Genomic DNA, 57671 nt, shown 5'->3' with positions numbered 1-57671 from the left:
CGCCGACGAAGATCAGCTCCGAGTCGAGCGCCAGATGGAACCAGGTGGCCGAGAAATTAAGCCGGTCCGACAGTTGCGAGCGAAAGCCGAACTCGTAGCCGGTGGCTTCCGAAATGACATCGAAAGGCTCTGCCGGATTGCCGGAGACGGGGTCGACCCTTGTCTCGGCGGCGCGCACGTCGTTGGAGTGAAAGCCCTCGCCGTAATTCGCATACAGTTCCCACTGACCGGTCGGCCGGTAGGCCAGGCTGAATTTGGGCGTGACCACCGAAGCCGTTCCGCTGCCCGAGTTTTCCGGTCGCGCGGCCGTCACGTCCCAGCTGTACCAGTCGGCGCGGACGCCGGCGGTCGCGCGCCATTTGCTGCTGAAGTCCACGGAGAGTTCGCCGTACACGGCGGCGCTGAATTCATCGACCGAATCGTCACGCACCGTCGCCAGGCGCTGGCGAGCCCGGGTCGCATACAGATTGACGTCGGATATCCGGTCGTAACGCGTCTCGGCGCCCACGCGCAGTTCCGTTGGCAGTGGCAGGCCGGCCAGTTCGCGCAGGTGGTCCACGCTGGCCCCGGCGATCCAGCGTTGATCTTCCTGTTCAATCTGGTCGCCGTTGACGGGGTCATTGAGAAAATAGGTCGGGTTGGCGAACAGGTTGAGTGAATACGTCGACGCGTAGGCATGCCAGTCGGTCTGTCCGGCCGACAGGTTGGCGATCAGGTTGAAACGGGAGGTCTCGCCGCCCACGGTCGGATCGATGAAGCCAAAATCCGAAAGATCACCGGACTCGACGGCGCGCCGGGGAATCTGGTCCGTCGCATTCCAGTCGTTGGTGTAATACGTCGCGATCACTTCGAGACCGCCCAGAGGGGTTTCCGTTGTGTATTTGGCGAAGCCGTTGAACAGTTCCAGGTCTTCGCCATTGTCCCAGGGTCCGTCGCCGCGCCGGATCTCGCTGCCCAGCAGCCAGGTGCCGCCACTGGCATCCCAGGACCTGGCGGCAACGGCGCGGTAGTACTCCTCCGAGCCGACGGTGAGTTTCGCGAAGCCTCGATCGAGCCGGTCATAAGTTTCGAACTTGCTGGAACTCGCGGCGGAAAAGTCGCCCGCGTCAGACCAGTAGGTGCCCTTGTGGTACTCGACGGTGCGGACCAGTTCCGGGATGATGAAATTCATGTCCAGGTAACCCTGGCCATGCGCATGGGTGCGCAGATTGACCGGCATGCCCTCGAAGCTGACGGAGAAGTCCGTGCCGTGGTCGAGGTTGATGCCGCGCAGGAAATACTGGTTGGCCTTGCCGCCGCCGCTGTGCTGGGTGGCGATCATGCCCGGGATCACTTCCACCAGTTCGCCCACTCGCAACAGGGGCCGTGTCGCCAGGTCGTCGTAGCCCACGATGCCCTGCGAGGCCGAATCGGCGGCGCCGACCAGGTCGATGGCCCGGCCCCAGATCTGCACTTCCTCCTGCCCGTTTTCGGGCTGACCGTCGTCGGGGTTGGTCCCAGACAGGGTTGCTGTCCGGGCTTCCGACCGGGTTTCCGTCTGGGCCGCGGCATTCGTGGCCAGCGTGACGATGATCAAGAGCAACAACCGGTTCGTGCTGATTTTCATTCCTTGTTCCCTGCCTGGTCGGATTTCCATTCCGCGGAAGTCTGTCAGACAGGTGTACGTCAACGCTGTCAGTTGTCGTTAGGAAACGGTTGAATTAACGGTTAAAGAATCTGAGTAATATCGTAAAAACAATTAGATATGATTGAAAGTTAAAGCAAGTTCGAATGATCTGACCCGGCCTTAAATCCACCTCGCGTGTGCTAGGGGTCGGGGCCGTCCATCCAGATTTCAGACACGTCGAGCGGTGCGGCAAACTGCTCCCGGGCGGCGACGTAGGTACGGTCGATTCCACTCACCTGGAACAGGGCCTCGAACGCCGGAGCCCCGCCGGACCGGAACCCGTTTCCGAGCGTATCGACGATTGCGGCATCGCTCAGGGTGGAGGCCATCTTCATCAGGCCCTCGTCGCGCATGCCGGTGACGTACAGGAACTGGTTGCCGGACGGCCCGGGAAACGTCGCGAGATAACCGTAGTCGTCGTAGCTGACATCTGCGGTGGTGACCGGGCCGGCGCCGCTCTCGTAATACGTGCCGGTTTCGGTGTCGATGAGGACATCGTAACTGCCACCGATCTGCAAGCGGGAAGCCAGAAAGGGGAATTGTCCGAGCTTGCCCATGCCGCTCAGGTAGCCGATGTAGATCACGTGGTTCTCGCGCAACTGCTCAGGACGGAAGCGGGATTGCGGCACCACCTGAATGGGCCGTTCGGTGGGGCGCAACACCGCCAGTACCTCGTTCAGGGCCGCGGCGGTCCCGGTGGGCAGGTAACTCAGGCGAATGTCGACGTAATCGTCCCGCCGGTCCGGGTCCTGTTGCAGCCAGGCGCGGAAGTCCTCGCGGCTGTTGATGGAAAAATCGCGGATCAGCCGCTCGCCGGGCCAGCCGTCGTGGGCCTCGGAGAAGATGAAGTAATCGCCAACGACGATGGTGATGGCGCGGTTGTCGTCGAGAATCCCGCTCCATGCCGGGGCCTGCGTGAACGCGTGGCCGGCATCCGCCGGCCCGGTCCGAATCGACGGGGTGGCGATGATGGTCAGCATGGCTCCGGCCACGGCGGCCAGCAGCGGCACCCACCAGCGGGAAACCAAGATGCGTTGGCCGTTGGATTTTCCGGCCGCCGCCTCCCGCGGTTTCAGTACGAGTTGGTATTTGCCTTTGGGTATCGACAGCGTCGGGCCGTCGCCGGCATCCTTGCTCGCGTAATGCGCGTCGAGCTTCTGCCTCAGGTTGTGCATGTAAACCCGCGCCGAGGAATCGGACACCGGATCGAAATCATCACGCCCGAGCACGTCGGTGGCGATATCCACTTCCTTGGGTATCCGTCCTTGCCCGGTGGCCTCGGCAAGATATCGCAGCAGGCGTACATAGGTGCCCGAACGGCCCAGCGCGCCGGCTTCGATGATTCGGTCCACTTCGGTTTCGATGGGGGTCAACGGTTTTCCGTGGGTGGTGGCGAACGAGTGCAGATGATAACGCCCCGCACCGGGCCGCAAAAGCGCCCGGGGGTTATGCGGGCATCCGTGCCGTCTGCGTGCAGAGCGCTTTTCGCTGCGCCCCCGGGATTGCGAAGTCCTCAGGCGGCCGGTCACGCTGTCCGGCAGCAACCAGTCAATGAGGAGTTGCCATGAAAATCATTATCGGTCTGTTTTTGTGCACGCTGTCCCTGAGCGTCGTCGCGGCGTTTCCAGTGGTTCCGATGGCTCCTGATCAACAATCCGCGCTGGTGGATTCGGGGCCTCCGGAGCTGGCCGCCAACAAGCGCCTGGTCTACGACCTGTACCGCATGGTCATGGCCGGTCAACTCGACAAACTCGATACCGTTGCGTCGCGCGAGAACTGGGTCAACCACAACCCGAACGAGGCTTCCGGATACGACGGCATGATCGAATACCTTCGTAATGCTTTCGGGGACGCGGCAGGGCCGTTGCCGGACACGCTTCCGGGCCTGGTGACGATCGTCGCCGAGAACGACACGGTCGTACTCGCATTCGCACGTACGTTCGATCATCCCGAAAAGCCGGGTGAAACCTATTCCTCCACGTGGTTCGACATGTTCCGGATCGAGGACGGCAAGGTCGTGGAGCACTGGGATCCGGCGACTCTGCACCCCGAGTAATCCGCTTGGTATGCCGTCGCCTGTGTTGTGTTGCGCCCGTTGGCCCGGCAGCCGTGGGTGAGTGCCGTCCGTCCGACTTGTATGGACAACAAGTTTATATGTAAACTTATGAGGCGACGCCTTGTCGGTCAGCGAAATACACCGGGTGGGTTCCCGTTGCGGCAGGGCGGTATTCGAGCAGCCAGGAGAATGCCGTGAACATTGAAACCACGAAATGCCGCGTCGCCGGTCGGGTGCTGCTGTTGATCCTGTCGGTCACCCTGCTGGCCGCCGCGAATGTTTTCGCCGAGGACCAGCTGCTGCGCCGGAGTTACGACTCGGAAAGCACCGGCGGGGAACGCCAGTACTTCGTTTACCTGCCAAGTGCTTACGAAGCGAATGCGGACAAGCGCTGGCCGGTCATCCTGTTTCTCCACGGCAACGGCCAGCGCGGCGACACCCCCGACGATCTCGATTTCGTGCTGCGCCACGGGCCGCTGGCCGAGGCCTGGTTGCATCGCCGCGAGCTGCCGTTCGTGATGATCAGCCCGCAGATGCCGGTCTGGGGTCAGCAGGAAGCGCTCGAAGACCGGGCCAAACATCCACGCCCGGTGCGGCTGGAGAGCGGCACCCCCGAACGCAATTACGGCTATCCGTCGGACTGGCCGATTCAGCGCACCAGCCGTGAAAAGGCCCGCAAGTCCGCGTTCTCCTGGGAGGACTACCGCTCAGACGAATTCCCGCCCGGCTGGAGTCGCATCGACGCAGAAGTGATCCAGGTACTGGATGACGTGCTGCGGGAATTCAACACCGACCCGGACCGCGTCTACCTGACCGGCATCAGCATGGGCGGGTTCGGTACCTTCCAGATCGCCTCCGCCCACCCGGAACGCTTCGCCGCCATCGCGCCCATCGTGGGTGCCGGCACCGAGACCGAAGCCCGCGCCATCGCCGAGGCGAAGCTGCCGACCTGGCTGTTCGGCGGCGCCAAGGACCAGGTGGTCGACCCGTACTGGCTGTACCGCACCGCGCGTTTCATGGAAGTGGCCGGCCATCCCAACCTGCGCTTCACGATGCACGAGGACATGGACCACGACGCCTGGAAACGGGTCTACGAGGGCCGGGACGTGTTCGACTGGTTCCTGAGGTTCCGCTCTGACGAACGTCCGGGGCCGGAAAAAGTGAACATCGATCCGTGCGGGCGCACAGGCTGCCCGGAATAGGTGCCACTGGCCCGGTCGGCCCGGGTCAGCTCAATTCGGCTCAGCTCAACCCGGCCGAGCTCCGTTCATCGGATCCGGATCACCGCTTTGCCGGTGGTCTTGCCATCCCCCAGCGCCTGCATCATGTCCGGCGCGTCCTCGAACGGAACGGTGGCGTGGATGTGTGGCGTGATTTGCTTGCTCTGGATCGCCTGATGGATGGTGGCGTGGGCGTCGCGTACCCGGTCCGGGTCGCGTAGGGGATAGGTGGACCCCCAGGACAGTCCGATCACGGTGTGGTTGCGCATCACCAGGGATTGGGCATCCAGATTCGGGGCTTCCCCGCTGGCCCAGCCGACCAGGACCAGCCGACCCTCGAACGCCAGCGCCTCGAGTGAGCGTTCGCTCACCGTGCCGCCGACTTGATCCAGCACCACGTCGACGCCCCGTTCGGCGGTGTGCGCGCGCACTTCGGCAACGAAATCCTGCGAGCGGTAATTGATGGCGAGTTCCGCGCCCTGGTTGCGGCAAATGTCGAGTTTCGCTTCGCTTCCGGCAGTGGCGATGACCCGGGCGCCGCGCAGGCGGCAAAGCTGGGTGGCGGCGGTGCCGACTCCGCCCGCACCGCCGTGAATCAATACGGTGTCACCGGCCTTGACGGCGGCGCGCTCCAGTGCGAACCAGGCGGTCTGGTAGGTCACCAGCATGGCTGCGGCGGCCTCATCGGCAATGTCTCCGGAAACCGGAAAAACATAATTCTGGGGCACCGAACAGGTTTCGGCCAGTGCACCGTGCGCAGCCGGTATCATGGCGACGACCCGCTGACCTGATTGGAAACGGCTGCCGTCGTGAACGCCCTGGATGTGGCCGACCAGTTCGGCGCAGGGTATGAAGGGTGGAGCCGGATTCCAGGGGTAGCTGCCGCGGCAGGCCATGACGTCGAGGAAATTGAGCCCGACCGCATCCGTCGCGATCGTAACCTCACCGGTTCCCGGCAGCGGTTCGTTCGCCTCGCGCAACTCCAGAACCCGGGCCGGTTCTCCGACCCGGGTCACGAACCAGGCTCTCATGGGCGCTTCGCCCCGAGAACGCTGGCCATCATCAGTAGCGGAAACGCACGCCGACGCCGTAAGAGGCCGGCCGGCTGGGTGTGCGCAGATGCAGCCCGGGACCGAAAGCGTTGGGTCCGATGGCGGTGGGTTGCTGCTCGTCCAGCACGTTGTCACCCCAGGCGAACAGGGTGAGGTTGTCGTTCTCGATGCCGAAGTACAGGTTCAGGTAATCCTTGCTTGGGGTCTTGACCAGGTTTTCCAGGTCCCAGTACACCGGGCCGCGGCGCTCCCAGTCGAAGCGGCCGATGCCGTGCCAGCCCGAATCACCGAGCGGCCAGCGGTACTGCGTGGACAACACCGCGGAGTAGTCGTTGACCTGCGGTGTCTGGTTGCCGACGAAGTCGCCGGAGCCGTCGAAGTCGTCGATTTCGGTATCGGTCACGCCAAGCCCCAATGAGATATCCAGGCCCTCGATGGGATTGGTGGACACTTCGAATTCAACACCGGTATTGGTGGTTTCGTTGATGTTGATGATGAAGCGCTGCACGCCGGCGGGGGTCGCCCGCGAAAAGAAGTATTGCTGGTCGGAGAAATCGATGCGGAAGGCCGAAGCCGACAGATGAACTTTCGAATCCAGCAGGGAAGCCTTGACGCCGATTTCGAAGTTGTCGGACACCTCGTTCTCGTAGAGCAGGCCGGACGAGGGCGAGAAGCCGCCCGGGCGGAACCCGCGGGACATGGACAGGAAGGTCATCACGTCATCGTTCCAGTGATAGGTCAGCGATACTTTGGGTTGCCATTCACTGAAGGTTTCTTCCTGCACGAGCCCGCCCAGGTGAAGGCTCTGGGTTTCGTTGTCCTCGGAGTCGTAGCGCAGGCCGGCGGTCAGTTCCACCCGGTCGGTCAGGTCGTATTCGGCCTGGCCGAAGACGGCGTAGGACTTGCGGTCGCGGATTTCACGGTTACCCGCCGGCGGATCGAAGGGGACGACCGAAGGTCCGGGACCTTCCAGGCCGAAACGCGTGAATTCGCGGTCTTCACGGTCCTGGTAGAACACGCCGGCGATCCAGCGGATGGGCGCGTCGTCGGCGGAGGTGAAGCGGAATTCCTGGTTGAATGCCTCGACTTCGATGATCCAGTCCTGGGCGAAAGTCTGGGCGGGTGAGAAGTCGCCGTCGCCGAAGAAGTATTCTTCGGTGTCGCTCACCCCGCTGATCGAGGTGAAGGTGATGCCGTTGCTGAAGTCGTAGTCGACCTTGGCGGAAGCGGACCAGACATCGCGGTCGTCGTCGCCGTTGAGGTTCATGTCGATCGGAATCGAAAAATCGTCGATCTGCTCGGTCGTCACCGGGGCGAGGTAGACGCCGCCGGACTCACCGGTCATGTAGCGTCCGCGCAGGTCGATGGTCAACTGGTCGCTGGGATGGAAAATCAGTCGACCCTGAACCGAGGTCTCCTCGACGGGGTCGGCTTCGGTGCCCGCGGCGAGGTTGTCGATCAGGCCGTCTTCGTTGCGGTAGCTGAACGACAGGCGGCCGTAGGCGCTGCCTTCGGAGATCGGACCGGAAACCGTGCCGCCGGCGAAGAACGCATTGCCCTTGCCGTAGGTGGCCTTGCCGATCACCTCGACCTCGTCGGTGGGTGTCTTGGTGACCACGTTGATCGCGCCGCCGATGGCGCCGCGACCGTACAGTGCGCCCTGCGGTCCGCGCAGTACCTCGATGCGCTCGATGTCGACCAGTTCCTGGTTGATGAAGTTCATCGACGGCACATTGACCCCGTCGACCACGAAAGCCAGCGGCAATTCACCGTTCTGCACCGTGGTCATGCCGCGGATGGAAACGGTCTGCGTTCCCGGAACGAGCTGGTCGATGATGGTCAGGTTGGGGGTCAGGTTGGCGAAATCCTGGATGCTGGTGATGCGCGCGTTCTCGATGGTTTCCGCATTGAACGCGGTGATCGCATCCGGAATGTCCATGATGTTCTCGGCGCGTTTGCGAGCCGTGACCACGATCTCCTCCAGCCCCTGGGCGTGCAGAGTGACGGGCAGGGCCATCAGGGTGCCGAGACCGGCGAGCGCCAGGGCGCGGATCAGACGGTTCCGGGCCGGCGCGTGCGGTACCCCGGCCAGCGGATCGGGCAAATTCGAGTGTGTAAGTTTCATGTGTGTCGGATTCCAGGCAGACGGTAAAAATATCGTTTAATAGACTATGAAGCAGGCCGAACGCATACTAGATTGAATATGGGTAGTTTCCGCGCAATTCGGGCAGTGCGGCGCCGCCAGTGCCGTGATCGGGCCGCCCAGGCGACGCTTTACAGCCGTGGGTAGTACCGCCGCTGGCGAGCAGGTCGTCGTATTTCCCCGCCGGTTTGTCGCTCCTGTCTCCGAGTGTGGGCCGGCGGAACGCGCCGCTGCCGTGGCGGCCCTGGACGAGGCGCTCGCCGCCCCGCTGTCCGTGGTGTGCGGCCCTGCCGGCTACGGCAAGACCCGGCTGCTGGCCGAGCGCTTCGCCGCGCTCGAATCCCACTGTGTGGCGCGAATCTGGTTCCGCGCCGAGCCGCAGGACGAATCCTTCTCCGGGTTTCTCGCGCAATGGCTGTACCAGGCACGAAGGGCCATCGAAACTCCGGGTGCCGGCCCTGAGCGAACCACCACCACATTGTCGGTGCCGCCGGTGTCCACCGGCCTGGCCGAACTGCATGACCTGGTCGCGGCCGCCGACGGACCGGTGCTCACGGTCATCGACGAATTCGAAGCCGTCGACACACCCTCGTTCACGGAGCCGTTTCTGCACGCTCTGCGCAATCTGCCACCCAATCTGCATGTGGTGCTGGTTTGCACTGCGATACCCGATGCGCTGGTCGGCGGCGTGACCGGTGTCAGTGGTGTGCCGGTCATCGGACCGGATGTTCTCGCGCTGGATGAGGCATCGGTCGCCCGTCTGCTCGGCGATCACCCGGTCGATGCCGCCGATCTGGTCGCCGCCACCGGCGGCTGGCCAGCCATCGTGCATCGGGTGGTTGGTGGCTTGCGCGACGCGAAGCGCACTGACGGCGACCCTATCGATCTCGAGGCACTGCTGGACAGTGATGCGGTCCACGAGTACGTCAGCCACCACCTGCTCGGCGGCCTGGACGAGGAAACCCGGTTGGCGCTGACGGGCCTGTCCACCCTGGAGGAACTTCCCGTCGCGCAGGCCGCCAGTGCGGTGGGCGAGGCCGGCGCCGAGCGGCTGGCGGAGGCGGCCACCCGGTTGTCGCCCTTGTTCAGCCTGGACGATGTCCCACCCGCGCGCTTCATCTGCCATCCGATGTTGCGGCGCAGCCTGCGGCGCCATCGGGTTCGGCTGGCAAGTCGTCGGCGCCAGGCCATCGATTCCGCCGTCGTGAAGTGGTACGTGGACCAGCACGATGTCGCCGCTGCCATTGACTACGCGCTTCAGCAGCAGATGCTCGCTGAACTGGCACGCCTCGGGGAATATTTCGGGCCACACACCATCACCCTGCACGGCGGGGTGCCGCGGCTGCGCGCCACCTACGAGGTCATCGACGCGGAGACGCTGCGCAATTCGCCGCGGCTCCTGACCGGCAGAGCCACGGTGCTGATGAAGGACGGCCGGTTCGCGCTGGCCAAGGCGGCGCTGGATGAGGCCGAGGCTTTGTTGGAACGCCAGGGCGAGCCGGGAGCGGTGTTCGGTTCGCCGCGCGCGGATCTCGTCAATGCACGTTACCTGATGATGCTGTACAACAACGACGAGTTCGACGAGTCCTTCCTCGGTGACGACCCGACGGAAATTCGCCAGCTCAGTATCGAGGACGGTATCGTCGGTTTCGTGTACGCATTGCGGGCCATCTGCCTGATCCGTCATTCGGAATTCCGGCGGGCCGAGAGTGAAGCGGCCCGTTCGCTGTATCACTATCGCAAGGCCGGCGAGGGCTACGGCGAGGCATCCATCGTATTGGTGCAGGGCCTGGCCGCGCTGGCGCAGGGCCGGCTGCAGAAAGCCGAAACCGAGTACGGCGAAGCGCTGTCCATCATCCAACGTACCTGTCCGGACGACCCGGGCCTGAATGCAACGCGCTCGGTGTTGATGTCCGAGGTGTTGTACGAGCGGAACGAAATCGACGCCGCCGAGGAACTGCTTCACAGCGCACTGGACACGCTTGAAGAGTCCGATGGCTGGCTGGATCCCTACGCGGCGGCTTACCGGGTGGGGACCGGCATCAATCTGGCGCGGGGTGACGCAGAAGGTGCGCACATCATGGCCGACCGCGCGGCCCGGCTGGCGGCGCAGCGCGGCCTGGTGGAGATCGAGCGATTGGTACAGTTGCACCGCGCTGAAATTCACCTGCGCGCCCAGGAGTGGGATGCCGCCGAGGCGGAATTGCGGCGCTACGATGACCTGCGTGCTGCTCCGGGACGCCATCAGGGCGCCCGTGACATGGCGCGCGAAGAGGAACCCGCCACCGCGCTCAGGCTGCGACTGCTGCTGGGACAGGGTGACTTCGTTACTGTTCTGGAGCGGCTTCCGGCACTCATCGCGCAAACCGAACGGGAAGGGCGTTTCGGCTTTCTGGCCCGCCTCAAGCTCATCGCCGCGCTGGCGCACTGGAAGGCCGAGCGCGATCACCCGGCGCTGGACACTCTTCACGAGGCGGTGGAACTGGCCGCTGGCAAAGGCTATCTGCGACTGTTCGTGGACTGGGGCGCCGAGCTGATACCGGTATTGCGCCGGTTGATCGACTGCGGCCTGCTCGCCAACGCCCGCGCCGAGCGTACGGCGCGCGCCATTCTGCGCGCCATCGCCGGAGAGCAGGAGGCCGCCGGCCCGGCCCAGCAATTCTCGGCCCGTGAGTTGCAGGTGCTGAGTTATCTGAGTCGCGGCCAGTCCAACAAGCAGATCGCGCGCGAACTGGACGTGACCGAGAGCACAATCAAGTTTCACCTGAAGAAGATCTTTGCCCGTCTGGGGGTCAGCAAGCGAGCCAGCGCCGTCGTGGAGGCTCGCCGGATGGGCTTGATCTGACGCGGATTTCGGTGCGGTCCGTCCCCCGACTACACGAAATTTCCCGATACTCCCCTTTTGCGCCGTTGAAGCCGCGATGCCTGAAACGTTTAATGATGGGCGATTCCATTCGTTTCACGGAAAACCCAAACCTTGGCTCAACTCACACTGAAAAACTGCCGCCTTGTCGATGTCGAAACCGGCAAGATAGACGAACGCGCGCTGCGCATCGAAAACGGCGTGATCGCCGACACGGCCGCGCGGCCGGACACCGCCGACGGGCAGGTGATCGACATGGACGGCGCGTATGTGCTGCCCGGACTGATTTCCTGCCACACGCATCTTTCCATCGTGTTTCCCTTCAGCGAGAGCGACCCGGACGAAGACCCGGCCATGACGGCCTACCGCAGTTACGCACGCGGCCGCGACGCCTTGCGCGCCGGGGTGACCACGGTGCGCACCGTCGGTGAACTGAACCGGGCGGACATCGCGTTGCGGCGCTCCATTGCGCGCGGTTGGGTACGCGGGCCGCGCATCCTGTCGGCGGGCAAGGGCGTGTCGGTGACCGGCGGCCACGGTCACGGATTCACCGAGCATGCGGACGGTGCGGACGAGTTCCTCAGGCACTGCCGCACCGATATTCTTCACGGCGCAGACCACATCAAGATCTTCCTGACCGGCGGCATCGCGCAGCAGAAGGAGACCTTCACCGAGGCGCAGATGATCGATCGCGAAATCGAAGCCGCGGTGCAGGTCGCCAACAGCAAGGGCACTTACGTATGCGCACACGTTGGCGATTCGTCGGCGATGGCGCGTGGCCTGAAGTGGGGCGTGAGCTGTTTCGAGCACGCCTACAACCTGGACAGCGACACCGCCAGGGCGATTGCCGATGCCGATGCCACCATCGTGCCGACCCTCGGCGTGACCCGCTCCACCGACTGGATGAAACGCAACGGCTTCGAGCAGTGGACCATCTGCAAGGCCGCATCGGCCAGCGGTGATCACCTGGAGAGCATCCGCACGGCCGTGAAGGCCGGGGTGAATCTGGTCAACGGCACCGACATTCCGCCGGGCGACACCGACGACGGCGCGCCGGTGGCGGTGCGTGAAATGGAACATTGCGTGGAGGCCGGCCTGGATGCCTTGCAGGCACTGCAGACCGCGACCCTCAATGCATCGAAACTGATCCGCCGTCCGGACCTCGGCAACCTGCGCCCCGGCAGCAAGGCGGACCTGATCGCCGTACCGGCCAACCCGGTCGACGACCTCGCCCCGATGCGGGAAATTTTCTTTGTGATGCAGGGTGGCGCGGTCATCCGGGATGATCGTTCATGAGCGGCTTGCGGGTCGGCATCGATATCGGCGGCACCTTCGTAGACGCCATTCGAACGGATCCCGAAACGGGTGGTATTCGGCTGGAAAAAGCACTGACCACGCCCGAGGATCCGGTGCGTGGCGTACTCGACGCGATCGCCAAGCTGGACGTCGATCTCGCGGATGTGTCCACCATCGTGCACGGCACCACCCTGGGTCTTAATGCCATCCTGGAGCGCCGTGGCGCCCACGCCGGCATTCTCACCAATGCCGGATTTCGCGACGTGTTCGAAATCGGGCGCGGCGATCTGCCGCACCGCGACATGTACAACCTGCATTACCAGCGGGACGAACCGCTGGTGCGGCGGCGGGATATCGCCGAAGCAGCGGGCCGGATCGATGTCGACGGCAATGTGGTCGAGGAGCTGGACGAGGCGGCGGTGATCGCCGAGGTCGGCCGGCTGGTGGAAACCCAAAACATTGAATCCCTGGCCATTTCCTTCCTGCACGCCTACCGCAACCCGGTGCACGAGGAACGGGCCGCGGCGCTGGTCGCCGAGCACTATCCCGATCTGCCGGTGTCCATCTCCAGTCGCGTCGCGCGCGAACACCGCGAGTACGAGCGGCTGGCGACCACGGTGCTGGACGCCTACATCCGACCCATTTTCGAGCGCTACATCAACCGGCTGGAACAGTCGCTGCAGGAAGCCGGGTTCGCCGGACGATTCCTGGTGATGCGCAGCAGTGGCGGGGCGATGACGGCCGAGGCCGCTCGCGACAATCCGCTGGACAGTGTGTTCTCGGGACCGGCAGGCGGCATCCTCGGCGCGGCAGATCTCGCGACTCGGCTGGACATACCGCAACTCCTGACCATGGATTTCGGCGGTACCAGCCTGGATGCCTGCGTGATCGAAGACGGCCAGCCGCCGGTGATCCACGAGACCCGGTTGCAGCATCTGCCGGTGCTGATTGCGACCTACGACATCCGCTGCATCGGTGCCGGTGGCGGCTCCATCGCGTGGCTGGAGCACGGCCTGCTGCGCCTCGGTCCGCACAGCGCCGGCGCCGATCCCGGCCCGGCCTGCTACGGCCGCGGTGGTGAGCGTCCGGCGCTGACCGATGCCGCGGTGATTCTTGGCTACGTGGATCCGGAGCGATTTCTGAAGGGCGCGCTGACCCTGGACACCGCGGCCGCGGACAGAGCGATGCGTGAGCAGGTTGCCGAGCCACTGGGCACGTCCATCACCGAAGCGGCCGCCGGTGCGTTTTCGGTACTCGCCGCGCAGACGGTCGGCGCCATCCGCGAAATCACCGTGGAGCGCGGTAAGGATCCGCGGGAATTTTCATGCCTGGCCTTCGGCGGCGCGGGCCCGCTGATCGCGCCGCTGGTGGCGCTGGAAATGGGCATCGCCGAAACCATTATTCCGCAGGCGCCGTCAGCGTTTTCGGCCTATGGCATGCTGACTTCCCGGATCGCCGCCGACGCATCGCAGACCTTCGTCGCCGGCCTCGACGAGACCGTGCTGCAGCAGATCCAGGATCTGCTGGACAAATTGGCCGAACAGGCGGCGCGGGAACTGGTGCGCCAGGGCGTGACTGCCGACGAGCGCCTGGTCGACCGCTTCCTGGAACTGCGTTACGCCGGCCAGGAACATACTCTGAAAGTCCCGGTGGCCAATGACGGCCTCGACCTGGCGACCATCCGGTCCGATTTCGACCGGCACCACGAAACCTGGTTCGGGCACCGCTCCGACCAGCCGCTGGAACTGGTCAACCTGCGGGTGCTGGGCGTGGGCGGGCAGGCCGGTTCCACGCTCAGTGAACACCCCGACGCCGGTGGTAAGGCGAAAGTGGCCCCGGCCGCCCGTGAGCGGAAAGCCTGGTGTTTTCGCCGGCGCGAGACGGTGCAATTCGGCGTTTACGACCGCGCCGACCTGCGCCCCGGCATGACCATCGAGGGTCCGGCCATCATCGATGAAGGCACCTCGACCACGGTCTTCTACACCGGACAGTCGTGCGCGATGGACGCGCACGGCCACCTGGTCCTCAAAACCGCGTGAACGCAAAGGAAGCCCCGATGGACACCATCAATAACAGCCGGGTGGACAGCTCAACCGTCAGCGTCATCCAGAACTACCTGAACTCGGCCGCCGAGGAAATGCGGCGCACCCTGATGCGCACCGCGTTCAGCCCGGTGATTTACGAGGTGCTGGATTTTGGCATTTCGCTGTACAACGGTGACATGGATCTGATCGCCGATGCGCCAGGCCTGGCCTTTTTTCTCGGCGCCAATGACTTCGCACTGCGCAAGGGCGTTGAGCACCTGGGGATGGAGAATCTCGAGGACGGCGACGTGGTCATCCTGAACTACCCTTACTGGAGTTCGGCGCACGCCGCCGACGTCGCGCTGTTCGCGCCGGTGTTCGAGGAGGGCGAGGACAAACCGTTCGCCTTCTGCTGCATCCGCGCGCACTGGCTGGACCTGGGTGCCAAGGATCCCGGCTACGTGCTGGACTCCACCGATGTTCACCAGGAAGGCCTGATCATCCCGCCACTGAAGGTGTACAAGCGCGGCAAGGCCGATCCGGAAATCATCGACCTGATCCGCTTCAATTCGCGCATGCCGGAATATGTGCTGGGCGACCTCGAGGCGCAGATCGCCGCGGTGAAGACCGGCGTGCGCCGGTTGCGCGCGATCCGCGCCAAGTTCGGTGCCGACACGGTCGATGCCGCGACCCGCGAGATTCTCGACCACGGCGAGAAGCTGACCCGGGAGGCGCTGGCCGACCTGCCTGCGGGCACCTGGGAAGCCACCGACATCGTTGATGACGACGGCATCTCGGATGACCCCATTCCGATTCACATCAAGGTGACCCTGGACAAGGAGCGCTTCACCGTGGATTTCAGCGGCTCGCCCGACTGCGTGCCGGGCCCGGTGAACATCCCCTTCGGTCTCACCGAGACCCTGTGCAAGGTGGCTCTGAAGACCCTGACCACCCCGACCCAGCCGAGCAATGCCGGCTGCTTTCGGGCGCTGGAAGTGATTGCGCCACCGGGCAATATCTTCCACGCCACCTATCCCGCGCCCACCTACACCCTGTGGTCGGCGATGGTGGCTCTGGAAACCCTGTTCAAGGCTTTGGCCGAGGCCATGCCCGACCGCATCACGGCGGGCTCCGGCGGTGACGTGCCCGGCTTTCTGATGTACGGCATCGACCGCCGGCACGGCACGCCGTATGCGATCAGCAACAACGAACCGGTGGGCTGGGGCGCGGGGCGCGACCACGACGGCGCGAACGCGCTGAATCACATTTCCACGACCATGGTGCGCAACACCCCGATCGAGGTGCTGGAAGCGAAAACCGGCATGTTCTTCGAGCACCTGAAACTGCGGCCGGACAGCGGCGGGGCAGGGCGTTATCGCGGCGGCCTGGGCATCAGCCGCGGCATCCGCTTCGTCACGCCGGGTGACTTCCTGACCATCACCAAGAAAAGCAAGACCCGCCCGTGGGCGCTGGACGGCGGCGAGGAAGCGGACACCAACATGATGCATTACTTCCCTGGCACCGACCGTGCGGTTTCAGCGGGCACCTACCGTTCCAAGGTGGAAACCGGTGACCGGGTCGAAGTGGTCTCCGGCGGCGGTGGCGGCTGCGGTGATCCGCGAGAGCGGGAACCCGAGGTTGTGCTGGAGGACGTGCTCGACGGTTACGTCAGCGAGCAGGCCGCCCGCGAGCGCTACGGGGTGGTGATTGAAAACGGAGTCGTTGATCGCGAAGCCACCGCCTCCTTGCGGGGCGCCCATGGGACCTGAGGGCGCAGTTGCGAAAGACAACGCCCCCGCGGTGGCGGGCCGCGATGACTACGACTACGTCCACACGCCCGTGCCGGGCGAGGAGACCACCCCGGCCTGGCGCATCGCCCTGATCATCATCGGTGGCACCATCGCGGTGCCGGGCTTCCTGATGGCCGCGCAGATCAGCGCCGGCGCCGGTTTCCAGCCGGCCCTGGTCGGCTTCATCATCGGCTGCCAGGTGCTGGGTCTGACCGGCATCGTCGTCAGCCGGGTGGGGGTGCGCTCCAAGCTCTCGACCTACATGATCCTGCAGTTCCCGTTCGGCCGGCGCGGCGCGAAATTCCCCAGCCTGCTGATCGGTTTTGTGCTGTTCTTCTGGTTCGCGATCCTCTGCGGCCTGCTCGGCGCGGCCGCGGCCGAGTCCATGCGGACCCTGCTGGGCTTCGCCTGGCCCGAACCCGTGCTGGCCGTCGCCGGTGGCCTCGCGATGGTACTGATCACCATTTACGGTTTCAGCGCCGTCACGCGCATGTCGATGATCGTCGTGCCCATCATGGCGGCGGTGCTGCTCTACGGCGCCTGGCGCGCCTGGCAGGTCGGCGACCACGCGCTGCTGGCGGGCGAGGGCACCGGCGTTTTCGGAATCAGCGCCGCCATCTCGGCCGTGATCGGCGCCTACAGCGGAGGCATCGTCACCCTGCCGGATTACCTGCGCTACGCGCGCAACCCGGGCCGGGCGCTGGCCGCCGTCTACTTCGCGCTCGCCATCTCCTTCCCGACCGTGCTCACCATCACCGCGCTCCCCAGCATCCTGTTCGGCAAGGAAGACCTGATCAACATCATGCTGGCACTGGGTATCGGCGTCGGCGCCCTCATCGTGCTGATTTTTTCAACCGTCTCCAGCAACGTCGGCCTGCTGTACTCCTCCGGCCTCGCTCTGGCCACCGCAACGAAAAAGGTCGGCTACCGCGGCGGCGTCATTCTGCTCGGCATCCTCGCCAGCGCCCTCTCGGCCTTCGACATCCTCAGCCTGTTCATTCCCTACATCAGCCTGCTGGGCATCTCCATTCCCAGCCTCTGCGCCATCTACATGTGCGACTTCTACCTGGTCCGCAAAGGCGACTATTCGACCGAAAGCTTGTTGAACCACCCCGATGTATTCCTGCCCGGATTCGTGGGGTGGACGGCAGGTTTTGTCGGTGGGCTCGTGAGTCACTTCGGATGGGTGACCTTGACGACGGTGACGGCGGTGGATTCGATGATTGTGGCGGGGGGGGTTTACACGCTTATCGCTCGAAGGCGATCGTGAAGTGACCTTGGTCGTATGGCGGACGCCAACAGTAACGGTACAATGTGGCCCCGTTCGCTGGTTGGCACCCGTGTACTGCCGCAAGTCCGTAAGGGTCGTTCGGTGATCTTTGCTACCTTCATGTCCGGTGCCGCTCGTGGTTCGCCCGATGCAATGAGAGGTCCGAGGCAATGGCGCAAGTCCGCAAAGAAGAAGTACGGAATCGGATTCTCGACAGTGCGCTGGTGCTGTTCGAAGAGAAAGGTTATCTGGGTACGACTCTCAATGCCATCGCCAAGCACTCGAACACATCGATCGGCAGTATCTACGTGTATTTCAATTCCAAGGTGGAGTTGTTTTTCGAGCTCTACGGTCCCTGGTTGAAGAAACAACTCGTTGCACTGCATCGAAAGTCTTCACGAGTGAAAGATCCGGCCAAACGCCTGGAGCGAATCATTCTGGGTCTTTGGTACGACATTCCCGTCGCTCGAAATCAGTTTACCAACAGCTTCATTCAGGCCCTCAGCAGCGCGAAGCCGGAAGAGTTCAATAGCGCGCTTTTCGTGTGGTGTACGGAAAAACTCAAAGCCATGATTGAGCCGACCATCCCCCCGGAAAGAGCTGCATTGTTGGTGGGGCATACCGTGACGGATATTCTGTTCATGGCGTTTGATGGTTATGCGATCAACTACAAGTTCGGTATGAGCAAACGACATGCGCAACAGTCGGCTCGTGTTGCCGCCTTGCTTCTTCGAGGTGACGAAATCGAGGAAATCGCCGATTTGACGTTCAAATAGCCCTGGTTTCAAAAAAGTTCGCGCCCGTAGACTTTCTGCTTGACTTCCTGATCGGAATAATCCTATTCTCTAAACAAGAATTGCGTTCTGTTATGCTTTTTAAAAGAATATAATTCTGTTTTGGTCGCCTGATTCTCGGGCCGTATTTCGAATGAATTACGCACAATTGGAGACAGGAGGAGAGCATGAGCCTTGCTGCTTTGCGACGCAAGAAAACGCTGGATTCGCCCTGGGGGAATATCCCGAAACGTTGGAGATTCCGCTGCGGCTCCATGCTGCTTCCGGGGATTGCTGCCGCCTTCTTTGAAGGGGGGCTGGCCCATGCAGAGGGCCCCGATGGGTCTACAGATAGCGAAGAGACAGTGCTGGAAGAAGTCGTTGTTACCGGCTCCCGCCTGAAACAGGCCGATGAATTCGTGGCTCCCATTCCGGTTGCGATGATGCGCGCGGAAGACCTGCGCCGGAGTGCGCCCACCAGCATTGCGGATGCGCTCAATCAAAAGCCGGTGTTCGCCAATTCGCTGAGCAACAACAACGGCACGGAAGTCGACTTTACCCAGCAGGCTGGCGGCAACTTCCTGAATATGCGGAGTTTGGGCCCGGAGCGGCTGCTGGTTCTGCTGGACGGCCGGCGAGTGCCACCGACGAATGCGAACGGAATCGTCGACGTCAATCTGATGCCCCAACTGCTGCTCGAACGGGTGGATGTCGTGAAGGCCGGCGTGTCCGCCGTGTACGGAGCGGACGCGGTATCCGGCGTGGTGAACTACGTAATCGACAAGGATTTCACCGGTTGGCGGGGGTACGCGCAAGGCGGCGAGTCCAGCCGGGGCGACAATGAAATGTTCGCCGCCGGCCTGGCGTGGGGTGGATCGTTCCAGAACGATCGCCTGCACGTGCTGCTCAGCGTCGAGCACACCGACTCGGACGGCATAGGGCGCAAGTCCGAACGGCGCCTGCACGACCCCGGTTATCTTCTGACGGGAAGTGGAACGGCGGCCGACCCATACCGCGTACTGTCGGACGTGCGCCAGAGCAGTGTCACCTACGGTGGTTTCATCGGTAGCGGTCCGTTCGCCGGGCAGCACTTCATCGATTCCAACACCCTGGCGCCCTATGATCCTGGACAGCCCGCGGGGCGGGGTTACCAAATGGGGGGCGATGGCGTGGACTGGGGTAACGGTGGCCTGATTCCAAGCCTGGAGACCGACTCGCTGTTTGGTCGCGTCTCGTGGGAGATCAATCCGAATGCCAGCGTGTTCGTGCAGGCCGCCTATGGTGAGTCGCGCACCGAAATCGACAACCATCTGGATTTCAACTTCTTCGGCATGACCATCTTCTCCGGCAATCCGTATCTGCCGGATTTCGTTCAGCAGGGCCTGACAGATACCGGCACACCCGCCTTCGTCATGAGCCGAATCCACCGTGACTTCGGATTTCTCGTAAACGATTTCCGCAATGAAGCCCTGAACCTCACAGTGGGGGCCGAAGGTGTGTTCGCCAACGAATGGAGCTGGGATATCTACTACACCTACGGCGACGTTGAAATGGATGGGCGCGTGCATAACCAGACCCAGCCCGTGAATGTCGCTGCGGCATTGGATGCAGTGCTGGATACGAACGGGAACATCGTATGCAACGTGACCCTGACTCACCCCGGCCGCTTCGACGACTGCGTGCCCCTGAACATCTTCGGCGAGGGTTCGCCTTCGCAGGCCGCCATCGACTTCGTGACGGGTACGACCATTTTCCTCGTCGAGCATGATCTCAATGAGGTCGGAGTGGCTTTCAGCGGAAGTCCCCTGACCGTTCCGGCCGGGCCGGTGCAGACGGCGTTCGGGGCCAGCCACCGGCGTCTGAGTATCCGGCAAACCGGCAACTCCGATCCATCGCAGCCCGTCGATGCCACCGGCATCCGCGGCGTATACAGCACCTTGCCTTTCTCGGTGGGCAATTACGGCAGCGCCGATGGCTCGGTTGAGGTCGATGAATTCTTCGCGGAGGGCAGCGTGCCGGTACTCGCGGACCGTGCGTGGGCATACAGCCTGGAGTTGAACGGTGCTGTGCGCTACATCGACCACAGCACTTTTGGCGGGGAAACGGTTTGGAAGCTTGGCTTTACCTACGAACCCTTTGCTGACTTGCGCCTGCGGTTTACCCGCTCGGCGGATATTCGGGCGCCGTCCCTGTTCAACCTGTTCGCCAGCACGCAGCAGATCATCGCGCCCGTCAGTGATCCGCTCACCGGAGTGAGCGGCATTACGGCGCAAATCGGGGGTGGAAATCCGAACCTGAACCCCGAATCCGCCGACACGGTCTCTTTTGGTCTTGGCTACCGACCCAACTGGTTGCCGGGATTGACGCTCTCGGTGGACTACTACGACATTGAAATCACCGACGCGATCAACACCGTGAACTCGCAGACCATCGTGGACGTGTGTCATGCCTCGGGCTACACGGATCCGCTGTGCGATCTGGTCACACGCCCGTTTCCGGTGAGCAATACCACCCCGGAAAACTTCCCAACGGCGATTGCTTCACTGACCAGTATCAATATCGGCTTTCTGCGAACCAAAGGTTTCGATATCGAGGCGGCCTACCAGTTCGAGCCGGACCGCCTGGGCGGTAACCTGCACATCAGTGCCAGCGCCAACCATGTGAGTTCGTTCGAGGTGAACAACGGCACCGGTGGGCCCACCCTGGAATTCGAGGGCGTGTACGGCCCCGGGCTGGTGCGCAAGTCGCTGGGCGGCCTGCCGGAATGGCGTGCAAATCTGGTGCTGACCTACGAACGCGCTCCATGGACATTTTTCGTCCAGGAGCGATTTATCGATTCGCTCGACCGTATCGGTGGCGTGCAACCCAACGCCGTGTATGCCGACGGCTCCAACCACATCGAATCGATGCTCTATACCGACATCACCGTCGAGTTTGAATTTCCGGCAGCTGAAGTTCGGGTGTTCGCTTCGGTCAACAACCTGTTCGACAAGGATGCACCCCCGGTGCCGTCCACTTCATTTCCCAACCTCTACTATCCGGCCGCCGGATCCGTTCACGATCTGGTCGGTCGCTATTTCACCTTAGGCATTCGCGGTTCATTTGACTGATCTCATAACAGGAGACACCCATGTCCAATAAACGTACGCTTACGCGGCGAAATTTCGTTGCGTCCGCATCCCTGGCGGCGGCTTCCACTGTACTGCCCGTCTCGCTTCAAGCGGCCGGGTCCGGTAAATCGGCCGGCACCTGCCTCATCCCCACGGCGCGCGGGGATGCGATTCCGTCGTCCAAGCTGGGCCTTACCCTGCCGACTGAACTCATCATTCAGGAAAGTACCGAAGTCAACATGAACTGGCCGGATGTATCCTGGGGTGGTGCGCCCGAGGAAGAACGCATCGCGTGGGTGGTGGAGCAGTTGAAGTACGCCCATGAGAATTTCGGTGTCGACACGATCATCGATCGCACCATTCCGGGCATTGGTCGCAATGTGCCACGTATGCAGAAAGTGGCAAAACAGGTGCCCGTCAACATCATCGTCACGACCGGCTGGTACACCCTGTACGAACTCCCGTACTACTTCCACTACCGGGAAAATTTCCCGGAGATGTACGGCCCCGGTGACGGCCCCAGCCTGGAAGACTTCATCGTTCGCGATATCGAGGAAGGCATCCTCGATACGGGCGTTCGCGCTGCCGCGATCAAAGTACTCTCGGACAAATACGGTATTGAAGGCACGCCCGACGTGAGAAAAGTCTTCGGCATCAGCGCACGCGCGCACCGCCGTACTGGCGCACCATTGCTTACCCACACCGTCGGCACCGACATGGCCCGGTTGCAGCAGGACGTTTTCCTGGAGGACGGCGTCGACCTGAGTCGCGTGGTGCTTGGCCATCTCGACCGCGCCGCGCCCGATGCGAAACTCAGCGAGTTCGAGTTTCTGTTGGACCGGGGTTCTTTCATCAGTTTCGATGGCTGGGGCAACGGCGAACCCAACATGGTGGCCTCCAACCCCTCATCTCGGGAAAAGAACCTGGACCGCATCGTCGCCCTCATCAACAAGGGGTACGGTGACCACATCCTGATCTCGGCCGGCCTCATGCCCTTTTATGACGCGTTCCCGCAGGCATTCCGCGCTGGCGGAAACTACCACGCCTACTCGCGCCTGGCCGTCGACATCATCCCGACCCTGAAGGAAATGGGTGTCAGCGACGCCGACATTAAGCGCTTGACCGTGGACAACCCGAGAAGGGTGCTCGAATCGAAGTGTCTCGGGGGATATTGAAGTCGGACTCGACATAAAGGGGTCAGGGCTATTCTTCATGAATGGCTCCTGACCCCTTCTCGACCCCCATACAGTCCGGCAGCCGCAACGGCATCATCGCCGTCGGCATCACCCCCCCGAGTCTGTCTGCCACTTGCATGTGCATCGTCTGCCAAGTCAGAGAAAACGGCTTCTCAACCGATAGCCGACAAAATCACCTGGGTTGATTCCGGCCAGGGTTCGTCGGGTGGGCGGCGACCTTTGTGATGGGCAGGTCATGGCAAGCTCAAGCTTCGAGTAAGGGATTCCCGTTCAAAACATCGCAGTAGATACGGTATCGCCAATATTCCTCCAGAGATGTTGTTTGCGAAAATTCGGCGTTGCGAGATTTTCCTGGTAACACATGGAAATATCGAAAGTTTATTCCATGCGCTGGCATTAGAGCTGCGTATAAATAAAGCTTTTTTTGGCCGGGGATTCCAGTAATGCAATCAGCAAACAAACTCCGAGGAAACATTTCGTTTTTGCGGAAGGACAACGCCGATCACGGACTTGCGATCACCGCGCGGGCACCCGTTCCGGGTTGGCTGGGGGAGCGCATGGAACTTTATCGTATTCGCGAGCTTTTTTACTTTTTGGGGGAAGACTGAACCGCGTCCTGCGTGCTTACTTGGCGATGGCTGAGATGCTGTCGGCGATGTGTTTTTCCATCGACCTTCTGCGCCCCGGGATCTGCGAGAGGTTCTGTCAGGTTTCTTTAGGGTGCTCCCTGCAAATTCGGATACACCTCTCGTTTTAGAGCACTAACCCTAACCTTGCTGAGGACGTCTGCGTTCGGCTCTATAGAATGCAGGGTCAAGTTTCCGAAGGGGTGTGACGGTGTAGCCGTGGCGTCTGTCGGGTTTTGGGATCGCGAGATTCCTTGTGTGTTGTCTTGGGAGAGAATCATTCATGAATCGTTTCGTTCGAGTTCCGTCAATGAAGTATGTCTCAGTGAAGAGTGTGTCCATTCTGTTGTCCTTGCTCCTTCTTCTGTTTGTCCAGAGTGCCAGCGCGGCCGACGATTCGGCGCCGGAAATCACCGCAGGGGTGCCATTCTTTTATTACACGGATTTGCCTGAGGCGGTGGACTGGTACAAGAACAAGCTCGGTCTTGAGGCTCTGGTCGAAGATGACTGGGTTGTCATCATTCGCATCACTGACTCGAGCTACCTGGGTTTGGTTAACGCCAGTGGCGGCAGTCTCGTGCCAACCGATAACAAGGGAGCCTTGCTGTCCATCGAAACCCCGGAGCTGGAAGGGTGGTGGGATCGGCTCAAGGACGTGGAGGGAATCAACATGATTCACGGCATCGAGGTTGGCGGAGGCGGAATGATCGAAGAGTTCCGTATGACGGATCCGGGTGGTTATATCGTGGAATTCTACCGCTGGTTGCCGGAGCACAGCCCGTACTGAGCCGATTCGTCGGGCTTGAACCGGAATTGACCGGGATACCGTTACAGAGGTGGATGGCATGAGAATTGTGGTGCTTGCGCTGGTCTCGTTCGGACTGTGCTTCGGGAGTGCATGCGCCGTGCATGCGGCGGTGTCTCCCGGATCCGGACCCGACACGGTCCTGTACAACGGCAAGGTCATTTCTGTAAACGATGAATTCGATATTCATCAGGCCATCGCCATTCGTGGCGACAGCATCCTGGCGGTGGGCAGCGATGACGAAATGCTGCAACTGGCGAATGCGTCAACCCGGGTTGTCGATCTCGCGCAGCATGCGGTGATTCCCGGTCTGATCGATAACCACGTTCACCTGATCAACAACGCGGTTGCATTTCACCAGGGCGTTGGTGTGGCGCTGGTCGATTCCATCGAGGAGATGGTGGCCCGAATCGGGGACAAAGTGAAGGCGACGCCGCCTGGCGAAATTGTCTTCACTTCTTCGGGCTGGCTGCCATCGCAGTTGAAAGAGCAGAGGGTGCCGACACGATTCGACCTGGACCCCGTGTCCCCGAACCACCCGGTGGTCGTGCTCGGTGGGCACTCTCTGTATTTAAATTCGTACGCACTCGAGAAGGCTGGAATCACTCGCGATACCCCGTCGCCGCCAGGTGGCACGATCGTAAAGGATCCCGACACCGGCGAGCCGACCGGGATGCTGGTTGAAAACGCGTCGAGCCTGGCGGCACGTATCGTGTCTTCTTCAAATACCGAAACCTGGAAGATATTCGGGGCCGGCGCGGCCAGCGCGCAGGAGAAGCTCGATGCGCTGCGTGCGGCACAGCGCAAGCTCAACGCGGCGGGAATCACCAGCATTCGGGAGCCCGGACTGAGCCCGGACGACATGCGGGTATATCAGAAGCTCCGCGACGACGGGGAGTTGAGTCTGCGGGTCAGCATGAGCCTGAGTCTGAGTCCCTATGAGAGTCAGGAAGTTCTGATCGGGCAGCTCCGGACCTGGGGGGTCAGTACGGGGTTCGGCGATGAGTTTTTGCGCCTGGACGGGGTCGGGGAATTCGGCATAGACGGCGGTTTCGAGGGGGGTCTGATGTCGGAACCGTATGAGAACAGTCCCGGAAACGAAGAGGCCGGGGACTACTACGGTCTGCAGCGAATTCCCACCGAAAAATATCAGGGCGTGATGCAAGCCATGAGTGAACTCGGTTGGCGGTCGACCAGCCACATCGTCGGAGACCGGGGCCTGGATATCGCGCTGGATGCCTATGAGGCCGCGGACCGGGTCGCTTCCATCACGTCGCGGCGTTGGGTCATCGAGCACGGCCATTACACGCGGCCTGACCAGTTCGAGCGCATCAGGGAGTTGGGGTTGGTGATCTCGACCCAGTTCCACCCGTACATGGCGGCGCAGAACATGGTCCATTACTGGGGCGAGTCTCGCGCGAACCAGGCGATGCGCCTGCGTGACTGGCTGGATGCCGGGATCGTCGTGGGCGGCGGCAGTGACTGGACCCTGCTTCCGGCCAATCCGTTCTGGATGCTGTATTTCTGGGTGACCCGGGAGTCGCGCCTGGGCGGAGTAACGGGTTACGACCAGCGAATCACGCGCGAAGAAGCGCTTCAGGTGATGACCCGGAACAATGCGTACATCACATTCGAAGAAGACATCAAAGGCTCACTGGAGCCGGGCAAACTGGCTGACCTCGTGGTTCTTTCCGACGACTATCTCACGGTGCCTGAAGCAGACATCCGGGAAATCACTCCGCTGTTGGTACTTCTGGACGGAAACATCGTGTTCGATGCCGGAGTTCCTTCCGTGGATGGGGCCAGGCGGGCAATGCAGCCCTGATTAGGGTTCGGCGGCTAAAATCGCTATTGCGTATCTATACCCAAATGGGCACGATCATTCACGGTAATAAAAACGTTAAATTTGAATGAGGGATGTGTGAATGAGCAATCAAGCAATGCGGTACAAAGCAAAGAGTGTTGAAGTGATTTGCCGGTGGGCGCTGGTTCTTTCAATCTGCCTGTTTACCGCTCAGTCGGCGATAGCCGAAGAGGCGAAAACCACGCCACCCATCAAGGGTCAGGTCACGTTTCTGTACTACGCCGACATGGACAAGGCCGCGCATTTCTACGGCGAAATCATGGGGTTCGAGAATACCTTTGATGAAGAATGGGTGAAGTTCTTCGCCATCACTCCCACGTCCTCCGTCGGGCTGGTCGATGAGTCCAGAGGGTTTCACCAGACCAGTGACGTTAAGCCGGTCATGCTGAGTGTGGAAACGGACGACGTGGAGAGCTGGTACAACTACCTGAAAAAGAAAGACGTCAACTTCATCAAGCATCTCGACAAGTCCAAGAGCAAGGGCTTTGTACACGCGATTCTGGTCGAAGATCCAGGTGGGTACACGGTTGAAGTATTCGAGTGGAAGTAAACCTTTTCGACCCTGACAGCCGGTCTTTTGGCCGGCATCAAATCCGTACTGGAGAATTTTAATGATCGATATTCGTAGCGGCGGGCTCATGCTCGCCCTGGGTGCTGTGTCGTTCGCGGCTCACGCGCAAACCGGAGAACTGCAAGGCGCAGGCGCTCTTGAAGAAGTGATGGTGACGGCTTCCAAGCGGGGTGACGTCAGCATCATGGACGTGCCCATGACCATTCAGGCGATTGGCGCCGATGAGCTCGAAAAGCGTGGCATCGTCCAATTCGAGGACTATGCGCGTTCCGTTTCCGGGCTTTCCTTCCAGGATCAGGGGCCGGGCGACAAGAAGATCGTGTTACGCGGTCTGCAATCCAAGGGTGCGGCGACCGTGGGCGTGTATTTCGACGACATCGTCGTCACTGCGGCCAACCGGCAGGACGGCGGTGGTCGGCAGCCGGATATCTATCTGGTCGACATGGAACGAATCGAGGTGCTCAAGGGCCCGCAGGCGACGCTTTATGGCGCCAGTTCCATGGGCGGCACCATTCGGATGATTACCAACAAACCGGATGCCTCCCAGGTATCGGGTGAGTTCAATACCGGTTATGGCCTGACCAGCGGATCGGACGATTCGAGCTGGCATGTCAACGGTGTGCTCAATGTGCCGATCGTCCAGGATGAACTGGCCGTGCGCGCGGTGGCGTACACCAGTTATCGCGCAGGCTTCATCGATGACCTGTTGGGTGGCGACGACGGCAGCCTGGCGCAGGACGACGTGAACAACCAGGACACCTCAGGTGGCCGCGTTGCACTCCGCTGGACGCCTTCGGACGCGACCACGGTCGATTTGCTGTGGATCACCCAGGAAACCACCAGCGACGGCCCGCCCTGGATGCAGCCGAGCTTCGGGGACAACGTGCAGCAGAACTTCACGATCAATCCGTGGGAAGAGGATCTCGATGCGTTCAATCTTTCCGCGCAGACGACGGTTTCCCACGGCACGTTCAATTTCGCGGCCTCGTATTTCGAGCGGGATATCCTGTATGGCTTTCCGGCCACGCGCGAGCTTTGCTCACTGTTCGGTGGGGGCGCGGCCTGTTTCGAGCCTGAAAACGAAACCCTGTACGACAACCAGGGCACCCTGCAGCAGCCTCAGAACCGCTCCATCACCGCGGTTGAAGCACGCTATTCCTCGTCCTGGGACAGCCCGTTTCAAGTGGTTGGCGGTCTGTTTTATCAGTTCGAAGAGAATGATTTCAGCAGCCTGGTGATCGGCACGGACCGGCAGGGGCGGCCCATCTACCAGCAGGAGAAGATTTTCGTCAATCGGCTGGTCAACAACGAAATCGAGCAGTACGCAGCGTTCGGCGAGCTGAGTTACGACATGACGGACAGGGTCACGGTGACGGTTGGCGCGCGCGTGTTCGATATCTCGATCGACGAGGTGGGCCAGAACCTGGAGACCGTGTTCCGGCCCGTCGCGGCGGATCCGGTTCCCACGTCCTCCAGCGAGAGCGATACGCTGTTCAAGGCCAACATCGCTTATGCGGCCACGGATAACCTGAATCTCTACGGCACCTTCTCGCAGGGTTACCGCAGCGGCGGCAACAACGAGCCGGATTTCAACAATAACGAGACGTTCCCGCCGTTCGGTTCTGACGCACTGGACAGTTACGAGATCGGCGCGAAGGGTCGACTGCTGGACGGGCAGCTCACTTTTGACGCCGCCGCGTATTTCATGGAGTGGGACGATATCCAGGCCCGCGGCCTGGCAACCCCCGATACCAACTTTCTGGTGATCAAGAACGTCGGCAAAGCCGAGATCACCGGCCTTGAAGTCGGCTTCGCCGCGTATCCGGCTCAGTTGGAGAACTTCAGCTTCGGCGGTAATTTCACCATCATGGATGCCGAGCTGGTAGAGAGCGATCCGCTGGCGACGGGCGGTGGGGATGACGGAGATCGAATTCCGGATGTGCCCGAGTTCAGTGCCTACCTGTTCGCGGAGTACGTGAAGAGCTTCGGCGCTGATCACGACCTCTCGGCCCGGGTCGACTATTCCTACACTGGTGATTCCTACTCCACGTTCAACGACCTCGACGGCCTGCTGGTTGAGCAGGGGGACTATTCCCTGGTCAATCTCAGCGCGACCCTGAACTACGGTAACTACCGGTTCAGGCTCTATGGCAACAATATCTTCGACGAAGACGGCATCATCAGCGGTTTCGGCCTGCCCAGGCGGCCTGACCAGGTGATTCCGGTATGGCGTCGCACGCTGGGTGTGGAATTCGGCATGCGCTTCTGATTTTCCGCAACAAGCAATCACGGTCCAAGGGGCCGGGTACGTGTGTCGAACCACGTATCCGGCCCTTTTTCGCTGCGGGCTGTGGCGAAGCCCGCAATCCAGGCCTGCTGTCGCTGTTACGGGATCAAATTCAACGGGTCCGCGAAGGTGGCGATAGGTTTCGACGCACGGCCTATGGCTCCTGTCGACTTCGGTGGGGGGTACTGGACTCTGCCGCGATCCATGAATTTTCGCTGGCGAACCGGTATAGTCCAGTCATGTCTGTTTTTTCAATTTTCCGCCTGTGTTTCGCGCAGCAGCGGCTCGCTCGCAAGGGTAGTCGTTGTGCACGGCGTCGCCTTTCCGGGCGTGCGCAGCGGGCCTGTACGCACTACCGCACCGTCCCGCTTTTCTAACGCGGCTGCCGCCGTTTGATCGGCGCAGTCGCCTTCTCGCACCTTTTCTTTAATTCGTATGAGGCCGCTGGTCTCGTGTTTGTCTCGATTTGCAGACAGATGGAATATCACAAGGAGGTTTCAGCCATGGGTCAGACCCGTGAAGTCACGATTACCCGCCTTGACGAGGCCCGTATCCGGGTCCTGCTCAAGCACGTATCCGAGGAGGCCGCCGGGCCGCTTCTGGACGAACTCGACCAGGCGGCGGTGGTGCCGGACGAAGAGTTGCCCGCCAATGTCGTGAGGATGGGTTCGCACATCCGGTTCGAGGACCTGGACACTGGCAAGTTGTCCGAGTGCACGCTGGTCTACCCGCAGGACGCGGACCCGTCCGAGCAGCGCATCTCGGTACTGGCACCGGTCGGCGCTGCGCTGATCGGCCTGGCCGAAGGAGCCGACATCGAATGGCCGCTGCCGGGCGGGCAGTTCCGGCGCTTGAAAGTGGTCGCCGTGTCATAGCAATTTTGGCAAATTTGGGGTCAGAGTAAAGGGACAGAGTAAAACGGCAGTGGAGTGGTGATTGAATGGATATTCGGACTCGACGCATCTATCAGGAACCCAGCCGCAGCGACGGATTGCGCGTATTGGTGGACCGGTTGTGGCCTCGCGGTGTTTCGAAGGAGGACGCCGCGCTGGACGCGTGGCTCAAGTCGCTGGCACCGTCCGATGAACTGCGCAAGTGGTTTCACGAACACCCGGACGAGTGGTCCCAATTCTGCGCGCGTTATCACGATGAGCTCGACCAGCAGGACGAGGTCGTCGATGACTTGCTGGAACGCATTGGCGAAGGTCGCGCGACGCTGCTGTACGCCTCGCGCGATTCGGAACACAACAATGCAGTTGCGCTGCAATCCTACCTTCAGCACCGGCAGTCAGATTGAGCGGACATGCATGATTGCGGGATGGCCGGCATCGCAGACAGGGTGACTTACTGGCGGCCACGAATGGCCGCAACCAGCTCCTGCTTGTTCATGCGGCTGCGTCCTTCGATGTTGAGTTCCTTCGCCCGGTTATAGAGTTCTTTTCGCGTGCGCGACTCGAGCCGCGTATTCGGGTTGCCGGTTCCGCGGGTGGTGCTGTTGGGCGTACGGCCCTCTTCCCGTCGCTGTTGGTTTACGGTCCGTGCGGCGATTTCCCGGGCTTGTGATTCGCTCTTGCCGCGTTGCCGCTGGCTTTTCCGGATGTGATCGTATTGTCGTTCGTCTTTATCGCTCCAGGCATTGGGCATGAAAACCTCCAGATTACGTTTCGGTATCCGGTATTCATGCAATCATCGTGCCTGGCTGTGAGCGGGTGCCGGCGGGATGTCGCGCGCCACGAGGTGGGCTTTTGGTGGTAAAACTTACAAGAGGCGCTGCAAACTGTGCGATGCAATGGCTCACTGAAGCGAAAATGTTGCCGTATTCATTGCACGATAGTCATTGAAGTGAGGGAGGAAGTCATGACGATGAGAAATAGAATGACTAAAGTCGCCGGAGGCTGGCTGGTTCTGCTGATGGCGTTGTCGGCCGCCGCTTCCGTCAAGGCTGCGGAGCCGGAAAGTCCGGTCGGCACCGAGGGTCCGGAACAGGTCGCCGCGCATGTGGAGGAACTGGCGCGCATGTATTTCATCAAGCTGGGTGAATTCGACCATGCGGGACTGCGTGACATGTCAACCCCGGAATTCGAGATCATGGAGCACGATGGTGAGCGGGCCATGCGGATGGGTCTGGATGCCTTCGATGAGCGCCTGCGGGGCGCCGAAGCGGCCGGTGCGGAAATCCGTTTCATTCCGCACGATTTCCGCACGACGGTGACGTCGGATGCAGCCTGGACGTTGTACGTCGAAAAAGGAGCGCTTCCGCGCAACGCGAACAGTCGGTTTTACGGAACGATGATCTTCAAACGGGTCGGTGACCGCTGGCTGCTCGACAAGATGAGTACCGTGCCCGTTCCGGCAGGTAGCCCGAACTTCCCTGACTAGCGATCAGCCGAAAGGGATTTGCCGGAAGAGGGGCCGGATACATTTTTCGAAAATCGTATCCGGTCATTCTCTTCGGCGGCTTTTCCTTCTTTGGGCTGCGGGCTGTACTCAGCTCTTACGCAGACGTCCCGTGGCCTGCGCGTAATCGATGCGCTTTTGCAGCAGCTTGGAAACGTCTTCGGGTTCCACGCCGGCGGGCGGGGTGAACTGGCCGCGGGCGTAAAGGTCGTCGAAGACTTCCTTGCAGATGCTGATCTTCTCGGACAGGGTCCTTGGGGGCTTGCCGGACGGGAAGCGGTTGGCCGGGTAGATGGGGTTGTCGTACATCTGACGGAAGCCCTCGGTGCGAACGTCCACCCAGCAGTTGTGATTGGTGCGGGTGCGGTAGTGACGCAGGGCCTCGATGTCGACGGTGCAGGCGAGGACCTGTTCGGCCGGGTAGGGTGCCTCGCGCATGACCATGCCGGTGTAATCGATGGCGAACGAACGGCCTGGGCAGAAGGCTTTGGGGTAGTAGTCGTAGTTGACCGAACCCCAGTTGGAGCCGAGCAGGTAGCACATGTTGTCGTGCGCCCTGGTGCGGCGCGTGAACATCCAGAAGTCCCACGGCTCGCTGACGCCTTCGACTTCCTGGATGGCGCCCGGGTGGCAGATGATCTCGGCGCCGTTGTAGCCCAGCGCGCGCGAGACTTCCGGGGTGCAGCCATCGTGGCAGGTCATGGTGCCGAGTTTGCCGATGGGCGTGTCGACCACCGGGAACAGGTCGGTGATGTCGCCACCGAGTTTTTCGCAGTACTCGTCGAAGATGTCGTGCGGGCTGGTGCCCAGGCCCACCGAGGCCGGGATGTGCCACTTGTGGTACTTCAGCACGATGTCGCCCGAGGGGCCAATGATGAAGTTGGTGTTGAACCAGCGGTCGGGGAATTCCGGCACGCTCTCCATCACGCCGCCACCGCAGATGTAGAGTTCGTACTGCTGTGCGATTTCGGCCAGCTGGTCGATTTCCGGGCCGGGGATGGTTACGGCTTTTTTCATCGCGTCTGCAATACCGGTTTCGCCCTTGCCGGGGGTGCCCACGCCCTGCAGAAAGTATTCGGGCAGCACTACCAGTCGTACGGGCACTTCCCAGAAGTAACCCACGCCGAAGTGGATCATGTTCTTGATGCGATCGAGATTGTGCTGGATGCCTGCGCGGTCCTCGACCACGGTGACTTCCGGTTGCACGATCAGTGCGGTGTAAGGTTCGATGCGTTCTCTGGCCATGTTAATTCCTCAAAAGACTAGGTTTGGGGTCTGAGTAGGTTTGGGGTCAGAGTAAAGGGACAGAGTCGTTACTCTGTCCCTTTACTCTGACCCCGTTCATTCTGACCCCGTTCATTGCTTCGCGACTCTGTTCCTTTACTCTGTCCCTTTACTCTGACCCCATTTATTTGGTCCTGTGCTTTCTGCCGGTTGGTTAGAAGTCGAAGTCGTCTTCGTCCACGGCTCCGAGGTCGCGCAGGATTTCGCCGGCGGCGATGGTGCCCATGCCGCAAATGCCGCCGCCGGGGTGGCAGGAGGGGCCTGTCAGGTACAGGCCTTTGACCGGGCCGCGGTAGTTGGCGTAGTTCGGGAACGGACGGAACGCGCCCATTTGCGACAGGGTGCGCTCGCCGCCGGTGGTCACGCCGCGATGGAAGCACAGGTTGGCGCGGGCCAGGCTGGGGCCGGTCTCCACATACTCGCCGAGGATGTTGTCCTCGGTCATGTTGGTGGTGTAGTTCTGTAACTGTTTGAGCAGCACTTCACGGCAATAGTTCGGTCCGATGGCTTCCCAGTCCTCGCCGTTGGCGAGGTCGACCGGCACGAAGGTGTCCATGATCAGCGTGTGCTTGCCGTCCGGCGCGCGCGTCGGGTCCATCGTGGTCCAGGCCGCGGTCCACAGGAACGGGTCGCTGGGAATCTGCCTGGCGGCAATCTCCTGGTACTGCCGGTCGATGTCGGCGACGGTGCCGAAGATGCGCTGAAAGGCCGTCTTGTTCATGTCCGCGCCGTTCTTGAAGTCCGGCGCTTCGTTCAATGCGTAGTGTACGCGGGCGATGGTGATGTCACCGAAGCTGAAGTTGCTCACCGTGTCCTTGAAGCCGGACGGCAGTTCGTCGTCCTCGAAACCGGTGAGGAAAGTCTGGAACGGATCCAGTGCGCTGACCACCGCCTGGCGGGCGAGGATTTCATCCCCGTCCTCCAGCCGTACGCCGCGGCAGGCGCCGTTGTCGGTGATGAATTTTCGCACGGTCGCGCCGGTGCGCACGGTGCCGCCATTGGCTTCCACGTAACGGCGCAAGGCCACCGACAGCATGCCGCTGCCGCCCTCGGGGATGGCCTGGCCGTAGTAGTGAATGCTGGGGATCATCACGTAGAACCCGGCCGCGGTGCCGAGCTGGTCGGGCAGATGCTGCGGCGCCATCGCCCAGCCCAGGATGAAGGCCCGGACGTGGTCGTTTTCGAAATTCTCCAGCGTGAACTGGCGCGAGCTGAGCTGGTAGTCGCGCAGCCGCTTCATGCCTTCCGGGGTCGTTTCCAGCGCCTGGTAGAGGTAGCTCGGTGGGGCCGGAGGCGAGAACATGCCTTTGATTACGCCGTCCTTGATCTCGCCGAACTCCTCGTAGATTTCTCGGTAGCGTCTGGCGTCGGCTTTCGAGTACTCGGCGATCGTGTCGCAGGTTTTGTCTACGTCCTTGTAGACGATGATGCCCTGGCCCTCGTACTTGTTGGGATGCCCGGTGATGTGATCCTCGGACCAGATGTATTTCAGGCCGTGTTTTTCCAGTTCGGGTTTGAGCCACTGAAAATCGGGATTCAGGTGAATCCAGACATGCGAGGAGCCGAACGGGTCATGTTTGAAGCCGGGCAGGGTGAGTTCGCGGGTCAGTACGCCGCCGCCGACCCAGTCGTTGCGCTCCAGTACCAGTACTTTCAGGCCCTCACGGACCAGTTTGGCGGCACAGATCAGGCCGTTGTGGCCGCCGCCGGCGATGATGACGTCGTAATCACTCATGCAGTCTTCCTCGTAAGGGCTTTCTCACCAATGCCAGATCGTGCCATCCCGCAGACGGTTCACCGGCAGATAGGCGCGCTGATAGGGGTATTTCGCGGCCAGGTCCTCGTCGATGTCGACACCGTGGCCCGGGGCTTCGCCCGGGTACAGATAGCCATTCTCGAACGTGTAGGCATGCGGGAATACCGCGTCGGTTTCCTCGGTATGACGCATGTATTCCTGGATGCCGAAATTGGGCACCCACAGGTCGAAATGCAGGGCCGCGCCCATGCACACGGGCGACAGGTCGGTGGCGCCGTGGCAGCCGGTCCGAACATGGTTCAGAGCGGCGAGGTCGGCGATGCGGCGCAGGTGGGTCACGCCGCCGGCGTGGACCACGGTCGCGCGAATGTAGTCGACCAGCCCTTCCTCGATCAGGGTTTTGCAGTCCCAGAGTGAATTGAACACTTCGCCCACGGCCAGCGGGGTGGTGGTGTGCTGGCGGATCGTGCGGAAGGCTTCCTGGTTCTCCGCCGGCACCGCGTCTTCAAGCCAGAACAGGCGGTAGGGTTCCAGGTCCTTGCCCAGGCGCGCGGCCTCGATCGGGGTCAGGCGGTGGTGCACGTCGTGCAGCAGGTGCGGCTCGAAGCCGAAACGGTCGCGCAGGGCTTCGAACAGTTTGGGCACGTGCCGCAGGTAGTGTTCGGTGGACCAGACATTCTCGGTGGGCAGGTCGGCGTCGGCGGGTTCGTAGAACAACTTGTCGCCGGACACTCCGTAGGTGCTGTCCAGTCCGGGAATGCCGCACTGGGCGCGGATGGCGTGATAACCCATCTCGCGGTAGCGCGCCACTTCGTCGCAGGCCTCCTCGATGTCGCGGCCGTTGGCGTGTCCGTACACCATCACCCCGCTGCGCGAGGCGCCGCCCAGCAACTGGTACAACGGCATATCGGCCAGCTTGGCCTTGATGTCCCACAGGGCGGTGTCGATGGCGGCGATGGCGCTCATCGTCACCGGGCCGCGCCGCCAGTAGGCGCCGCGATACAGGTAATGCCAGATGTCCTCGCTCTGCCGCGGGTCGCGCCCGATCAGGCAGGGAATGAGGTGATCCTCGAGGTAACTGGCCACCGCCAGTTCGCGGCCGTTCAGGGTGGCGTCGCCGATGCCGTGGACGCCCTCGTCGGTTTCGATCTTGACCGTGACGAAGTTGCGGCCGGGACAGGTGACGATGACTTTGGCTGCGGTAATTTTCATGGTTTCACCGGGTGCTCGGGTCGTGCTGCTGGCATGCTGGCGGCGTGCCTGGGACGAACCCTGTGCGGAACGCCGCCCGGTTTCGAATTCCGGAGTAAGCAGTTTATATATAAACAAACTGGAAATCCAGCACTTGTCTGGTCTGGCGTGACGCGTTAGTTTATACTTAAACCAATGCCCCCGGGCCTGTCCACATAGACCGAGTGAAGTCAGCCATGTCAGAAAGTTCCGCCCGCCAGGCCAGCGTCAAGGCCATCGATTCCCCCGCCCCGCGGCCGTTGAAACGCCTGCAGGCGCTCGCGCCCTACAAGCAGGGCAAAAGCCAGCTGCCCGGTCGCGACCGGGTGATCAAACTTTCCAGCAACGAAGGCTGTTTCGGCCCGTCGCCCAAAGCGATGGAGGCCTACCGCGCGCTCGCCCCCGAACTGCACCGATATCCGGACGGCACGCAGACCCAGTTGCGCGAAGCCATCGCCGGCGTGCACGGCATCGACGCGGACCGCATCGTCTGCGGCAATGGCTCCGAGGAGCTCATCGGGCTGCTGATCCGCTGTTTTCTGGGTGAGGGCGACGAACTGCTGCTGTCCGAGAACAACTTCATGATGTGCTCCATTTACGGCAAAAGCCAGGCCGCGAAGATCGTGCTGGCGCCGGAGCGCGATTTTCAGGTCGATGTGGACGCCCTGCTGAAATGCATCACGCCGCGTACGCGGGTGTTGTCGGTGGCCAATCCCAACAACCCCACGGGCACGTATCTGCCCTCGGCAGAAATCGAACGGCTGGTGGCCGAAGTGCCTCCGCACGTACTTATTATTCTGGATGGCGCCTATGTTGAGTACGTCACCCGCGAGGATTACGATGACGGACTGCGCTGGGCCGAAAAATTGCCCAACGTGGTCGTCACGCGCAGTTTTTCCAAGATGTATGGCCTGGCCGGCCTGCGCATTGGCTGGGCCTATGGTCCGGCCGACGTGATCGAGGTCGTCAACCGCCTGCGCACGCCGTTCAACGCCAATGCCGCCGCGCTGGCGGCCGCGGCGGCGGCGGTCACCGACTACGAACACGTGGAGCACACTCGCCGCCACGTTGCCGCCTGGCAGGAACGGATTGCCAGCGCACTGGGTGATCGTGGCGTTACCGTGGTGCCCAGTGTGACCAATTTCTACCTGGTGGATTTCGAACCCCGGGCGGACAAAACCGCGAAGGAGGCGGCCGCGGTGATGGAAGCCAACGGGATTATTCCGCGGCCCGGAAGTGCCGACCGATTCCTCCGCATCACGGTGGGCACCGACGAGGAAAACGAAGCCCTGCTCGAAGTGCTTGGCGGCTACCTGGACGCCTGAGGAGAACCGGCGAGATGGCCCATGTACAAAGCGAAGCGGTACGCGCCTTTCTGACGCGTGTGCAGGGCCTGCATGTCGATGGCCGCTCCGCGCCCGGCCATGGCGAGCCCGCGCTGGCCCCGGTCAATCCGTCCACCGGCGAGGTTTTGTGTGAATTCGCCCCCGGCAGCCGCGCGGACCTCGATCAGGCGGCCACCGCGGCGGCCGCCGCTTTCGAAGACGGCCGCTGGCGCCTGCTACCGGCCGCCACGCGCACGCGCATTCTGCTGCGGGTCGCCGATCTGATCGACGAGAACGCGGACGAACTCGCCGAACTGGAAATGCTCGACGCGGGCAAGCTTCACGGCCCCGCGCGCGAAGCCGAAATCCCTTTCGCGGCCGAATGCTTCCGCTACCACGCCGGCTGGTGCACCAAGCTGGGCGGCACCACCGGCGAGCTGTCGCTGGCCCCCGGCGGGGAATTCCATGTTTACAGCCGGCGCGAACCCATCGGGGTGGCCGGCCTGATCGTCCCGTCCAACGGACCGCTGGTGCAGGCCAGCTGGAAACTGGCGCCGGCGCTGGCGGCCGGTTGCTGCGCCATCATCAAGCCGGATGAAAAAACCCCGCTGACGGCCTTGCGGCTGGGCGAACTGCTCACCGAGGCGGGTCTGCCGGACGGCGTGGCCGCCATCGTGACCGGCACCGGCCGCGAAATCGGCGCGGCCCTGGTCGAACACCCGGCGGTGGCCAAGGTGTCGTTTACCGGTTCCACCGAGGTGGGGCGGGAAATCGGCCGGGTGGCGCTGACCGACCTGAAGAAGGTGACGCTGGAACTCGGTGGCAAGTCGCCGGTGATCGTGCTGGCCGATGCCGATCTCGACAAGGCCATACCCGGTGCGGCCGAGGCCATCTTCGGCAATGCCGGGCAGGTGTGCGTCGCGGGTTCGCGGCTGTATGTCGAGAAACCGGTGTATGAGCAGGTGGTCGAAGGCGTGGTCGCATACGCCCGGGAACTGGCGGTGGGTGCGGCGCACGACCCCGCCTCGCAGATGGGGCCGCTGATTTCGCAAGCGCATCTCGAGGGCGTGCTGGGGGCGGTTGAGACCGGCCGCAAGCAGGGCGCGCGCATCGCCGGGGGCGGTGAACGCATCCAGCCGCACGATGGTGGTTTCTACATGCAGCCCACGGTGTTGGTGGATGTCGAGCCCGGCATGGCGGTTGTCCAGGAGGAAATCTTCGGGCCCGTACTGGCGGCGAGTTCATTCAGCAATGCCGCCGAAGGTCTGGCGCTGGGCAACGACAGCCGATTCGGGCTGGCGGCCAGTATCTGGACCGAGAATGTCGGACAGGCGCATCGGCTGGCCGCCGCGGTGCGGGCCGGCCTGGTCTGGATCAACTGCCACGGCATTCCCGATATGGCCGTGCCTTTCGGAGGCTACAAGCAGTCCGGATGGGGACGGGAAAACGGTTTGGAAGGTCTTTTGGGCTTCACCGAGTTGAAGTCGGTGATTTGCAGGTTATGATTTCCTGATTAGAAGCTGACGTGGAAGCGCGATGACGCGACCCTATCTGTTCGATCTGATTCTCGATCACCTCCCCGAGGCGGCGCACCGGCGGCGTGCCTGGCTGGCCCTGCTGCGCTGTTTCACCCGGATCGAGCGCGAGTTGATGCAGCATTTCGCGCAGGAGTACAACTCCAGCCTGCCGCGCTACGACGTTTTGACCGCGCTGGCGTTGAGCGATAACGGCCTGACGATGGGCGATCTGGCCACCCTGTTGCGGGTTTCGAAAGGCAACATCACCGGCGTGGTTCGGCGGTTGAAGGAAGACGGCCTGGTGCGCAAGGTGACCTCGCGCAAGGATCGGCGGGTCCAGTCCGTGACCATTTCGCCGGAAGGCCGGCGGCTGTGGAAGCGAATGCACGACGACTACGACCGGTTGATTTCCGAGTTGCTGGCCGGCCGCAGCGACGGCCAGGTGCAGTCCCTGACCCGGGCGCTGGAGCGGACCCTGGCGGCGGTGAACAAGCCGAATGACTGACCGCCGGGTGTGGCTGGTTTCGCGGGTGTTGCGACCGGGGTCTGGCTGAAATCTGAAATCTGTAAGTAGATGGCGCATATTGTTTACCTGATTCTTAGTAGTATGCCTCGGTCACACTTCCGGGCGATCGCGTGGCGTGTCTTCCCGCATGTTCCAATGCCGGGTGCAGTCCAAAGGGTGGACTGCACCCCAACGGCATCGCGATAACGCGACCCATGGCCACCACCTGAACAGAATTGCCGGGCCCTGATGCCCAAAGAGTCGAGATGTCTGCAGAAATTTTCGCAAAAACCAATGCTTGCCCGAGCATTTTCGCCGCCTTCCTGGCCAGCTGCGATGCTCATCCGCAGCGCCCTTTTCTGCGGGCGCCGGCCTGTGCCACGGCTGCTTATGCGGACGGGCCCATCGAATTCACCTACGCGGCGGCCCGCTCCGAGGTCGACCGCCTGCGCGGCCACTACCGCGCGCTGGGCATCGTGCCCGGAGACCGGGTGGGGCTGGCTTACGACAGCCGCCTTGATGTCTATCTCCACCTGCTGGCGCTGAATGCCGAGGGTGCGAGCATCGTACCGCTGAACCTGGAGGGCAGCGATGCGGAGGTGCTGCATGTCATCCGGCACAGTGAATCACGGATGATCGGTGGCGCCGGGGAGCACCTCGACCGGCTGCGGACCCTGGCGGTCGAGGCGGGCGGGATCACCCTGATCGAGTCAGAGGCCACCCCTGCGGACGAGAAGCCGGGCGAAGTGCCGGATAAGCTGGTAGGCGCGAAGGATACCGAGGCCGCGTTGTTGTACACCTCCGGCACCACCGGTAAACCCAAGGGATGCATTCTGTCCAATGAGTACTTTCTGGCGCTGGGTCGTGGTTACACCGGGCTCGGCGGTTTGTGTGACATCGACCACACCGACCGGCTCCTGACCCCGTTGCCGCCCAACCACATGAACGCGCTGGCGTTTTCCTTCATGGGCATGCTGATGTGCGGCGGCTGCGTGATTCAGCTCGATCGCTTCCATCCGCGCTCGTGGTGGCGCACGGTGCGCGAGGAAGCGGCGACGGTGATTCATTACCTGGGGGTGATGCCGGCGATTCTGCTGAAGTTGCCCGGGCAAGCGGATGAAGATTTTGGCGGACAGGTGAAATTCGGCTTCGGCGCCGGTTGTGATCCCAGGCACCAGGAGACCTTCGAGCGGCGTTTCGGCTTTCCTCTGATCGAGGGCTGGGCCATGACCGAGACCGGGGCGGGGGCGATGATCGTCGCCAGCCACGAACCGCGGTACGTCGGTCAGCGCTGTTTCGGGCGGCCGGGACCCGAGCTCGAGTTCCGCCTGGTGGACGAACAGGACCGCGATGTCGATTCGGGGCAGGAGGGCGAGTTGCTGGTGCGGCGGTCCGGGCCGGAACCGCGGCTCGGGTTCTTCAGCGGCTACTTCCGTGACGAGGCCGCCACCGCAGAGGGTTGGCGCGGCGGCTGGTGGCGTACCGGCGACGTCGTGCGAGAGGGGCCGGACGGTTCGCTGTTTTTCGTCGATCGGCGCAAGAATGTAATTCGGCGCAGTGGCGAGAACATCGCCGCCGTCGAGGTCGAGGCCGTGTTGCTACAGTCCGAAGCGGTCGGAAACTGCGCGGTCACGGCGGTGCCCGACGAAATTCGCGGCGACGAGGTGTTCGCATTCGTCGTCCCGTCGGACGATGCGGCCGACCCCGCCGGTCTGGCGCAGAACGTGTTTGATTTCTCGATGCAGCACCTGGTGTATTTCAAGGCGCCGGGTTACATCGCCGTTGTCGACTCCCTGCCATTGACCGCCTCACAGAAAATCAGCCGGGGCGAGGTCAAACGGCAGGCGCGCCGGGTGTTGGAAGAGAATACGGCCGTCGATCTGCGGTCATTGAAGAAGCGGAGGGCGTCATAGCCGCCGCGGCGAACAGGCGACCCGCCGGCTACGACGGGGTGGTGCTGGCCTGTCCGGTCAGCGTGCCCTACGTGCGGCATTCCGAACGGCCGGCCCACTGGTGGATCGGCCGCGCCCTGCGGGGGCTGGCCGATGCCTCCGGGCTGGGTCCATCGGATATCGACGGATTGTGCGCGTCGTCGTTCACGCTGGGACCCGACACCGCGGTCGCGCTCACCCAGCATTTCGGTCTGACCACCCGCTGGCTCGACCATCTGCCGATGGGTGGGGCGGCCGGCATCATCGCCCTGCGGCGCGCGGCCCGGGCGGTGCAGGCGGGCGACGCCGAGGTCGTGGCCTGCGTGGCGGGCGACACCCACGGCGGCAGTTCCTTCAGCGACCTGATCGCGGGTTTCAGCCGCTTTTCGCAGGATGCCGTGCTGCCGTACGGTGCAGGCGGGCCCAACGCCAGCTTTGCGCTGATCACCCGTGAAATCATGCGCCGTTACGGCCTTGGCCGGGAAGCCTTCGGCAAACTGTGCGTGGCACAACGGCACAATGCGCTGCACTACGGCAAGGCGCTGATGAAAAAGCCGCTGAGTCTCGAGGACTACCTGGCCGGCCGCCCGATCGCCGACCCGATCACGCTGTTCGACTGCGTGATGCCCTGTGCCGGTGCCGAAGGATTTCTGGTGCTGCGCGAAGAACGCGCGGTCGATCTCGGTCTGCCGTTCGCACGCATCCTGTCGACCCAGGAGCGGCACAACGCCTGGCCCGATGATACGGTTCAGTACCGTTGCGGCTGGGCGCTGGACTCCGAGCGCTTCTGGTCCGCCGCGGGTGTCGGCCCGGACGATGTGGATCTGGTTCAGACCTACGACGACTACCCGGCCATCGTAGCCATGCAGTGGGTCGATCTCGGCTTCACGTCGGCAGATGCGATTGCAGACTTCATTGATCGTCACAGCTTCACCTTCGACGGCAGTTTTCCGCACAACACCTCGGGCGGCCAGTTGTCGGTGGGCCAGGCCGGCGCGGCGGGTGGTTGGCTCGGCCTGAACGAAGCTCTGCGGCAGGTCACCGGAGCGGGCGCCGACAACCAGGTTTCCGATGCGCGCATCGCCTGCGTGTCCGGTTTCGGCATGATCAATTACGACCGCGGGCTGTGCTCCACGGCCGCGCTGATTGCCGGAGGCCGGTCGTGAGCGCCCGCATCGGTCCGCCGGCGGCGCGCAGCCGCGAGGCGTTGAGCCTTTCCGCGGCGGCCGCGGCCGGTCGCTTCCGGTTGCAGCAGTGCGCGGACTGCGGCGGCTATGCCTATCCGGCCCGGGACGCCTGCCCGGCGTGCTGGTCCGCGGACTTGCAGTGGCGGGACGCGCCGGACGCCGGAACCCTGGTATCGGACACGGTCCAGCGCCACAGTTTCAACGAATGGTTCGGTGCCCGGTCGCCGTGGCGCATGGGGACGGTTTCTCTGGATGCCGGCCCTGTTGCACTGACCCACGTACACGAGTCGCTGGAAATCGGCCAGCGGGTGCGGGTGATCGCCCGCACCGATGCATCCGGGCAGGGCGTGTTGATCGCGCTGCCGGAAACGGGAGACAGCACCATGACGGACGACCCCAACCTGAGCCACCTGGTTTGCGATCCCGCGGGCCGTTCCATTCTGGTGACCGACATCGGAACCGTCGCGGGTCGGGCGGTCGCCGCCGCCCTGCTCGAAGCGGGCGCGGCACGCGTCCATGGCGGATATTCCCAGGCCGAGGCGCCTGAAATCGACGGCGTGGATGCAATCCCTCTGGATCCCGCAGACGGGCAAAGCGTCGCGGAACTGGCGCGGCGGATCGGCGATTCGGTGGACCAGGTCGTATTCAGTGGTGGTGGCGCCTGGCCGGGTACGGCCCTGGGTGAAGGTGATGCCGTGGACGCCGAAGACGAGATGGCGATCAACTATTTCGGTTTGCTGAACCTGGCCAGAGCCTTCGTTCCGCGTTTGCAAGCGCGCGCGGCCGACGGCGGCGAAGCCGGGCACGCGTGGGTCAACCTGTTGTCCGTCCATGCCCTGTGTGGCGGAACGGGCTTCGGAACCTCCGCCGCCAGCCAGGCGGCCGCGCTCTCCCTGTCGCAGTCCTTACGGGCCGAATTGGTCGGTACCGGCGTTCGGGTGGTGGATGTTCTGACCGGGCCGCTGGAAGCCGACGGGGCTTCCGCGCCTCCGCCGCGGGTGCGGCCGGCGCAGTTGGGTGCGGCCGTGGTCGCAGCGCTGCAGCAGGGGCTGGAGCGGGTGCCGGTGGGCCCTGCCGCGGAAGACCTGTTGAATCGGTACGAAGAGAATCCCTGGGTACTGGAACGTGAGGCACTGTTGTCATGAATGCGCAAAACAACACGATGGAAAATGGAGTCGCGGTGGTGACCGGCGGCAGCGCCGGCATCGGCGCCAGCATCAGCCGGCATCTGCTGGACGCGGGCCATACCGTGCTCAACCTGTCGCGGCGTGGGTCCGGCTTCGAACATGAACGGCTGATCGATGTGCCGGTCGATCTGTCGGATACCGGGGCGACCCGGCAGGTGGCGGACGAACTGTCGCGGCAGTATGACATCACCACCGTGGTTCACAACGCCGGGGTCATCCGGCCGTCGCTCATCGAGGACGTTGACCTGGAAGATGTCGATTACATCACCCGGCTGCATCTGCACGCCGGCATCATTCTGGTCCAGGCGGCCCTGCCGGCCATGAAAGCCGCCGGCTTCGGCCGTGTGGTGGTGGTGGGGTCGCGGGCGATGCTCGGCCTGCAGACCCGCACTGGCTATGCCGCCACCAAGGCGGGGCAGGTGGGCATGGTGCGTACCTGGGCGCTGGAACTCGGCCCGCACGGCGTCACCGCCAACGTGGTCGCGCCGGGGCCGATTGTCACCGACATGTTCACCGAGGTGATTCCCGAGGACAGTGACAAGGCACGAGCGCTGGCCGAATCGATCCCGGTCCGTCGCCTCGGCCAGGCCGACGATGTGGCGCGTGCGGTGATGTTTCTGGTCTCGCCGGGCAGCGGTTTCGTCACCGGTCAGACCCTGTTCGTGTGCGGTGGCACCAGCGTGGGTTCGCTGAGCCTTTGAATGAAGGTTCCCGCGTGGAGCGGGAACAGGAGTGGAAATGATGAGCCAAACGACGATCGACCTCGATGCGCTGGTGCAGCCCAAACGCATCCATCGCAGCGTATACACCGATCCGGATATTTTCGAACTCGAAATGGAACGGATCTGGGGCAAGGCCTGGATTTACATCGGCCACGAGAGCCAGGTGCCCAATCCCGGCGACTACGCGACCGTCAATATCGGTACCCGGCCGCTGGTGATGGTCCGCGACCGGGCCGGCTCGGTGCACGTGTTGTACAACCGCTGCGGTCACAAGGGCGCAAAACTGGTCGACACGGACTGCGGCAATACCGGGGGCGGCTTTGTGTGCTGCTACCACGGCTGGAGTTATCAGCTCGACGGCCGGCTGGTCGGCGTTCCGCACATGAAAGGCTACGAAGGCACGGGCTTCGACAAGAAAGATCCGCAGTATTCGATGCAGAAGCTGGCGCAGTACGACAGCTATCGCGGCTTCGTGTTCGCGACCATGGATCCGGAGGCCCCGGATTTGAAATCCTGGCTGGGCGGGGCCGCGGAGGTCATGGACAACCTGTGCGACCGCTCGCCGGAAGGTGAGGTGGAAGTTGTCGGCAGACCGCTGCGCTTCGACCATCGCTGCAACTGGAAGATGTTCAACGAGAACCTCAACGACACGATGCACCCGATGATCGTGCATCGTTCGGTGGTCGATGCGGCCAACGACTACATCAAGACCCTGCCGGAGGATTCGGGACGGCGCGAGGAAGCCGAGATCATTCCGCCGTTCGGCGCTTCGTACAAGAACTTCGAGGCGACCGACATCGTCGGTTTCCCCTACGGTCACCACTACGATGGCGGCAAGACCAGCATCCACGCCAACTACAGCGTGGACCCCGACTATGAAAAAGTCATGCTGGAGGCTTACGGACCGGAACGCACGCGCGAGATATTGACGTTCAACACGCACAACACGCTTTATTACCCGTCCCTGACCATCAAATCCGCGGTTCAGAACATACGCGTGGTGCGGCCCATCGCGGCGGATCACTGCGTGATCGAAAGCTGGTCATTCCGGCTCAAGGGCGCGCCCGAATCGCTGCTGCAGCGCACCATCCTGTACTCCCGGCTGATCAATTCCAGCGGCTCCATGGTGGGGCCGGATGATCTGGTGGCCTACCGGCGCATGCAACTCGGGCTGGAGTCGGACGCCAACGAATGGGTCGAAATCCATCGGGATTACGGTCGCGACGAAATGCACGACGACCACTGGGTCGGTCGCGGCACCAGCGACGTGGACATACGCACCCAGTACCGCGCCTGGCGTCACTACATGCTCGGGGAGACGTGCTGACATGAGTGCCCATCGCAACGACGCTGAATTCCGCCGGCAGGTCGAGGACTTTCTTTACCTCGAGGCCTCGTATCTCGACCGGCCCGACCTGGACCGCTGGATCGAACTGTATACCGACGATGGCACCTACTGGATGCCGGCCGTCGAGGATCAGGAGGATCCACACAACCACCTGTCGCTGATCTACGACGACCGGGTGATGATGGAAATCCGGCGGCGCAATTTTGTACACCCCCGGGCGGCCTCCAAGGATTACGCGGTGCGTTGTTCGCACCTGATCGGCAACGTGCGCATCACCGAATTCGACGAGGCGACAGGCAATTGCACGGTCACGTCCAATTTTCACTGTGCCTACTGGTACTGGGAAGAACAGACGCTGTTCGCCGGGACCTATCGTCATGAACTGGTCATGACCGATGAAGGCTTGCGGATTCGCCACAAGCGGGTGGATCTGATCAACGCCGACGCGGTACATGGCGCCATCATCATTTACCTCTGATGCCGACAAGACCATGAATGCAAACCTGAACGCCAGCCTGAACGACCGCCTTGCCGCGGCACCGATCGTCCCGTTGGTGGCGGCGTCCGACAGCGAAACCGCTGTGGCCATCACCGAGGCCCTGATCGCGGGTGGACTTGGCGTCATCGAGGTGGTGCTGCGCAGCGAAGCGGCCCTCGACTGCCTGGCCGCCACGGTGAAAGCGTTTCCGCAGGCGCAGGTGGGGGCGGGTACCGTGCTCACGCCCGGTCAGGCTCGCCAGGTGATCGATGCCGGCGCCCGCTTTATCGTCTCACCGGGGCTGCACGAAGGCGTGGTCGGGGCGGCGCAGGAGGCAGGGCTGCCGGTTTATCCCGGCATCGCGACCGCGACAGAGCTGCAAACTGCCTGGAACCTGGGCCTGGACACGGTGAAATTTTTCCCGGCCGGTCTCGGCGGTGGCGTGCCGATGCTCAAAGCCCTGTCCTCGGTCTTTCGCGGCGTGCGGTTCATGCCCACCGGCGGCGTGTCGGCCGCCAATCTCGCCGATTTCCTGGCGGTGCCCCAGGTAATCGCCTGCGGTGGAAGCTGGCTGACGCCGGCCGCTGCCGTCGCCGCCGGTGATTTTGCTACCATCACCCGTTTGGCCGATGAGGCCCGGGCCATTGCTTCGGCGGTTCGGCCGTAACGACCGCGAATTCCTGCACGGAGATCATGATGCACGCTAATCGCCGGGCGCTCAGCGCCGTATTCATTCTGGTAGCCGCGGTGGCGCTGTGCCTCGCGGGGGTGGTGTCGGCGCAGGCCGCGCCGGCCTTCGAACAGGGCCGAATCATCCGGTCAACGCCCGATGTGCTCCCCTTGCGTGAGCGGCCGGCAGTGGCCAACCGGATACTGAACGACCGCCTGGAAAACCTGCTGCCGGGACTGATGCAGGAAACCGGAATCGACCTGTGGCTGGTGCTGGCGCGCGAATACGCCGAGGATCCGGTTTATTTCACCCTGGTGCCACAGCCCTCGCACGCCGCCCGGCGCACCACCATGCTGATCTTCGACCTGAAGGCCGACGGAACCGTCGACCGTTTGTCGGTGAACCGATATCCCCTGGGCGAGCCGTATACCGCCGCCTGGTCGGGTGGCGATCTCGATGAGCAATGGCAGGCCCTGGCGCGGGTGATCGCCGAGCGCGAGCCGGAACGCATCGGTATCAACGTTTCGGACGGCTGGGCGGTGGCGGACGGGCTGACTCACGGCCTGCATCAGCGACTGCTGGGTGTTCTGGACAAGGATTTGCGCGAGCGCGTGGTGAGCGCGGAAAACCTGGTGATCCGTTGGCTGGAAACGCGCACCGAGGGTGAATTGGCGATCTATCCGCAGGTCGTGGCGCTGGCCCGCAGCGTGATCGGCGAGGCATTTTCCAATCAGGTCATCACCCCCGGGGTCACCGATACCGCGGCGGTCGAGTGGTTCATCGCCGAACGGTTCGAGGAACTGGATCTGCCGATCTGGTTCCATCCGCATGTGAACCGTCAGCGCGAGGGCGGTGCCTGCACCGACGAGGATGCGTTCTGCGGCGGTTCCGGCGTTATTCTTCCGGGAGACGTATTGCACACCGACGTCGGCATCTGTTACCTGGGCCTGTGTACGGACACCCAGGAAATGGGTTACGTGCTGCGTGCGGGTGAATCCGAGGTGCCCGCGGGGCTGGTTGAGGCGCTGGCCACGGGCAATCGCTGGCAGGATCTGCTGACCGATGCGTTCCGCAGCGGCCGCAGCGGGGATGAAATTTTCGCCGCGGCGCTGTCCGCAAGCCGCAAGGCTGGCATCCGGGCCAGTATTTACACCCACCCGATCGGCATGTTCGGCCATGCCCCCGGGCCGGGCATGGGCATGTGGGACAACCAGGGTCCGGTGCCGGTGTACGGTGCGCGGATTCTGCACCCGAACACGGCTTACGCCATCGAGGGAAACATCAAGCAGGCGGTGCCGGAGTGGGATGACCAGAATGTGGCCATCAAGCTGGAGCAGACCGCCTGGTTCGACGGCGAGCGGGTGATCTACGCGGCCGGCCGGCAAACGGCCTGGCACGTGGTTCGCTGAGCCCGGCCTGCGTAAACTGCACCTAAGTTTTCTGGTTGAGAAAGGTATCCATCGATGAATCCATTGAATGTACTCGGTATCGCGGTCGGGGCGATTATCGCCGCCACGCCCGGCGCCAACACACAGGCCGATGAGCTGACCACGGCGGAACTCGAAGGCGCGTGGGAGCTGGTGTCCTACGAGACCGCCGACGACCAGCCGCCGGCGGCGGGCCTGCAACTGGTGCAGGACGGTCATTTTTCCATCATCTATCAAACGACCTTTACCGGACAGGACGAACCGTCCGCCCGCAGCCATGCCGGAACCTACCGGGTGGAGGGCGATCACATCACCTACGACGTGAGTTACTGGGTGCAGCACGTGAACGGCGAAGGCTCACTGGTGCCTGCGACCAGCGTGTCGCCGACCTATGAGTACGACGGCAGCAATCTCAAACTCGCGTTCGGCAGCGGCAGCAAGCAGCACTGGCGCCGTATCGACTAGTGGGCCGGGTTATCATGGGGTGAAACGCCGAGGAGACCCAGATGCCCAAATCACCCTACCGGCCGCATGTGCCCCACCCGGATCAGGTGGCCTGCATACCGGACGTATCCGGAAATACCATCAACGGGCTCGGGGAAACGGAATTCCGCCGGGCGCGGCCGGTCTACTGGCGCGATCCCGACACGATTCCGCACGGCGAACTGCAGAAGTGGTTTTACCTCAACGACCCGGACAACCCGGCGATCGGGGCCGCGCGCGCCGACCGCCAGAAAGTACTCGACCTGCCGTACGCGGAGGTCAGCGGAGAACCGCAGCAGCAGTCTGCGGAGGACTGGACACGGCAACTGACCGAGTATGCCGGAAGCCTGGACCTGGAATTGTTCGGTATCGCGAGGTTGCAGCCGGAATGGACTTTCGAGGGCGTCGAACTGGATTACGACTGGGTGATCGTGATCGGGGTCGCACACGATTACGAGGAAATATCCAGGGCCCCGGAACCGGAGGCCGGCGGTGAGGTGGTGCGTCAGTACGGCCGCGCCGCCAAGGCCACCAAGGACATCACCAACTGGATTCGCGAACGGGGCTGGGATGCGCATCCGCAGGCGGGCCCGATGGCCTCGGAATTACTGTTGATTCCCCCGGCGCTGGCTGCCGGTTTCGGTGAGCTCGGCCGGCACGGCTCCATCATCAACCGCGACTACGGCTCTTCGTTCCGCCTCGCCGCGGTACTCACCAGCATCCCGCTGATCCCGACACCGGAGGCGCATTACGGCGTCGACGATTTCTGCAGCCGCTGCCAGGTGTGCAGCAACGCCTGTCCGCCGGAAGCCATCGGGCCGGAGAAAGTGCCGGTGCGCGGCACGGAGAAGTGGTACGTGGATTTCGACAAGTGCATCCTGTTCTTCAACGAAACCTTCGGCTGCGGCATCTGCATTGCCGTGTGTCCCTGGAGCATTCCGGGGCGCGGTCCGCGCATTATCGAGCAATTGGCGCGGCGGGCGGAGCGGCTGGCCGGAGGTTGACGCCCGGGACGACCGGGCGCCAGCGGGGTGTCGTGGGTGGCCTTGTGCTCAGGCGCTCATGGCTCGTGCCGGTGGCGCCTCGCCCAGGCAGGACTCCGCGATGGCCCGGACATGCCGGATGTCGGTGCCGCAGCATCCCCCGAACACCCTGAGATTCGGCAGAAACCGGCGCAGGCGGCGGTAATCGTCCCCCAGTTCCGCCGGATCGCCATCGTCGAGCACTTCCGAATTGTCCAGTTCTTCGTGGCTGCAGCGTGAGGCGTTGGTCCGCAGGCCGCCGATCCGCTCCAACCAGTCACCGCCATCGCGCAGTACGGATTCGAAATGCGTGGGATGCGCGCAATTGATCATGAACCACAGCGGGTAGTTGCCGGAAGCGTCGTCCACGGTGCGAACGGCCTTGTACAGCGAGTCGCCGGTGGGCAGGCGGCCGTCGGTTTCCACCGTGAACGAGATGACGGCGGGCAGGCCGGCATCGCGGGCCGCCCAGGTGATGCCCAGGGCCTCCTCGATGGTGTTCATCGTCATGGCGCTGATCAGGTCGGCGCCGGCTTCGGCCATGACCTGTGCCTGGCGGGCGTGAAAGTCCCGGTAAGCCTCCGCACTCAGGGTATCACCGGGTTCGTAGCCATCGCCGCGCGGGCCGATGCAGCCGCTGACCAGGGTCGGTCCGACGTCGGGGTGAAGGTCGCGAATGCGGCGAGTTACGCCAACGGCCGCGCGGTTGAGTTCATCGATTTCCCCGGGCCGGTAGCCGATTTCCCGGGCCCAGTCGGGGCTGGCCCGCCAGGTGGGCGTTTCCAGCACGAAGCCGGTTCCGTGGCGGCCTGCCAGTTCCAGGAAAGGCGCGTAGTAGGCTTGCAGCCGGGTTTCACCGTCCGTGCGTTTGAGCAGGTCGATGGCGGCGAAGCAGGGGAGGTCGAGCTCCTGCTGAAAAACCAGTACGGTCTCGAGGCCGCCATCGGTCAGCAGGGGCGCGTCACCGATTCGGTTCAGCAATTGCAGGTTTGCGGGGTGCATGGGTTTCTCCGGGTTTTCTCGTTACGTCATGGGTAGGGCGTAACACCCGGTGGAACATTGTTCCATCGGGCCTGGACCGGCACCCGGTCCGGTAGCGTGCGTCAGTCGTCGTCCGTTGCCGTCGAGGTCCGCAGGGTGGCGGATGGTTCCGATTCGTCTCCCGAGAGTTCACCCACGCCGATGTTGATGTCGGTGGTTCCGCCTTTCTCGCCCGACTCCTTCATGGCGGGGTCCGATTCCCGTGCGTCGGTCCATTCAGGGTTATGAACCGGGACGCGTCCGCGTTTGGCCCGTTCCCGGGTGAATTTGAGGTCGCTGGCGTTGCGCTGAACCGTTTCGGCGGATGACCTGGCTTCCTTCATCTCCTCTGCCTTGGGTGGGGCCTCGGCAATGGCCGATGTCGAGAGCGCGAGGCATACGCATCCGGCCGCCAGCCAGTTGGGGATAGCAGATGGGAACAGCATTCGGTGGGGTAAGGACGGTCGTGTTTTCATGATCGCCTCGCGGGATGGACCGGGTCCCTTCAGTATAGTCGAGCGGGGAAATCCGGTCGGCCCGGCACATGATCAGCGCCCGATGCCGAGAGCTTCGGCTCTTCGCACCCAGCCGAAGCTCCCCCGGGGGTGCGGCACGCCGGGGACGATCAACCGGTCATTCCGGCCAGCATCGTGAGGTAGTCCGGGAATTTGTCGATGGCCAGCGCCACCGAAATGACCAGCACCAGCACCAGCAGCGCGTTGCGCACCGGGCTGGCGGTGAATTCACCCATGACGGCGCGGCGGTTGACCAGGAAAATCATGGCGCCGATCACCAGCGGGATCACCAGCACGTTGACTCCCATCAGCAATACGACCTTGAGCAGCGCGGGGAAATCCCAGATCGGTGCCAGCAGGCCGGTGAGCAGGGTCACGCCGATCACCAGGCGGCGGTAGGGCTTGTTGTCGCTGGAGAAGGTCCACGGCTTCTTGAGGATGTCCAGCGACAGGTAGATCACCACCTGCACGCAGATGACCAGGGTGGTCATGGCGGCGATGAACAGGCCGAGGGTGAAAATGGTGGGGCCGACGAAGGCGATGGTCTGCGGGAAGGCCGCGGTCAGTACCTGCCCGGCCTCGTGCACGGTTTCGATGTCGGCGTGGTTGGCCAGTGGGTAGAGCGCGAAGCCGCCGGCGATGATGATGAACATCGCGTAGGCGCCGAAAATGATCCCGAGATTGAGGATGGACTTGCGCAGATCCTCTTTGAGCTTGACCGCGCCGGAACTGGCGTCGGAACTCAGGTAGGGAATGGTGAGCAACGCGCCGGGTGCGATGGCGCTGCCGACGATGGCGATGATGGAGCTCGTGCTCATGCGAACCGCGTCGCGGCCGGGTGCCGGCAGGTCGTCGGGGATGCTCGGAATGAAGCCCCTCATGATCTCGGCGATGTCACCGAAACTGCGCAGGGCGATCAGCAGGAAGCAGATGAACATCACCACCATCAGGCCGGTCATGGCCTTTTGCATGCGGTCGTAGCCCTGGGACAACACCAACCACAGCACGAACGCGGCCAGCGCCAGCGAACCGATGATTTCCAGGTTGCCGTAGGTCGCCGCGTAGTCCGCGGGCCCGCCCGGCACCGGAGGATGCATGCCGAACAGCGACAGGAAGGCCGAGGTCATCACCGAGAACTGGCCCATGCCAACCAGGATGTGGATGGGCACGTTGATCAGCACGAACAGCCAGGCGACCGAGGGGTGGATGTGGCGGCTGACGATGGACAGCATGCCGACTCCGCGATTGATGGTGCCGATGCGCGAGGCGGAATCGACCGCGATCACGAACAGCGGCAGCATGAACAGCACGACCCAGAGAAGATCGTAGCGAAACCACGCGCCGGCAAGGATCAGCGATGCGACGGCGCCCGCGCCCATGGAACCAGCGGCGATGACGGCAGCGGGGCCAACCAGGCCGCGAAAGAGTTTTACAATCCAGTTCATGGCAGTTGTTGTCCTTTGTTCCGCTCGGCGGCCGGGCCGCGAAGGCAATGCTGGAATTCTAACCGCCCGTTCCGGGAACGGGGCAGCGGTTGCGCTGAAAGCAACAAATTCGGTCAGGCGATGGTATGCAAGCCGCTTCGGGTGCAGTTAACCTTGTGCCGTGGGCGGACCCATTCGCGGACCCGTGCGAAAACACGGTCCGGCCCGGCCCAATTCGTCATCAGATTCAGGAAGCAATCCATGGAATCCATTTCATTCAAGCGTATCGATCATGTTTCACTCACGGTTCCCAGTATCGACGAAGCCGTGGACTTTTACACCCGTCTGTTCGGCGCCGAGGTCGAATACCGCATGGGGCCGTTCGACGCGGCCGAGATTCCGCCGATGGAGGACGGGCGCGACTGGACCGATGCGCATATCTTCGTGCCCGGAGCCCGTCTGAAAATCGCGATGCTGAAATGGCCCGACGGATTCGGCATGGAGCTGTTCGAATACGAGAAGCCTGAAGATGCCGCCACCACGCCGCCGCGCAACTGCGACGCGGGCAGCCGCCACCTGTGCATTGAAGTCAAAGACATCGACGGCGCGATCGCCCTTCTGGAACGCAACGGCTGCAAGGCGGCCGCGGGTTCCATCGACATGGAGGACGGGCCGTGCCCGGCGTCCCGGTCCTGGTACGTGCTGGATCCGTTCGGTAACCAGCTTGAGCTGGTTCAATATCTGTAATTCGCCTGACTGCTGGAGGAAACACCCATGACCCGAGAAGCCATCAATCCCGAATCCATGTACGGCAGCGTGCAGTACGGATTTTCCCACGCGGTCCGATCCGACCGGAGCACCCTCATTCATTGCGCCGGCCAGGTCGCCTGGGACAAGGAATACAACATTGTCGGCGGTGACGACATCGGTGCCCAGGCCCGCCAGGCCTTGTCCAATCTGAAGGAAGTGCTGGCGTCGGCCGGAGCGAGTCCCGCCGACGTCGTGCGCATGCGCACCTATATCGTCAATCACCGTCCGGAGTACCTGGAACCGGTCGGCGCCGCCCTGGCCGAGTTTTATGGTGACGTCGTGCCGGCCGCCAATACCCTGATCGGCGTGCCGACGCTGGCGCTGCCGGGCTTTCTGATCGAAATCGAAGTCACGGCGCAGGTCGGCTGAGCCCGTTCGTCGTGGCGGATTACGACGTCACGGTCATCGGCGGCGGCCTGATCGGTTGCGCCAGCGCGTGCTACCTGGCGCGCGGCGGAGCGCGGGTCGCCCTGCTTGAACGCGGACAGATCAACCAGGGTGCTTCGGGGCAGAACGCGGGTTCGTTGCATTTTCAGCTCGAATACCGCCTGATCCGTGATATCGACCGTTACCGGCGCGAACTGGAGTTCTACGTCGGCATGTCGCGCCACGCGATCATGATGTGGGAGGGCCTGGACGAGGACCTCGGCATCGATACCCAGACCGGTATGCACGGCGGGCTGATGGTGGCGGAAACGCCGGAACAGGTCGAAGTGCTGAAACGCAAGCTGGAGATCGAACAGAGCCAGGGGCTGGAAATCGAGCTGCTGGACGGCGATGGCGCGCGGCGGATCGCGCCGTACCTGGCGCCGGGCATCCTGGCGGCGCTGCACTGCCCGAAGGAAGGGCACAGCAATCCGCGCCTGCTGGCGCCGGCTTTCGCCCGCCGGGCAGTCGATGCCGGTGCCCGGGTGGAAACCCATGCCGCGGTGACCGGAGTGAGCCGGTCGGGCAGTGGCTGGCGCGTGAGCTATGAGAACGCCGCGGCTTCGGAGGGGGTCAGCTCGATCACCACTGGTGCGGTACTCAATGCGGCCGGCATCTGGGCTGTGCGGGTGGCCGCCATGGCCAATCTTCACCTGCCCCTGTTTCCGGTGGCGCTGACCATGAACGCCACCGAGAAAGTGGACCCGCTGGTGCCGCACCTGGTGCAGCACGTGGGCCGCCGCCTGTCCCTGAAGCAGACCGACGATGGCAATCTGCTGATTGGCGGCGGCTGGCCGTCGCGGATGCAGCAGTCCGCCGGACAGTGGACGGGCTCCGCGCCGCCGGAACTGCGTATGGACTCGGTGGTCGGAAACCTGCGTGCGGGCGCCGACGTAGTGCCCCAGGTAGCCGGCCTGCGCTTGCTGCGGGTGTGGACCGGCACCACCGCGATCACACCGGACGAACTCCCGGTTCTGGGCGAAGTGCCCCAGGCTCCCGGCTTTTTCGTGGCGGCGGGCGGGTCCGGTTTCACCAACGGCCCGACTTACGCCCGGCTGATGAGTGAACTGATTCTCAACGGCAGCTCGTCGCATCCGCTGGATCCATTCAGTCCGGCGCGGTTCGGCGGCCTCAACGCATTCATGGGATGAAGCAATGACCCGTCGCATCGAAAACGACGACACCCGGCGCGGGGCCGCGCTGACCCTGAACGTGGACGGCCAGGCGGTTGCCGCGCATGCCGGGGAAACCGTGGCGACCGTGTTGCTGGCCCAGGGGATTACCGCGTTCAACCGCACGGGATCGGGCCAGCCGCGCGGACCCTGGTGCAACATGGGAACCTGTTACGAATGCCAGGTTCGGGTGCGCGAGCCCGGTTCAGGGCCGGAGCGCTGGCGCCGGGCCTGCCTGTGCCGGGTCAGCGAAGGCATGTCGGTGCGTACCGGCGTGCGTCTGCAATCCGCGGGCGGTGGAGATGCCGATGAAAACTGATCTCGCCATCATCGGTGCGGGCCCGGCCGGCATGAGCGCCGCGCGGGTCGCGTCCGATCACGGTCTGACGGTGACGGTCCTCGACGAACAGGCGGCTCCGGGCGGACAGATTTACCGACAACCCCCCGCGGAATTCACCGTCGGGAACGCCCTGGAGGGGCGGGCCTATCGGGCCGGCCGCGAGATGGTGCGCGCGGCTACCGGCGATGACCGGGTCGACTGGCGGTTCAATACTTCGGTCTGTGGAATTCTGCGGCAGCACGGCGCCGAAGACGACAGTCGATTCCGCATCCTGCTGGACCGGGCCGGAGCATGTTCCGAATTGGTGGCACGGCAGGTGCTGGTCGCGCCGGGCTGCTACGACATGCCGGTCGTGTTCCGCGGCTGGAATCTGCCGGGCGTAATGGCCGCGGGCGGCATCCAGGCCTTCATCAAGGGGCAGCAGTTCGTGGCCGGGGAACGCATCGTGTTCTCCGGCTCCCACCCTCTGCAGTTGATCGTCGCCGATCAGCTGGTGCAGGCCGGCGGACAGGTCGGCGGCGTGTATTTCGCGCAGCGTCCCGTTCGCGCCCTGGCCCCTCTCCGGCGGCCGGCCGCAACGCTCCCGCACCTGGGCAAGCTGTTCCAGGCGGCGGCGGCTTTGGGCCGTCTGAAAGCCGCCGGTGTGCCGGTGAAATTCGGCCACACCGTGTTGGAAGCCACGGGAACGGATCGGCTGGAGCAGGTGCGAATCGCACCCATTGGCGGTGACGGCGAGGTCCGGCGCGACCGGACGCAGGCCATCGACTGCGACCGCCTCGGGATCTGTTTCGGTTTTCTTGTCAATTCCGAACTGGTGCGGCAGGTCGGCGCGGACTGCGGTTGGTCGGATCGCCGTGGCGGCTGGATCGCACGGCACGACGAGTGGATGCAAACCACGGTGCCGGGCATGTTCGTGGCCGGAGAAATCACCGGCATGGCGGGCGGCGAAGTGGCGGCCGAGGAGGGCGGGCTGGCCGCGCTGGGCTGCGCGCTGGAAGCCGGGCGCATCGACCGGGGCCGGGCTGCTGAGCAGGCGCGTGCTTATCGGCAACGCCTGCGGCGGGCCAACCGTTTCGCCAGGATGCTGTGTGACCTGGCCTGGCCGGGATCGGCCCTGTTCGAGCAGTTGCAGGTTGACGACGCCAATCTGTGCAAGTGCGAGGAAGTCACGGCCGGTGCGTTTCGGCGCATGCTCGACGAGCATCCGCACGTGACCACGGCCAGCGCCGCCAAGCTGTTGTCACGGGCGGGAATGGGTTACTGCCAGGGCCGCTATTGTCATTTCGCCCTGACCCGGACACTGGCGGGATTACGCGGCATTCCGGCCGAGCAGGTCGGGCGATTCACCGCCCGTTTCCCGGCCCGTCCCGTTCCGGTCGCCCACGTGGTTGACCGTCAGGACTGAGCAGGGCGGGGACGCCCTCAGTCGGGGGAATCCAGCGGCACCGCACCGAAGTTCTTCCTGAGAAACGACTCGATGCGCACCATCAGGCGGTACACGCCGACCGGTAACTGACGTCCGACGCGAGTGACCAGTGTGATCTGGGTGTCGTTCAGTACCGCATTGCCGGTGGGTACGGCAACCAGCCGGCCCTGTGAACGCTCGGGTTCCGTCAGCAATGGGGGCAGCACCGTGACTCCGCGGCCGGACTTGACGAAGTCTTTCAGCAGGGTCATCGAGTTGGTGATCAGTGCGGGCTCGAGAAACTCTCCCGATTCCTGCTCCGCCCGCTGCACAATCTGCCGGATTCGGAACGAACTCTCGGGCAACGCGACCCGGTAGCGGCCCAGTTCGGTCAGGCCGGGCCGTTCCGTGCTGGCCAGTGGGTGTCCGGCCTGCACCACGAAATGCAATGGTTGAGGCAGCGAAGTCCGCGCGCGCACCCGGGGGTCCCGCGGAATGTCGAACATCAGCCCGAAATGAGCCTCGTCATTACGTACCATGGCGACAACGCTGTTGCTGCCGCCCATGCGCACGTGCACCTTCAGGCCGTCGTACTGCTTCATGTAGCGTCGCAAAAGGTCGCTGAACTCGTCGGTCACGAAGGCTTCCCCCAGACCGAGAATGATGTTTCCGGTGCGGACACTGCGCAGGTCCGAAATTCGCGACATGAAGGCTTCTTCGTGGGCCGCCCTTTCTCGATAGAACTCGAACACGGTACGGCCGGCCTCGGTGAGACTGACGCCCTGGCGGCCCCGCTCGAACAGGGTGATGCCCAGTTCCTTTTCCAGTTCGGAAATCTGGCGGCTGACCGATGAAGCGGCCACATCCAGATGCTCACTGGCCGCTCGCATCGTGCCGAGACGGGCCGACTCGTACAGGTATCTCAGGCGGGTTTCGCTAAGCAAGAGAGCCTGGGCTCCTCATGGCTGAAATGCGAACTCGTCGCGTGGGTGCGGCTGTCCCTGCTGGATGATCCATTCAATTCGCCGGATGTTTTCGATGTCGTCCAGCGGATTGGCGGTCAGGATCAGCAGGTCGGCCAGTTTGCCGGTTTCGACGGTTCCGACTTCATTGTCGATGCCGATCACCTCGGCGCCGTTGCGGGTGGCGGCGACCAGGGCTTCCATCGGGGTCAGACCGCATTCGACCAGGATTTTCAGCTCCCAGGGCGTGTTGTAACCCTGGTAGTTGTAGCCGACGGTGCCGCCACCGTCGGTGCCAACCGCGAGTTTTACACCCGCTTCGTGCAGACGGGTGATGTTTTCCCGAAACACCGGCAGGCGGCTTTCCGCCCAAGTGTAGGCGTCCATGTTGGAAGCCTGGCTGAACAGGCGTTTTTCTTCCGCCATGTAGTCCGGATCGCGCATGCGCTGCAACAGGAACCCGGGCAGTGTTTTCTCAAGCACCGGATCCTGCAGTTCCAGGCCTGCGGCCGGGTC

49 protein-coding genes (2 of these 49 running past the window's edge) are annotated in these 57671 nt (G+C 63.0%); 36 read left to right on the top strand and 13 right to left on the bottom strand.

What is annotated here, in order from left to right; genetic code table 11:
- A protein-coding gene (locus tag V3330_RS01150; protein ID WP_354693538.1) for a TonB-dependent receptor crosses the window boundary here: on the bottom strand, positions 1–1606 show its 5' portion. Its footprint begins 491 nt before the window's first position; 1606 of the gene's 2097 nt are visible here — the first part of the coding sequence; it begins with the start codon at positions 1604–1606; its stop codon lies beyond the left edge, outside the window.
- 200 nt (positions 1607–1806) lie between these two features.
- Positions 1807–3039, bottom strand: coding sequence for a hypothetical protein (locus V3330_RS01145; protein WP_354693537.1), 1233 nt, complete (start codon positions 3037–3039; stop codon positions 1807–1809).
- Between the two features lie 191 nt (positions 3040–3230).
- Between V3330_RS01145 and V3330_RS01140 the strand changes: the two genes are divergently transcribed.
- Both V3330_RS01140 and V3330_RS01135 read left to right on the top strand, forming a co-directional pair.
- Positions 3231–3722, top strand: a complete 492-nt coding sequence (locus V3330_RS01140; RefSeq protein ID WP_354693536.1) for a nuclear transport factor 2 family protein — start codon at positions 3231–3233, stop codon at positions 3720–3722.
- A gap of 194 nt (positions 3723–3916) precedes the next feature.
- Positions 3917–4924, top strand: coding sequence for a carboxylesterase family protein (locus tag V3330_RS01135; RefSeq protein ID WP_354693535.1), 1008 nt, complete (start codon positions 3917–3919; stop codon positions 4922–4924).
- A 65-nt stretch (positions 4925–4989) separates the two neighbouring features.
- Here the strand turns inward: V3330_RS01135 and V3330_RS01130 are convergent, their stop codons facing one another.
- Positions 4990–5973 carry an NADPH:quinone oxidoreductase family protein gene (locus tag V3330_RS01130; RefSeq protein ID WP_354693534.1) on the bottom strand — a complete coding sequence of 328 codons (984 nt, stop codon included), beginning with the start codon at positions 5971–5973 and terminating at the stop codon, positions 4990–4992.
- Positions 5974–6004: 31 nt separating this feature from the next.
- Positions 6005–8119 (bottom strand): TonB-dependent receptor, encoded by a 2115-nt coding sequence (locus V3330_RS01125; protein WP_354693533.1) that lies wholly within the window; start codon positions 8117–8119, stop codon positions 6005–6007.
- A gap of 157 nt (positions 8120–8276) precedes the next feature.
- On the opposite strand from V3330_RS01125, the gene V3330_RS01120 reads away from it, so the two are divergent.
- The 15 genes from V3330_RS01120 to V3330_RS01050 all read left to right on the top strand — a co-directional run bounded on the left by V3330_RS01120 (position 8277) and on the right by V3330_RS01050 (position 29909).
- The gene (locus V3330_RS01120) at positions 8277–10982 is read left to right on the top strand and encodes a LuxR C-terminal-related transcriptional regulator (protein ID WP_354693532.1); all 2706 of its coding nucleotides are present in this window, start codon (positions 8277–8279) and stop codon (positions 10980–10982) included.
- Positions 10983–11114: 132 nt separating this feature from the next.
- Positions 11115–12296: an amidohydrolase family protein gene (locus tag V3330_RS01115; protein WP_354693531.1), complete on the top strand. Its 1182-nt coding sequence runs from the start codon at positions 11115–11117 to the stop codon at positions 12294–12296.
- Positions 12293–14335: a hydantoinase/oxoprolinase family protein gene (locus V3330_RS01110; RefSeq protein WP_354693530.1), complete on the top strand. Its 2043-nt coding sequence runs from the start codon at positions 12293–12295 to the stop codon at positions 14333–14335. The genes V3330_RS01115 and V3330_RS01110 overlap by 4 nt, the downstream gene beginning before the upstream one ends.
- A gap of 17 nt (positions 14336–14352) precedes the next feature.
- Positions 14353–16089, top strand: coding sequence for a hydantoinase B/oxoprolinase family protein (locus V3330_RS01105; RefSeq protein WP_354693529.1), 1737 nt, complete (start codon positions 14353–14355; stop codon positions 16087–16089).
- Between the two features lie 31 nt (positions 16090–16120).
- Positions 16121–17380: a cytosine permease gene (locus V3330_RS01100; RefSeq protein ID WP_354693528.1), complete on the top strand. Its 1260-nt coding sequence runs from the start codon at positions 16121–16123 to the stop codon at positions 17378–17380.
- A gap of 170 nt (positions 17381–17550) precedes the next feature.
- Positions 17551–18156 (top strand): TetR/AcrR family transcriptional regulator, encoded by a 606-nt coding sequence (locus V3330_RS01095; RefSeq protein ID WP_354693527.1) that lies wholly within the window; start codon positions 17551–17553, stop codon positions 18154–18156.
- Positions 18157–18518: 362 nt separating this feature from the next.
- On the top strand, positions 18519–21263 hold the full coding sequence (locus tag V3330_RS01090; RefSeq protein WP_354693526.1) for a TonB-dependent receptor domain-containing protein: 2745 nt from the start codon (positions 18519–18521) through the stop codon (positions 21261–21263).
- 20 nt (positions 21264–21283) lie between these two features.
- A complete protein-coding gene (locus tag V3330_RS01085; RefSeq protein ID WP_354693525.1) occupies positions 21284–22438 on the top strand; it encodes a phosphotriesterase family protein in 1155 nt (384 codons plus the stop codon).
- Between the two features lie 464 nt (positions 22439–22902).
- The gene (locus V3330_RS01080; protein WP_354693524.1) at positions 22903–23067 is read left to right on the top strand and encodes a hypothetical protein; all 165 of its coding nucleotides are present in this window, start codon (positions 22903–22905) and stop codon (positions 23065–23067) included.
- Between the two features lie 301 nt (positions 23068–23368).
- A complete protein-coding gene (locus V3330_RS01075) occupies positions 23369–23872 on the top strand; it encodes a VOC family protein (RefSeq protein WP_354693523.1) in 504 nt (167 codons plus the stop codon).
- A 58-nt stretch (positions 23873–23930) separates the two neighbouring features.
- Positions 23931–25715 (top strand): amidohydrolase, encoded by a 1785-nt coding sequence (locus tag V3330_RS01070; RefSeq protein ID WP_354693522.1) that lies wholly within the window; start codon positions 23931–23933, stop codon positions 25713–25715.
- Between the two features lie 115 nt (positions 25716–25830).
- On the top strand, positions 25831–26304 hold the full coding sequence (locus V3330_RS01065; protein ID WP_354693521.1) for a VOC family protein: 474 nt from the start codon (positions 25831–25833) through the stop codon (positions 26302–26304).
- A 61-nt stretch (positions 26305–26365) separates the two neighbouring features.
- Positions 26366–28594: a TonB-dependent receptor gene (locus tag V3330_RS01060; RefSeq protein ID WP_354693520.1), complete on the top strand. Its 2229-nt coding sequence runs from the start codon at positions 26366–26368 to the stop codon at positions 28592–28594.
- A 521-nt stretch (positions 28595–29115) separates the two neighbouring features.
- Positions 29116–29487, top strand: coding sequence for a nucleoside diphosphate kinase regulator (gene rnk / locus V3330_RS01055; protein WP_354693519.1), 372 nt, complete (start codon positions 29116–29118; stop codon positions 29485–29487).
- A 65-nt stretch (positions 29488–29552) separates the two neighbouring features.
- Positions 29553–29909, top strand: coding sequence for a DUF488 domain-containing protein (locus tag V3330_RS01050; RefSeq protein WP_354693518.1), 357 nt, complete (start codon positions 29553–29555; stop codon positions 29907–29909).
- Between the two features lie 47 nt (positions 29910–29956).
- Here the strand turns inward: V3330_RS01050 and V3330_RS01045 are convergent, their stop codons facing one another.
- On the bottom strand, positions 29957–30256 hold the full coding sequence (locus V3330_RS01045) for a Rho termination factor N-terminal domain-containing protein (RefSeq protein WP_354693517.1): 300 nt from the start codon (positions 30254–30256) through the stop codon (positions 29957–29959).
- 231 nt (positions 30257–30487) lie between these two features.
- Between V3330_RS01045 and V3330_RS01040 the strand changes: the two genes are divergently transcribed.
- A complete protein-coding gene (locus tag V3330_RS01040) occupies positions 30488–30991 on the top strand; it encodes a nuclear transport factor 2 family protein (protein ID WP_354693516.1) in 504 nt (167 codons plus the stop codon).
- A gap of 108 nt (positions 30992–31099) precedes the next feature.
- Here V3330_RS01040 and V3330_RS01035 read toward each other — a convergent pair whose 3' ends face one another.
- The 3 genes from V3330_RS01035 to manD form a co-directional block, all read right to left on the bottom strand.
- Positions 31100–32254 carry a nitrilase-related carbon-nitrogen hydrolase gene (locus tag V3330_RS01035; protein WP_354693515.1) on the bottom strand — a complete coding sequence of 385 codons (1155 nt, stop codon included), beginning with the start codon at positions 32252–32254 and terminating at the stop codon, positions 31100–31102.
- Positions 32255–32447: 193 nt separating this feature from the next.
- Positions 32448–34028 (bottom strand): phytoene desaturase family protein, encoded by a 1581-nt coding sequence (locus V3330_RS01030; RefSeq protein ID WP_354693514.1) that lies wholly within the window; start codon positions 34026–34028, stop codon positions 32448–32450.
- Between the two features lie 24 nt (positions 34029–34052).
- Positions 34053–35261: a D-mannonate dehydratase ManD gene (manD, locus tag V3330_RS01025; protein ID WP_354693513.1), complete on the bottom strand. Its 1209-nt coding sequence runs from the start codon at positions 35259–35261 to the stop codon at positions 34053–34055.
- A gap of 215 nt (positions 35262–35476) precedes the next feature.
- Between manD and hisC the strand changes: the two genes are divergently transcribed.
- The 13 genes from hisC (at position 35477) to V3330_RS00960 (ending at position 49063) form a co-directional block, all read left to right on the top strand.
- Positions 35477–36604 carry a histidinol-phosphate transaminase gene (hisC, locus tag V3330_RS01020; RefSeq protein WP_354693512.1) on the top strand — a complete coding sequence of 376 codons (1128 nt, stop codon included), beginning with the start codon at positions 35477–35479 and terminating at the stop codon, positions 36602–36604.
- Between the two features lie 14 nt (positions 36605–36618).
- The gene (locus tag V3330_RS01015) at positions 36619–38109 is read left to right on the top strand and encodes an aldehyde dehydrogenase family protein (RefSeq protein ID WP_354693511.1); all 1491 of its coding nucleotides are present in this window, start codon (positions 36619–36621) and stop codon (positions 38107–38109) included.
- 31 nt (positions 38110–38140) lie between these two features.
- Positions 38141–38626: a MarR family winged helix-turn-helix transcriptional regulator gene (locus V3330_RS01010; RefSeq protein WP_354693510.1), complete on the top strand. Its 486-nt coding sequence runs from the start codon at positions 38141–38143 to the stop codon at positions 38624–38626.
- A 266-nt stretch (positions 38627–38892) separates the two neighbouring features.
- Positions 38893–40539: an AMP-binding protein gene (locus tag V3330_RS01005; RefSeq protein ID WP_354693509.1), complete on the top strand. Its 1647-nt coding sequence runs from the start codon at positions 38893–38895 to the stop codon at positions 40537–40539.
- 38 nt (positions 40540–40577) lie between these two features.
- The gene (locus V3330_RS01000; protein WP_354693508.1) at positions 40578–41723 is read left to right on the top strand and encodes a thiolase family protein; all 1146 of its coding nucleotides are present in this window, start codon (positions 40578–40580) and stop codon (positions 41721–41723) included.
- Positions 41720–42889 carry an SDR family NAD(P)-dependent oxidoreductase gene (locus tag V3330_RS00995; protein ID WP_354693507.1) on the top strand — a complete coding sequence of 390 codons (1170 nt, stop codon included), beginning with the start codon at positions 41720–41722 and terminating at the stop codon, positions 42887–42889. The genes V3330_RS01000 and V3330_RS00995 overlap by 4 nt, the downstream gene beginning before the upstream one ends.
- Positions 42886–43632: an SDR family NAD(P)-dependent oxidoreductase gene (locus tag V3330_RS00990; RefSeq protein WP_354693506.1), complete on the top strand. Its 747-nt coding sequence runs from the start codon at positions 42886–42888 to the stop codon at positions 43630–43632. Before V3330_RS00995 ends, V3330_RS00990 begins: the two co-directional genes overlap by 4 nt.
- 40 nt (positions 43633–43672) lie before the next feature.
- Complete coding sequence (locus V3330_RS00985) at positions 43673–44980, top strand: aromatic ring-hydroxylating oxygenase subunit alpha (protein WP_354693505.1); 1308 nt, start codon at positions 43673–43675, stop codon at positions 44978–44980.
- A gap of 1 nt (position 44981) precedes the next feature.
- Complete coding sequence (locus V3330_RS00980; protein ID WP_354693504.1) at positions 44982–45479, top strand: aromatic-ring-hydroxylating dioxygenase subunit beta; 498 nt, start codon at positions 44982–44984, stop codon at positions 45477–45479.
- 13 nt (positions 45480–45492) lie between these two features.
- Positions 45493–46146: a bifunctional 4-hydroxy-2-oxoglutarate aldolase/2-dehydro-3-deoxy-phosphogluconate aldolase gene (locus tag V3330_RS00975; RefSeq protein WP_354693503.1), complete on the top strand. Its 654-nt coding sequence runs from the start codon at positions 45493–45495 to the stop codon at positions 46144–46146.
- Between the two features lie 29 nt (positions 46147–46175).
- Positions 46176–47558: a M24 family metallopeptidase gene (locus tag V3330_RS00970; protein WP_354693502.1), complete on the top strand. Its 1383-nt coding sequence runs from the start codon at positions 46176–46178 to the stop codon at positions 47556–47558.
- Positions 47559–47612: 54 nt separating this feature from the next.
- Entirely contained in the window at positions 47613–48041 is a 429-nt protein-coding gene (locus V3330_RS00965) for a hypothetical protein (RefSeq protein WP_354693501.1), read from the top strand.
- Positions 48042–48082: 41 nt separating this feature from the next.
- Positions 48083–49063, top strand: coding sequence for a 4Fe-4S dicluster domain-containing protein (locus V3330_RS00960; protein WP_354693500.1), 981 nt, complete (start codon positions 48083–48085; stop codon positions 49061–49063).
- Positions 49064–49111: 48 nt separating this feature from the next.
- Here V3330_RS00960 and V3330_RS00955 read toward each other — a convergent pair whose 3' ends face one another.
- The 3 genes from V3330_RS00955 to V3330_RS00945 all read right to left on the bottom strand — a co-directional run bounded on the left by V3330_RS00955 (position 49112) and on the right by V3330_RS00945 (position 52061).
- Positions 49112–50083 (bottom strand): homocysteine S-methyltransferase family protein, encoded by a 972-nt coding sequence (locus tag V3330_RS00955; RefSeq protein ID WP_354693499.1) that lies wholly within the window; start codon positions 50081–50083, stop codon positions 49112–49114.
- Positions 50084–50184: 101 nt separating this feature from the next.
- A complete protein-coding gene (locus V3330_RS00950; protein ID WP_354693498.1) occupies positions 50185–50445 on the bottom strand; it encodes a hypothetical protein in 261 nt (86 codons plus the stop codon).
- A 281-nt stretch (positions 50446–50726) separates the two neighbouring features.
- Positions 50727–52061 carry an NRAMP family divalent metal transporter gene (locus tag V3330_RS00945; protein ID WP_354693497.1) on the bottom strand — a complete coding sequence of 445 codons (1335 nt, stop codon included), beginning with the start codon at positions 52059–52061 and terminating at the stop codon, positions 50727–50729.
- A 240-nt stretch (positions 52062–52301) separates the two neighbouring features.
- Here V3330_RS00945 and V3330_RS00940 point away from each other — a divergent pair, with 240 nt between their 5' ends.
- Genes V3330_RS00940 through V3330_RS00920 form a run of 5 tightly spaced genes read left to right on the top strand, consistent with a single transcriptional unit; the run spans position 52302 to position 56193 of the window.
- Positions 52302–52787, top strand: coding sequence for a VOC family protein (locus tag V3330_RS00940; RefSeq protein ID WP_354693496.1), 486 nt, complete (start codon positions 52302–52304; stop codon positions 52785–52787).
- A 27-nt stretch (positions 52788–52814) separates the two neighbouring features.
- Positions 52815–53219: a RidA family protein gene (locus V3330_RS00935; protein WP_354693495.1), complete on the top strand. Its 405-nt coding sequence runs from the start codon at positions 52815–52817 to the stop codon at positions 53217–53219.
- An 11-nt stretch (positions 53220–53230) separates the two neighbouring features.
- Complete coding sequence (locus V3330_RS00930; RefSeq protein ID WP_354693494.1) at positions 53231–54427, top strand: NAD(P)/FAD-dependent oxidoreductase; 1197 nt, start codon at positions 53231–53233, stop codon at positions 54425–54427.
- Between the two features lie 4 nt (positions 54428–54431).
- Complete coding sequence (locus tag V3330_RS00925; protein WP_354693493.1) at positions 54432–54767, top strand: (2Fe-2S)-binding protein; 336 nt, start codon at positions 54432–54434, stop codon at positions 54765–54767.
- Entirely contained in the window at positions 54757–56193 is a 1437-nt protein-coding gene (locus tag V3330_RS00920; RefSeq protein WP_354693492.1) for an FAD-dependent oxidoreductase, read from the top strand. The genes V3330_RS00925 and V3330_RS00920 overlap by 11 nt, the downstream gene beginning before the upstream one ends.
- A gap of 17 nt (positions 56194–56210) precedes the next feature.
- Here the strand turns inward: V3330_RS00920 and V3330_RS00915 are convergent, their stop codons facing one another.
- Together V3330_RS00915 and V3330_RS00910 are read right to left on the bottom strand one after the other, a co-directional pair.
- The gene (locus V3330_RS00915; protein ID WP_354693491.1) at positions 56211–57137 is read right to left on the bottom strand and encodes a LysR family transcriptional regulator; all 927 of its coding nucleotides are present in this window, start codon (positions 57135–57137) and stop codon (positions 56211–56213) included.
- Positions 57138–57152: 15 nt separating this feature from the next.
- Positions 57153–57671, bottom strand: partial view of an amidohydrolase family protein gene (locus V3330_RS00910; protein WP_354693490.1) — the end only. The gene runs 933 nt beyond the window's last position; only the last 519 of its 1452 coding nucleotides appear in the window; the start codon falls outside the window, past its right edge; the stop codon is at positions 57153–57155.

Origin of the sequence: Elongatibacter sediminis (genome assembly GCF_037892215.1) — a bacterium.
Taxonomy (GTDB): domain Bacteria; phylum Pseudomonadota; class Gammaproteobacteria; order Xanthomonadales; family SZUA-36; genus Elongatibacter; species Elongatibacter sediminis.
Note: the sequence above shows the minus strand (reverse complement) of the source record. Positions and strands in the feature narration are given on the sequence as shown.

Coding starts and splice junctions, on each gene's coding strand:
- V3330_RS00955 (WP_354693499.1), bottom strand. CDS start 50,083: ATGCACCCCGCAAACCTGCAATTGCTGAACCGAATCGGTGACGCGCCC.
- V3330_RS01035 (WP_354693515.1), bottom strand. CDS start 32,254: ATGGCCAGAGAACGCATCGAACCTTACACCGCACTGATCGTGCAACCG.
- V3330_RS00985 (WP_354693505.1), top strand. CDS start 43,673: ATGAGCCAAACGACGATCGACCTCGATGCGCTGGTGCAGCCCAAACGC.
- V3330_RS00965 (WP_354693501.1), top strand. CDS start 47,613: ATGAATCCATTGAATGTACTCGGTATCGCGGTCGGGGCGATTATCGCC.
- V3330_RS01005 (WP_354693509.1), top strand. CDS start 38,893: ATGTCTGCAGAAATTTTCGCAAAAACCAATGCTTGCCCGAGCATTTTC.
- V3330_RS00970 (WP_354693502.1), top strand. CDS start 46,176: ATGCACGCTAATCGCCGGGCGCTCAGCGCCGTATTCATTCTGGTAGCC.
- V3330_RS01070 (WP_354693522.1), top strand. CDS start 23,931: ATGAGAATTGTGGTGCTTGCGCTGGTCTCGTTCGGACTGTGCTTCGGG.
- V3330_RS01030 (WP_354693514.1), bottom strand. CDS start 34,028: ATGAGTGATTACGACGTCATCATCGCCGGCGGCGGCCACAACGGCCTG.
- V3330_RS01040 (WP_354693516.1), top strand. CDS start 30,488: ATGACTAAAGTCGCCGGAGGCTGGCTGGTTCTGCTGATGGCGTTGTCG.
- V3330_RS01095 (WP_354693527.1), top strand. CDS start 17,551: ATGGCGCAAGTCCGCAAAGAAGAAGTACGGAATCGGATTCTCGACAGT.
- V3330_RS00990 (WP_354693506.1), top strand. CDS start 42,886: ATGAATGCGCAAAACAACACGATGGAAAATGGAGTCGCGGTGGTGACC.
- V3330_RS01080 (WP_354693524.1), top strand. CDS start 22,903: ATGCAATCAGCAAACAAACTCCGAGGAAACATTTCGTTTTTGCGGAAG.
- V3330_RS00920 (WP_354693492.1), top strand. CDS start 54,757: ATGAAAACTGATCTCGCCATCATCGGTGCGGGCCCGGCCGGCATGAGC.
- V3330_RS01075 (WP_354693523.1), top strand. CDS start 23,369: ATGAATCGTTTCGTTCGAGTTCCGTCAATGAAGTATGTCTCAGTGAAG.
- rnk (WP_354693519.1), top strand. CDS start 29,116: ATGGGTCAGACCCGTGAAGTCACGATTACCCGCCTTGACGAGGCCCGT.
- V3330_RS00980 (WP_354693504.1), top strand. CDS start 44,982: ATGAGTGCCCATCGCAACGACGCTGAATTCCGCCGGCAGGTCGAGGAC.
- hisC (WP_354693512.1), top strand. CDS start 35,477: ATGTCAGAAAGTTCCGCCCGCCAGGCCAGCGTCAAGGCCATCGATTCC.
- V3330_RS01050 (WP_354693518.1), top strand. CDS start 29,553: ATGGATATTCGGACTCGACGCATCTATCAGGAACCCAGCCGCAGCGAC.
- V3330_RS01015 (WP_354693511.1), top strand. CDS start 36,619: ATGGCCCATGTACAAAGCGAAGCGGTACGCGCCTTTCTGACGCGTGTG.
- V3330_RS01065 (WP_354693521.1), top strand. CDS start 25,831: ATGCGGTACAAAGCAAAGAGTGTTGAAGTGATTTGCCGGTGGGCGCTG.
- V3330_RS01130 (WP_354693534.1), bottom strand. CDS start 5,973: ATGAGAGCCTGGTTCGTGACCCGGGTCGGAGAACCGGCCCGGGTTCTG.
- V3330_RS00950 (WP_354693498.1), bottom strand. CDS start 50,445: ATGAAGGAAGCCAGGTCATCCGCCGAAACGGTTCAGCGCAACGCCAGC.
- V3330_RS01010 (WP_354693510.1), top strand. CDS start 38,141: ATGACGCGACCCTATCTGTTCGATCTGATTCTCGATCACCTCCCCGAG.
- V3330_RS00940 (WP_354693496.1), top strand. CDS start 52,302: ATGGAATCCATTTCATTCAAGCGTATCGATCATGTTTCACTCACGGTT.
- V3330_RS01045 (WP_354693517.1), bottom strand. CDS start 30,256: ATGCCCAATGCCTGGAGCGATAAAGACGAACGACAATACGATCACATC.
- manD (WP_354693513.1), bottom strand. CDS start 35,261: ATGAAAATTACCGCAGCCAAAGTCATCGTCACCTGTCCCGGCCGCAAC.
- V3330_RS01060 (WP_354693520.1), top strand. CDS start 26,366: ATGATCGATATTCGTAGCGGCGGGCTCATGCTCGCCCTGGGTGCTGTG.
- V3330_RS01085 (WP_354693525.1), top strand. CDS start 21,284: ATGTCCAATAAACGTACGCTTACGCGGCGAAATTTCGTTGCGTCCGCA.
- V3330_RS01105 (WP_354693529.1), top strand. CDS start 14,353: ATGGACACCATCAATAACAGCCGGGTGGACAGCTCAACCGTCAGCGTC.
- V3330_RS01125 (WP_354693533.1), bottom strand. CDS start 8,119: ATGAAACTTACACACTCGAATTTGCCCGATCCGCTGGCCGGGGTACCG.
- V3330_RS01110 (WP_354693530.1), top strand. CDS start 12,293: ATGAGCGGCTTGCGGGTCGGCATCGATATCGGCGGCACCTTCGTAGAC.
- V3330_RS00945 (WP_354693497.1), bottom strand. CDS start 52,061: ATGAACTGGATTGTAAAACTCTTTCGCGGCCTGGTTGGCCCCGCTGCC.
- V3330_RS00925 (WP_354693493.1), top strand. CDS start 54,432: ATGACCCGTCGCATCGAAAACGACGACACCCGGCGCGGGGCCGCGCTG.
- V3330_RS00960 (WP_354693500.1), top strand. CDS start 48,083: ATGCCCAAATCACCCTACCGGCCGCATGTGCCCCACCCGGATCAGGTG.
- V3330_RS01140 (WP_354693536.1), top strand. CDS start 3,231: ATGAAAATCATTATCGGTCTGTTTTTGTGCACGCTGTCCCTGAGCGTC.
- V3330_RS00975 (WP_354693503.1), top strand. CDS start 45,493: ATGAATGCAAACCTGAACGCCAGCCTGAACGACCGCCTTGCCGCGGCA.
- V3330_RS00935 (WP_354693495.1), top strand. CDS start 52,815: ATGACCCGAGAAGCCATCAATCCCGAATCCATGTACGGCAGCGTGCAG.